General features: G+C 62.7%; 47 protein-coding genes, 2 tRNA genes and 1 pseudogene (1 of these 50 running past the window's edge). 36 read left to right on the forward strand and 14 right to left on the reverse strand.

The window, feature by feature from the left end:
• Positions 1 to 145 precede the first annotated feature (145 nt).
• On the reverse strand, positions 146 to 1642 hold the full coding sequence (locus ABIE20_RS21425; RefSeq protein ID WP_429507173.1) for a histidine kinase: 1497 nt from the start codon (positions 1640 to 1642) through the stop codon (positions 146 to 148).
• Positions 1643 to 1777: 135 nt separating this feature from the next.
• On the opposite strand from ABIE20_RS21425, the gene serB reads away from it, so the two are divergent.
• The gene (serB, locus tag ABIE20_RS21430) at positions 1778 to 2992 is read left to right on the forward strand and encodes a phosphoserine phosphatase SerB (RefSeq protein ID WP_429507175.1); all 1215 of its coding nucleotides are present in this window, start codon (positions 1778 to 1780) and stop codon (positions 2990 to 2992) included.
• An 84-nt stretch (positions 2993 to 3076) separates the two neighbouring features.
• Here the strand turns inward: serB and asd are convergent, their stop codons facing one another.
• The 3 genes from asd to ABIE20_RS21445 are packed head-to-tail and all read right to left on the reverse strand — an operon-like array spanning position 3077 to position 6341.
• Positions 3077 to 3940: an archaetidylserine decarboxylase gene (asd, locus tag ABIE20_RS21435; RefSeq protein ID WP_038997462.1), complete on the reverse strand. Its 864-nt coding sequence runs from the start codon at positions 3938 to 3940 to the stop codon at positions 3077 to 3079.
• A 9-nt stretch (positions 3941 to 3949) separates the two neighbouring features.
• Entirely contained in the window at positions 3950 to 4759 is an 810-nt protein-coding gene (locus ABIE20_RS21440) for a rhodanese-like domain-containing protein (RefSeq protein ID WP_045193748.1), read from the reverse strand.
• A gap of 46 nt (positions 4760 to 4805) precedes the next feature.
• Positions 4806 to 6341 (reverse strand): HDOD domain-containing protein, encoded by a 1536-nt coding sequence (locus tag ABIE20_RS21445; protein ID WP_429507177.1) that lies wholly within the window; start codon positions 6339 to 6341, stop codon positions 4806 to 4808.
• A 131-nt stretch (positions 6342 to 6472) separates the two neighbouring features.
• Between ABIE20_RS21445 and motA the strand changes: the two genes are divergently transcribed.
• Together motA and motB are read left to right on the forward strand one after the other, a co-directional pair.
• Positions 6473 to 7324: a flagellar motor stator protein MotA gene (gene motA, locus ABIE20_RS21450; RefSeq protein WP_038997459.1), complete on the forward strand. Its 852-nt coding sequence runs from the start codon at positions 6473 to 6475 to the stop codon at positions 7322 to 7324.
• Between the two features lie 3 nt (positions 7325 to 7327).
• A complete protein-coding gene (motB, locus tag ABIE20_RS21455; RefSeq protein WP_429507179.1) occupies positions 7328 to 8350 on the forward strand; it encodes a flagellar motor protein MotB in 1023 nt (340 codons plus the stop codon).
• Positions 8351 to 8416: 66 nt separating this feature from the next.
• Here motB and ABIE20_RS21460 read toward each other — a convergent pair whose 3' ends face one another.
• Both ABIE20_RS21460 and rsgA read right to left on the reverse strand, forming a co-directional pair.
• Positions 8417 to 8899 carry a TIR domain-containing protein gene (locus ABIE20_RS21460; RefSeq protein WP_429507181.1) on the reverse strand — a complete coding sequence of 161 codons (483 nt, stop codon included), beginning with the start codon at positions 8897 to 8899 and terminating at the stop codon, positions 8417 to 8419.
• A gap of 257 nt (positions 8900 to 9156) precedes the next feature.
• Complete coding sequence (rsgA, locus tag ABIE20_RS21465; protein ID WP_429507183.1) at positions 9157 to 10188, reverse strand: small ribosomal subunit biogenesis GTPase RsgA; 1032 nt, start codon at positions 10186 to 10188, stop codon at positions 9157 to 9159.
• 91 nt (positions 10189 to 10279) lie between these two features.
• Between rsgA and orn the strand changes: the two genes are divergently transcribed.
• Together orn and ABIE20_RS21475 are read left to right on the forward strand one after the other, a co-directional pair.
• Positions 10280 to 10822, forward strand: a complete 543-nt coding sequence (orn, locus tag ABIE20_RS21470) for an oligoribonuclease (protein ID WP_429507184.1) — start codon at positions 10280 to 10282, stop codon at positions 10820 to 10822.
• Positions 10823 to 10922: 100 nt separating this feature from the next.
• Positions 10923 to 11534 carry a trimeric intracellular cation channel family protein gene (locus ABIE20_RS21475; RefSeq protein ID WP_038997454.1) on the forward strand — a complete coding sequence of 204 codons (612 nt, stop codon included), beginning with the start codon at positions 10923 to 10925 and terminating at the stop codon, positions 11532 to 11534.
• Between the two features lie 32 nt (positions 11535 to 11566).
• On the opposite strand, the gene queG is transcribed toward ABIE20_RS21475, so the two are convergent.
• The gene (gene queG / locus ABIE20_RS21480; RefSeq protein ID WP_429507186.1) at positions 11567 to 12667 is read right to left on the reverse strand and encodes a tRNA epoxyqueuosine(34) reductase QueG; all 1101 of its coding nucleotides are present in this window, start codon (positions 12665 to 12667) and stop codon (positions 11567 to 11569) included.
• A gap of 62 nt (positions 12668 to 12729) precedes the next feature.
• On the opposite strand from queG, the gene ABIE20_RS21485 reads away from it, so the two are divergent.
• From ABIE20_RS21485 to ABIE20_RS21545, 13 genes and pseudogenes are all read left to right on the forward strand, one after another.
• Positions 12730 to 13590, forward strand: a complete 861-nt coding sequence (locus ABIE20_RS21485) for an NAD(P)H-hydrate dehydratase (RefSeq protein ID WP_429507188.1) — start codon at positions 12730 to 12732, stop codon at positions 13588 to 13590.
• Positions 13578 to 14048 (forward strand): tRNA (adenosine(37)-N6)-threonylcarbamoyltransferase complex ATPase subunit type 1 TsaE, encoded by a 471-nt coding sequence (tsaE, locus tag ABIE20_RS21490; RefSeq protein ID WP_429507190.1) that lies wholly within the window; start codon positions 13578 to 13580, stop codon positions 14046 to 14048. The genes ABIE20_RS21485 and tsaE overlap by 13 nt, the downstream gene beginning before the upstream one ends.
• Before the next feature lie 3 nt (positions 14049 to 14051).
• Positions 14052 to 15476, forward strand: coding sequence for an N-acetylmuramoyl-L-alanine amidase (locus ABIE20_RS21495; protein WP_429507192.1), 1425 nt, complete (start codon positions 14052 to 14054; stop codon positions 15474 to 15476).
• Positions 15473 to 17374 (forward strand): DNA mismatch repair endonuclease MutL, encoded by a 1902-nt coding sequence (gene mutL / locus ABIE20_RS21500; protein ID WP_429507193.1) that lies wholly within the window; start codon positions 15473 to 15475, stop codon positions 17372 to 17374. The genes ABIE20_RS21495 and mutL overlap by 4 nt, the downstream gene beginning before the upstream one ends.
• Position 17375: 1 nt before the next feature.
• Complete coding sequence (miaA, locus tag ABIE20_RS21505; RefSeq protein ID WP_429507195.1) at positions 17376 to 18347, forward strand: tRNA (adenosine(37)-N6)-dimethylallyltransferase MiaA; 972 nt, start codon at positions 17376 to 17378, stop codon at positions 18345 to 18347.
• 96 nt (positions 18348 to 18443) lie between these two features.
• A complete protein-coding gene (gene hfq, locus ABIE20_RS21510) occupies positions 18444 to 18704 on the forward strand; it encodes an RNA chaperone Hfq (RefSeq protein WP_010221594.1) in 261 nt (86 codons plus the stop codon).
• 12 nt (positions 18705 to 18716) lie between these two features.
• On the forward strand, positions 18717 to 20018 hold the full coding sequence (gene hflX, locus ABIE20_RS21515; protein WP_010221595.1) for a ribosome rescue GTPase HflX: 1302 nt from the start codon (positions 18717 to 18719) through the stop codon (positions 20016 to 20018).
• A 96-nt stretch (positions 20019 to 20114) separates the two neighbouring features.
• Positions 20115 to 21278, forward strand: coding sequence for an FtsH protease activity modulator HflK (gene hflK, locus ABIE20_RS21520; RefSeq protein ID WP_401288438.1), 1164 nt, complete (start codon positions 20115 to 20117; stop codon positions 21276 to 21278).
• Complete coding sequence (gene hflC, locus ABIE20_RS21525) at positions 21278 to 22147, forward strand: protease modulator HflC (RefSeq protein WP_123564951.1); 870 nt, start codon at positions 21278 to 21280, stop codon at positions 22145 to 22147. Before hflK ends, hflC begins: the two co-directional genes overlap by 1 nt.
• 275 nt (positions 22148 to 22422) lie before the next feature.
• Positions 22423 to 23610 carry an ATP phosphoribosyltransferase regulatory subunit gene (locus tag ABIE20_RS21530; RefSeq protein ID WP_429507198.1) on the forward strand — a complete coding sequence of 396 codons (1188 nt, stop codon included), beginning with the start codon at positions 22423 to 22425 and terminating at the stop codon, positions 23608 to 23610.
• 54 nt (positions 23611 to 23664) lie between these two features.
• Positions 23665 to 24957 carry an adenylosuccinate synthase gene (locus tag ABIE20_RS21535; RefSeq protein WP_010221599.1) on the forward strand — a complete coding sequence of 431 codons (1293 nt, stop codon included), beginning with the start codon at positions 23665 to 23667 and terminating at the stop codon, positions 24955 to 24957.
• Positions 24958 to 25911: 954 nt separating this feature from the next.
• Positions 25912 to 26124: pseudogene (locus ABIE20_RS21540) on the forward strand (methyl-accepting chemotaxis protein); the annotation flags it as partial.
• A gap of 201 nt (positions 26125 to 26325) precedes the next feature.
• The gene (locus tag ABIE20_RS21545; RefSeq protein WP_408980944.1) at positions 26326 to 27030 is read left to right on the forward strand and encodes a methyl-accepting chemotaxis protein; all 705 of its coding nucleotides are present in this window, start codon (positions 26326 to 26328) and stop codon (positions 27028 to 27030) included.
• 66 nt (positions 27031 to 27096) lie between these two features.
• On the opposite strand, the gene ABIE20_RS21550 is transcribed toward ABIE20_RS21545, so the two are convergent.
• The 4 genes from ABIE20_RS21550 to ABIE20_RS21565 all read right to left on the reverse strand — a co-directional run bounded on the left by ABIE20_RS21550 (position 27097) and on the right by ABIE20_RS21565 (position 30115).
• Entirely contained in the window at positions 27097 to 28665 is a 1569-nt protein-coding gene (locus ABIE20_RS21550) for an ABC transporter permease (protein ID WP_429507200.1), read from the reverse strand.
• Positions 28665 to 29678 (reverse strand): extracellular solute-binding protein, encoded by a 1014-nt coding sequence (locus tag ABIE20_RS21555; protein WP_429507201.1) that lies wholly within the window; start codon positions 29676 to 29678, stop codon positions 28665 to 28667. The genes ABIE20_RS21550 and ABIE20_RS21555 overlap by 1 nt, the downstream gene beginning before the upstream one ends.
• Before the next feature lie 176 nt (positions 29679 to 29854).
• A tRNA-Leu gene (locus ABIE20_RS21560) sits at positions 29855 to 29941 on the reverse strand.
• 87 nt (positions 29942 to 30028) lie between these two features.
• Positions 30029 to 30115: transfer RNA gene (locus tag ABIE20_RS21565), tRNA-Leu, on the reverse strand.
• 266 nt (positions 30116 to 30381) lie between these two features.
• On the opposite strand from ABIE20_RS21565, the gene rnr reads away from it, so the two are divergent.
• The 11 genes from rnr (at position 30382) to ABIE20_RS21620 (ending at position 46920) form a co-directional block, all read left to right on the forward strand.
• Positions 30382 to 32979, forward strand: coding sequence for a ribonuclease R (gene rnr / locus ABIE20_RS21570; protein ID WP_429507203.1), 2598 nt, complete (start codon positions 30382 to 30384; stop codon positions 32977 to 32979).
• The gene (gene rlmB / locus ABIE20_RS21575) at positions 32976 to 33728 is read left to right on the forward strand and encodes a 23S rRNA (guanosine(2251)-2'-O)-methyltransferase RlmB (protein ID WP_429507204.1); all 753 of its coding nucleotides are present in this window, start codon (positions 32976 to 32978) and stop codon (positions 33726 to 33728) included. Before rnr ends, rlmB begins: the two co-directional genes overlap by 4 nt.
• Positions 33729 to 34005: 277 nt before the next feature.
• On the forward strand, positions 34006 to 34428 hold the full coding sequence (gene rpsF, locus ABIE20_RS21580) for a 30S ribosomal protein S6 (RefSeq protein ID WP_045196870.1): 423 nt from the start codon (positions 34006 to 34008) through the stop codon (positions 34426 to 34428).
• A 28-nt stretch (positions 34429 to 34456) separates the two neighbouring features.
• Positions 34457 to 34687, forward strand: a complete 231-nt coding sequence (gene rpsR / locus ABIE20_RS21585; RefSeq protein WP_009403887.1) for a 30S ribosomal protein S18 — start codon at positions 34457 to 34459, stop codon at positions 34685 to 34687.
• A gap of 36 nt (positions 34688 to 34723) precedes the next feature.
• Positions 34724 to 35623, forward strand: coding sequence for a hypothetical protein (locus tag ABIE20_RS21590; RefSeq protein WP_045196874.1), 900 nt, complete (start codon positions 34724 to 34726; stop codon positions 35621 to 35623).
• Positions 35624 to 35644: 21 nt separating this feature from the next.
• Positions 35645 to 36091, forward strand: a complete 447-nt coding sequence (gene rplI / locus ABIE20_RS21595) for a 50S ribosomal protein L9 (protein WP_123564955.1) — start codon at positions 35645 to 35647, stop codon at positions 36089 to 36091.
• Positions 36092 to 36201: 110 nt separating this feature from the next.
• Positions 36202 to 37599 carry a replicative DNA helicase gene (gene dnaB / locus ABIE20_RS21600; protein ID WP_045196878.1) on the forward strand — a complete coding sequence of 466 codons (1398 nt, stop codon included), beginning with the start codon at positions 36202 to 36204 and terminating at the stop codon, positions 37597 to 37599.
• Positions 37600 to 37700: 101 nt separating this feature from the next.
• Entirely contained in the window at positions 37701 to 40004 is a 2304-nt protein-coding gene (locus tag ABIE20_RS21605; RefSeq protein ID WP_429507205.1) for a YgiQ family radical SAM protein, read from the forward strand.
• Positions 40005 to 40204: 200 nt separating this feature from the next.
• Complete coding sequence (locus ABIE20_RS21610; protein WP_429507206.1) at positions 40205 to 43489, forward strand: DUF2126 domain-containing protein; 3285 nt, start codon at positions 40205 to 40207, stop codon at positions 43487 to 43489.
• A gap of 39 nt (positions 43490 to 43528) precedes the next feature.
• The gene (locus ABIE20_RS21615) at positions 43529 to 46015 is read left to right on the forward strand and encodes a circularly permuted type 2 ATP-grasp protein (protein ID WP_429507208.1); all 2487 of its coding nucleotides are present in this window, start codon (positions 43529 to 43531) and stop codon (positions 46013 to 46015) included.
• On the forward strand, positions 46015 to 46920 hold the full coding sequence (locus ABIE20_RS21620; RefSeq protein ID WP_429507210.1) for a transglutaminase family protein: 906 nt from the start codon (positions 46015 to 46017) through the stop codon (positions 46918 to 46920). The genes ABIE20_RS21615 and ABIE20_RS21620 overlap by 1 nt, the downstream gene beginning before the upstream one ends.
• A 150-nt stretch (positions 46921 to 47070) precedes the next feature.
• On the opposite strand, the gene ABIE20_RS21625 is transcribed toward ABIE20_RS21620, so the two are convergent.
• Positions 47071 to 47658, reverse strand: coding sequence for a TIGR00730 family Rossman fold protein (locus ABIE20_RS21625; protein ID WP_429507211.1), 588 nt, complete (start codon positions 47656 to 47658; stop codon positions 47071 to 47073).
• Between the two features lie 355 nt (positions 47659 to 48013).
• On the opposite strand from ABIE20_RS21625, the gene azu reads away from it, so the two are divergent.
• Positions 48014 to 48460: an azurin gene (gene azu, locus ABIE20_RS21630; RefSeq protein ID WP_429507213.1), complete on the forward strand. Its 447-nt coding sequence runs from the start codon at positions 48014 to 48016 to the stop codon at positions 48458 to 48460.
• An 86-nt stretch (positions 48461 to 48546) separates the two neighbouring features.
• On the opposite strand, the gene nadE is transcribed toward azu, so the two are convergent.
• Both nadE and pncB read right to left on the reverse strand, forming a co-directional pair.
• Positions 48547 to 49374, reverse strand: a complete 828-nt coding sequence (gene nadE, locus ABIE20_RS21635) for an ammonia-dependent NAD(+) synthetase (RefSeq protein WP_429507214.1) — start codon at positions 49372 to 49374, stop codon at positions 48547 to 48549.
• A gap of 3 nt (positions 49375 to 49377) precedes the next feature.
• Positions 49378 to 50580 (reverse strand): nicotinate phosphoribosyltransferase, encoded by a 1203-nt coding sequence (gene pncB, locus ABIE20_RS21640; RefSeq protein WP_429507215.1) that lies wholly within the window; start codon positions 50578 to 50580, stop codon positions 49378 to 49380.
• Positions 50581 to 51050: 470 nt separating this feature from the next.
• Between pncB and ABIE20_RS21645 the strand changes: the two genes are divergently transcribed.
• The 6 genes from ABIE20_RS21645 to ABIE20_RS21670 form a co-directional block, all read left to right on the forward strand.
• Positions 51051 to 52187: a branched-chain amino acid ABC transporter substrate-binding protein gene (locus ABIE20_RS21645; protein WP_429507216.1), complete on the forward strand. Its 1137-nt coding sequence runs from the start codon at positions 51051 to 51053 to the stop codon at positions 52185 to 52187.
• A 160-nt stretch (positions 52188 to 52347) separates the two neighbouring features.
• Positions 52348 to 53262, forward strand: coding sequence for an ABC transporter permease subunit (locus ABIE20_RS21650; RefSeq protein ID WP_010221625.1), 915 nt, complete (start codon positions 52348 to 52350; stop codon positions 53260 to 53262).
• A 2-nt stretch (positions 53263 to 53264) separates the two neighbouring features.
• Complete coding sequence (livM, locus tag ABIE20_RS21655; RefSeq protein WP_429507218.1) at positions 53265 to 54548, forward strand: high-affinity branched-chain amino acid ABC transporter permease LivM; 1284 nt, start codon at positions 53265 to 53267, stop codon at positions 54546 to 54548.
• On the forward strand, positions 54545 to 55420 hold the full coding sequence (locus tag ABIE20_RS21660; protein ID WP_038997426.1) for an ABC transporter ATP-binding protein: 876 nt from the start codon (positions 54545 to 54547) through the stop codon (positions 55418 to 55420). The genes livM and ABIE20_RS21660 overlap by 4 nt, the downstream gene beginning before the upstream one ends.
• Complete coding sequence (locus ABIE20_RS21665) at positions 55417 to 56133, forward strand: ABC transporter ATP-binding protein (protein ID WP_038997425.1); 717 nt, start codon at positions 55417 to 55419, stop codon at positions 56131 to 56133. The genes ABIE20_RS21660 and ABIE20_RS21665 overlap by 4 nt, the downstream gene beginning before the upstream one ends.
• A 673-nt stretch (positions 56134 to 56806) precedes the next feature.
• Positions 56807 to 57287, forward strand: partial view of an SDR family oxidoreductase gene (locus tag ABIE20_RS21670; protein ID WP_429507220.1) — the 5' portion only. 287 nt of this gene lie beyond the right edge of the window; only the first 481 of its 768 coding nucleotides appear in the window; its start codon is at positions 56807 to 56809; its stop codon lies off the right edge, out of view.

A 57287-nucleotide genomic window follows, 5' to 3' on the forward strand; every position in this document is an offset into this window, starting at 1 on the left:
AAAGTAGGCCGCCGTAAAGGCGGAAGGGGCCAGCAGCAGCCCCACACTGAATGGATAAACTCGCAGCCTCAACATCCCAACCCGGGATTCCGTGAAGAGCCATAAGAAAGCCCGCATCACTGCGGGCTTTTGGTCTGCCAAGGGGTCAGCTCTTGACCCGGCGCTCATGCATCCGCGCCAGTTGCCGCTCCAACATCGACGGGTACGGCTCCATCAGGCGCTCGACACAGCAGGCGCCCTCAGGGCTGGCGATCGGGCGAATGCGCGCACGCTGGCGTACCAGGGCGTCGTCGCTGATTTTGCGCTCGACCAGCAGCAGGTTGCGGCTGTGCTGCGACAGGGCCAGGGCGTCCTGGGCCTTTTCGGTCAGCAGCAGGTCGATCTGGCTCAGGCCGTGCAAGTCTTCACCCAGGGCCAGGCCTAGTTGCAGCTGCAGGGTGATGCCGCTGTCGGCCACTTCGATCTGCAGTTCATGGCCCAGGGCACGCAGCAGCTCGCCACAGCAGATGGCATTGGTGAGGTAGTCCTCGCCGCTGTCCTGGCTGTGGAACAACAGCAAGGTGCTGCCGTCGTTGAGGGTATGCACTTCGCTTTCATACAGCGAGGCCGCCTGGTCGAGGCAGTCGCGGTAGCGTTCCAGCAGCTCGGTCAGGCGCGTGCGCGGCAGGCGTCGCAGTTGCTCCTGGGAACCCAGTTGTACCGCCAGCACAGCGCTGGCCTGTGGCTCGCGGTTGACCGGGGTTGCCGGGGCTGGGGCGGGGCTGTCGTCTTCGTCGAGCAGGTTGGCGAAGGCATCATCGCTGTCGTCGTCCGCTACGGTTTTTACCGGCTTCACCGGCTTGGTCACGGCAGGCTGTTCGTCGAAGCTCGGATCGCGCAGGTTACGCACTTCGAATTCCGCCTCATCCTCGTCAAAGGACTCTTCTTCTTCCGGCTCGATTTCCCGTGGCGGCGGGGCCAGGCGGGTGTGCAACTGGCGCGCCAGGTCGCCGATTTCATCCTGGCGCTCGACGGCCGGGGTGAACTCGTTGATGTCGCGCAGCCAGACGCGCAGTTGCAACAGCGGCGTGGAAATGTAGCGACCCAGGCGCAGGCTCATGGCCAAGGCCAGGGCCAGCAGGATACCGGCGAGGATGCCCATGCTCTGCAGGCTGATGGTCAGCGGCTGCTGGAACTGGCTCATGTCCAGGCTGATGCGCAGTTGTCCGGCGGTCACGTCCTGGAAGGTGATCTTGGTCTGGTACAGGCCCTCGGCTTCGCCCAGCAGGCCGTTTTTCGGGCGCTGGCCAGCTTCGGCAAGGATCCGGTTGTCGACGCTGTAGATCGCCGCATGGGCCACCAGCGGGTTCTTCACCAGGTTGCCGAGCAGCACGTTAAGGCTGAGGATGTCGTTGGACACCAGCAGCTCGGTGGCCGAGGTGGCGGTCTGGGTGGTCAGGCTCTGCCCCAGGGCATCGGCCTGCTCATGCATGGCTTCCTTGAACTGCAGGCCCATCACGCAGGCGTAGATCACCAGCGCCAGTGCCACCAGGAACACGTTATGGCAGGCGATACGCAGCGCCAGCGGTATTCGGCGTTGGCGCAGGGCGTGGAAGATCAGCAGGAAGAAGTTGTCGGTCTTAACGGGCGTGGGCCGGTTCACAGAGCGCGGCTCTTTATGTCGGAGAAGTTGCTGCGCAGTATAGCGAGCGCTCAGGGGCGGGCAAAGTATCGACTGCGCCCGATGGTCAGCGAAAATCGGTAGAATGCGCTTTTTTTCAACGAGTCGGAGCCCGTCTTGCGCGAAATCGTTCTGATTAACATCACCGGTGAAGACCGTCCGGGTCTCACCGCGGCCATCACCGGCGTTCTGGCCCAGGGTGGTGTGAACATCCTCGACATCGGTCAGGCGGTGATCCACGACACCCTGTCCTTTGGCATCCTGGTCGAAATTCCGGATACCGAGAAGGCGTCCGCGGTGCTCAAGAACATCCTGTTTGCGGGCAACGAACTCGACCAGCAGGTACGGTTTACTCCGGTTTCCGAAGCCGACTACCAGAATTGGGTCGAAGGCCAGGGCAAGCCCCGGCACATTGTTACCCTGCTGACTCGTCGGGTGACTGCCGAGCAACTGCAGCGGGTCAGTTCGATCACCGCCAAGTACGGGCTGAACATCGACCATATCGATCGCCTGTCGGGCCGTGTCGCGCTGGACACACCGGCCGAACAGAGCAAGGGCTGCATCGAGTTCTCGGTACGTGGCGAGCCGGCTGATCCGCAAGCCCTGCGCGCCGAGTTCCTCAGCGTTGCCCAGGAGCTGAACGTCGACATCGCCTTCCAGCAGGATTCGCTGTTCCGTCGCAACCGCCGCCTGGCGGTGTTCGACATGGACTCGACACTGATCGAAGCCGAAGTGATCGACGAGCTGGCCAAGGCTGCCGGTGTCGGTGAGCAGGTATCGGAAATCACCGAGCGGGCCATGCGTGGCGAGCTGGATTTCCGTGCCAGCTTCAAGGAGCGCCTGGCGCTGCTCAAGGACCTGGACGTTGGCGTGCTGGACCAGATCGGTGCGTCGCTGCGCCTGACCGAAGGCGCCGAAACGCTGTTCGCCGAACTCAAGCGCCTGGGTTACAAGACCGCCATCCTCTCCGGTGGCTTCACCTACTTTGCCAAGCAGCTGCAAGCCAAGCTGGGCATCGACTACGTGTTCGCCAACGAGCTGGAAGTGGTGGATGGCAAGGTGACCGGCGTGGCGGTCGAGCCGATCGTCGACGCCCAGCGCAAGGCTGACCTGCTGGGTGAGCTGGCGCGCAAGGAAGGCTTGCAGATGGAGCAGACCATTGCCGTCGGCGATGGCGCCAACGACCTGCCGATGCTGGCGATTGCCGGCCTGGGCGTGGCGTTCCGGGCCAAGCCGCTGGTCAAGCAGTCGGCCAAGCAGGCAATCTCGACCCTGGGCCTCGATGGTGTGCTTTACCTGCTGGGTTTTCGCGATCGCGACGGTCGCGTCTGAGTAAATGGCTGCTTGCGGCCCATCGCTGGCAAGCCAGCTCCCACAGGTACAAAAAAGCCCGCATCGCTGCGGGCTTTTTCATTTTCAGGCCTGTGCCGGCAGTGCCAGGCGCTCGCCCATGCTTACTGCAGAGCCGGCGCCGAGCTCTTCGGCCCATTTCACCTGCTCTGGCCCGAACAGTACGACAGCTGTCGAACCCAGTTTGAAACGGCCAAGCTCCGCGCCTTTTTCCAGATGGATCGGCGCACGACTGGCTTCGTCGTAGCGCACAGTCTTCAGTTCACGCTTGGGTGGCGTTACCAGGCCGGCCCAGACGGTTTCGATCGAGGCGACGATCATCGCGCCGACCAGCACCACGGCCATCGGCCCGCGCTCGGTGTCGAACAGGCAGACAACGCGCTCGTTACGGGCGAACAGCTCCGGAACGTTTTCGGCAGTGGTCTGGTTGACCGAGAACAACCGGCCCGGCACGTAGATCATCTCGCGCAGGGTGCCGGCCAGCGGCATGTGCACGCGGTGGTAGTCCTTGGGCGACAGGTAGATGGTTGCGAACTGGCCACCCATGAACGGCGCGGCATTGGCCGGATCGCCTCCCAGCAGCTCGAGGGCGCTGAAACTGTGGCCCTTGGCCTGGAAGATGCGGCCGTGCTCGATCGGGCCGAGCTGGCTGACGGCGCCGTCTGCCGGGCAGAGGATTGCCCCCGGGGTTTCGTCCAGCGGGCGCGCGCCCGGCTTGAGGGCGCGGGTGAAGAAGGCGTTGAAGTGCTCGTAGGCGGTGACGTCTTCGACCAGGGCCTGGGACATGTCCACCTGGTAGCGCTTGGCGAACCAGCTGGTGAAGGCGTTCTTGAACCAGCGCACACGGCATTCGGCGATGCAGCCGGCCAGGCGCGAGAGCAGGTGATGGGGCAGCAGGTACTGGCTGATGATGAACAAGCGGGATTTCATTAGGTTTCCTTAAACTTCAACAGGGGTGTCGGGGTGGTTGCCCCATTCGCCCCAGGATCCGGCGTAGGCTTTGACCCGAGGGTAGCCCAGATGCTTGGCCACCAGGTAGGTAAAGCCGGAACGGTGGTGAGTCTGGCAGTGGGTGACCACTTCCTTGTCTTTGCTGATGCCCAGCTGCTCGAGGATCTCGGGCATGTCCTTGCGAATGCGCTGGTGATCGTTCAGGTCCATGCCGGCGGTCCATTCGAAATTGACTGCGCCGGGAATGTGCCCGCCCTTGGCTGCGAGAACTTTCTCGCCGCGGTATTCGGCCGGGCTGCGCGCGTCCCAGATCGCCAGGTCGGCAGCGCCGAGGCGGCTTTGCAGGTATTCGCGGGTGGCCGTAGGCTCTTCGTGCAGGGTCAGGTTGACCGTGCCGCTGGCAGCGTCGGGTACTTCAGTGCTGAGGTTGCTCGCTGGCCACGCGTGGACGCCGCCGTTGAGGTAGTGGTAACGCGAGTGACCGATTACATCCAGTAACCAGATGAAGCGCCCGGCCCAGCCGCCGCCCTCGTCGTCATAGACCACATAGACCGCATTGGCGTTATGGCCGAGCTCGGCGAAGAGTTTTTCCAGGTCGGCCTTGGCCGGCAACAGGCCCGGCGCAGGAGGCTGGCCTAGCTGGGTGCGCTTGAAGTCGACGAAGCGCGCTCCCGGAATATGCCCGCTGGCATAGCGGTTGGGGCTGGTCAGGTCGACCAGGATCAACTCTGGCGCATCCAGGCGGGTTAGCAGGTCTGCCGGCTCGATAACCAGGGGCAAGCCAGAAAAGTCAGTCATCCAGAGTCTCCAGAGCGGAACAGAGGGGGCGATTGTAGCGCATGGCTCAGGCGCTGCGGTTGCTGAAGGCGGTCAGGGCCCGCTCGATGCATTGCGCGGTTTTGCCGAAGGCTTGCACGCTGACGTCCGCCAACGGCTTGCCGCCCTGGTCGGCGACCAGCAGCATGACCACCCGGCCATTGCTCGACAGCGAGCGCAGCAGCACGTGCTCGCTGCGAAACAGGGCGCGCAGGCTGGGCGGCAGCAGGGCCGAGAACTGCGCGTGGTTTTCCGGGGTCAGGCGCAGTTGCGCCGCTTTGCTCAGCAGGCGTTGCAGCAATTTGCTCTGGTCGATGGGCAATACCAGGCTGGCCGCTTCGGCAGGAATACCGGCAATCTGGTGAACCCGCAGCTGGCTCAGGGTCTTGTCGGTCATCAGCAGCATCACCCGCTGCATGCCGCAGGCGACCAGCGCGTCGCGGGCCAAAGTCGTCAGGTGGATGGCATTGCTGAACGGGCTGGGCTCGGTCAGCAGCTCACCGCAGAGTTTGCGCCAGGCGCCCAGGGCCTGGGCCGAAGGCGTTGGCGGAGCGATCTTGCCTTGATGCAGGCGTTGCTGGTGCCAGGGCCAGAGCAGCGCCTCGGCCGGGTGGAACAGGCCGGGGCAGGCGTGATGGCGGGCGCTGATCGTAGCTTGCTGGTGCACCAGTTGCTGGACATCGTCCAGCGGGGTTTGCAGATACAGGCTGGTCAGCAATTGCCAGCGCTGCACATGCGGATTGGTCCAGCCGACTTGTGAGGCCAGGGCCAGGCCGTTGGCCAGCAGCACGGTATTGGCCGGCTGGTTGAACCAGCGGCGCAGGCTCGGTTGATCGTCCAGGCGTTGTTGCTGGTGCAGGCTGTCCTGGTCGCGGGCGATGAGGATCGCCTGGGCCAGCAGCCGGCGTTCTTCCTGAAGTAAATGGTAACCACGCGTTACCCAGTCCGGCAGGCGCCAGTGTTCGGCCAACGCCTTGCACAGGCTCATGGCCCGTACACCGAACAGCTCTTTTTCCACCCGCAGTGCCGATTCACCTTTGTGCACCACGCGCAGCTCCCATTCATCAAGGAGCTTGGGGTGGGTCAGCGCCAGGGGCCAGAGCGGGGACAGGAACAGCAAGCTACCCCAGTGGATTTCCTGCCACAGCCGCGCCAGGCGGCTGGCGAACAGGCCGTTGGCCTGCTGGCTGGCGTGCTGGCTGACCATCTGCAACTGGCGCAAGGTCGGGGCAATTTCGGCTTCCGGTAGCGCCGGCAGACGCTCCAGCAGCTCTGCGGTACGCGTCAGCCCCAGGCGGTTGAGGGCGATCTCCAGGCTCTCGGCCGGCTCGCCCTGGCCGGTGTTGCTGTGGTGGTTGGCCTCGCGCATGACGCTGAGCACCAGTGCGGGGCTGTCCTGCATCAGTTCGGCGATGTCGCGCAACGAGCGGCGGCTGTCGCCGATGGCGGCTTTTACCCGTTCGTAGCTGGCCAGCGGAACCGGCAGGCGCACGCTATCGAGGAGCTTGACCCAGGCATCGAGTGTTTTTGGTGTTTGACTTGGTACGATGGTTTCAATAGGCATGCTGGAGGTAGGCCGAACTGGCTTTTCGCCTTGACTGACTATAGTCTGGCGCAGTTCTGCCGATAAGTAGAAGAAGAGTTTTTTTAACTTCCGCTCACGACCCTGACCACGACAGTAAGTGCTTTCTATCTATGGCTAAAATTATCGGCATCATCGTCGTATTCGCGAGTGTGCTCGGCGGATATGTACTTTCCCACGGCAAGATTGCGGCCCTGATCCAGCCTTTTGAAGTGCTGATCATCGGTGGTGCTGCTTTCGGTGCGTTCCTACAGGCCAACCCTGGTTACATGACCATGCATGTAATCAAGAAGTCGCTGAAAATGTTCGGCACGCGCTTTACCCACACCTTCTATATCGAGGTGCTGGGCCTGGTCTACGAGATTCTCAACAAATCCCGTCGCGAAGGCATGATGGCGATCGAAGCCGATATCGAAGACGCCGCTGCCAGCCCGATTTTCGCCAAGTACCCGGCGGTACTGGGTGACGAGCGCATGACCGCGTTCATCTGTGACTACCTGCGCATCATGTCCACCGGCAACATGGCCCCGCACGAGCTCGAGGGTCTGTTCGACATGGAACTGCTGAGCATGAAGGAAGAACTCGAGCACCCGTCCCATGCCGTGACCGGCATCGCCGACGGCATGCCCGGCTTTGGTATCGTCGCCGCGGTACTGGGGATCGTGGTGACCATGGCCTCGCTGGGCGATGGCGACCAGAAGTCGATCGGCCTGCACGTCGGTGCGGCGCTGGTCGGTACCTTCTTCGGTATTCTCGCCGCCTACGGTTTCTTCGGCCCGCTGGCCACTTCCCTGCGCCATGACGCCAAGGAAGAGCTGAACGTCTACGAGGCAATCAAGGCCTCGCTGGTGGCTTCGGCCTCGGGCATGCCGCCATCGCTGGCCGTGGAATTCGGGCGCAAGGTGCTGTTCCCGGCCCACCGCCCGAGCTTCGCCGAGCTGGAACAAGCAGTTCGCGGTCGCTAAGCCATGGAGAACAATCAGCCCATTATCGTCAAGCGCATCAAGCGCTTTGGCGACGGCCACCACGGTGGTGCCTGGAAGATTGCCTTCGCCGACTTCGCCACGGCGATGATGGCGTTCTTCCTGGTGCTGTGGCTGCTGTCGACGGCCACCCCGGAGCAGAAGATCGCCATTGCCGGCTACTTCAAGGATCCGATCGGCTTTTCCGAAAGCGGCACGCCGTACATCATCGACCTGGGCGGTTCGCCTCAGCTCGCCCCGGAAAAGACCATCAACCCGGAAGAAAAGTCCGAGCCAACGCCTGAATCCAGCATCCCGATCGACCAGAACACGGTCGAGAGCATGGCCGAGCAGGTTGAGCGCGAGCGCCTGGAGTTGCTCCTGCAAGAGCTGCAGAACAAAGTCGAAGAGAACCCGCAACTGCAGAAGTTCAAAGACCAGATCCTCTTCGAGATCACCCAGGACGGCCTGCGCATCCAGATCATGGACGCCGAGAACCGGCCGATGTTCGACCTTGGCAGCGCGCGTTTGCAGCCGTATTTCGAGGACATCCTGCTGGCCATGGCCGACACCATCAAGGCGGTGCCGAACAAGATCAGCATCAGTGGCCATACTGATGCCAAGCCGTATTCCGGTACCGGTGACTTCGGCAACTGGGAACTGTCGGCCAACCGTGCCAATGCCGCCCGTCGCGCGCTGGTCGCCGGTGGCTACCCGGATACCCAGGTGGCACGGGTGGTCGGTTATGCCTCGTCGTCGCTGTTCGACCGGCAAAATCCGCTCAACCCGGTCAACCGCAGGATCGACATCATCGTGCTGACCAAGAAGGCCCAGCGCACCATCGAAGGCGAGCAAACCCAGCCCGCTGCGCCTGATGCCGCTCAACCTGGCGCTGCGGCGCCGGCACCGGGGGCAACGCCAGAGCAGGCTCCGGCGGCTGAGCCGGAGCCGATGCAGCCACGGGAGTTGCGGCAGAAGCTGAACATCTTCGAAGACGGTGTATTGAAGATGGACGAGAACAAGCAGTAAGCCTGCTTGCTAAACAAAACGCCCGTGCGCAGCGATGCCCACGGGCGTTTTGTTTGGCGCTACAGGCTAGAAACCACGGCGGATCTTGGCCTTGAGGTCGGCATGGAAGAAGTCGGCGTTGGAGCGGTTGGTGGCGTTGGCCTCGCAGGCTTCGCTGTCGATCGCGCGTTTGAAGGTCTGCTCGTCATGGTAGGCGCGCACGTACAGGTCGATGTGCTCGCGGTTGTTCATGGTTGGCCACTTCTCCAGATACCCCGGCAGCGTGGCCTCGCCACACTGGTAAAAGGCTACCCGGCGATTGACCAGGGTGGCGGCGCCAAGCTGGAAGGGCACCCACCAGGCCTCGGCGGTTTCCGGCGCGAGCACGGCAATCAGGTGGGTACACTGGCTGATATTGCGGCGAATGATGCCGCTGATATCGTCGGTAGTCTGCTGTGCCTCACTGTCGAACAGGTCCAGTTGGGTATTGATGCCTTCGAGCTTGAGCCGTTCATTAATGATGAAGGCTTCCAGGCGTTCGCTGTGGCGATAGCTGATAAAGACTGGCATCAGAAGTGCCCTCCCACGCTGGAGGGAGTGGCATTGATGCGTAAAAGCTGAATTGTCATGGTTGATTCCTTTCATACGCAGGGCATGGGTCGATTCGCTTCATGGCGGCGAATCTTGAAAGGTGACAATCAGCGAAAGTCTTTCGCACAGCAAGGTACGACCAGCAAAGCAGATGCTTCCCGCTTTGCTGGGTAATAAATCCTACGGATGCGTCCTACTTTGAACCGTTTGAGGCCCGTTTCCGGGCCTCAGATGTTTCAGTAAGTGTCTTGCGGCAGGCTGGCGATGATCGAGCGGTAGCTGTTCATCCGTTGCTGCTGTACGCGGCCGTCTTCCAGGGCCTTGAGCAGTGCACAACCGGGCTCGCGGTCATGCTTGCAGTCGCGGAAGCGGCAGGTACCGATCAGGTCGGTGAACTCGATGAAGCCCGCTTCGACGTCGGCGCGGCTGACGTGGCCCAGGCCGAACTCACGGATACCCGGTGAGTCGATTAGCTCGCCGCCACCAGGGAAGTGGTAGAGACGGGCGGTGGTGGTGGTGTGGGTGCCCTGCCCGGACCATTCCGACAGATCGCCGACGCGGGTCTGTACCTCGGGCAGCAGGCTGTTGACCAGCGACGACTTGCCAACCCCGGACTGACCGACAAACACGCTGATATGCCCGTCCAGCTGGGCCTGCAATTGCTCCATGCCGTTGCCGTGGTGCGCCGACACTTCCAGCAGCGGGTATCCGAGCTGGCGGTACACCGCCAGCAATGCATTAAGCGCCGGAGCGTTCTGCTCGTCGATCAGGTCGGCCTTGTTCAGCAGCAGCAAGGGGCGGATGCCGGCATGCTCGGCCGCGACCAGGTAGCGGTCGATCAGGTTGGCATGGGGTTCCGGGGCCGGGGCGAAGACGATCACGATCAGGTCGACGTTGGCCGCTACCGGCTTGAGCTGGCCGCGGCTGTCGGGCCGGCACAGCTCGGTGTGACGCGGCATCTGCGCGACGATCACGCCAATGCCCTGGTTGCCGGCGCGCCAGACTACCTTGTCACCGGTCACCAGTGCCGGCAGGTTGGCCCGCAGGTGGCAACGGAACACCTGGCCGGCAACGTCGCCGTCCTGGGCTTCGACTTCGACCTGCACGCCAAAGTGAGCGATGACCAGGCCCATTTGCTCCGGGCCGAGGTCACCGCCTTCGAGCTCCTTCAGGGTCTGTTGTTCGCGTTTGGCGGCGCGGGCAGCGCGTTCACCCTGGATTTTTTCGATGCGCCAGTTCTGGCGTCGATTGAGCTGGCGTTTGGCCATGAAGGTTCCGTGTTCGGGAGGCAATATTTAACCGCGGGGAGTTTAGCACGCTCCACTAGGCTAAACTGCGCACCTACCGAGGAGCAGAATCATGCAGAACCCACAGAACCTGATCTGGATCGACCTGGAAATGACCGGTCTGGATCCGGATCAAGACGTCATTATCGAAATGGCCACTATCGTCACCGACAGCGACCTCAACACCCTGGCCGAAGGCCCGGTGATCGCCATTCACCACAGTGACGAAGTGCTGGCGCGCATGGACGAGTGGAACACCCGCACCCACGGCGCCTCCGGGCTGACCCAGCGGGTCAAGGACAGCAAGGTCAGCATGGCCGAAGCCGAGGCACAGACCATCGCCTTCCTGGAACAGTGGGTACCGAAGGGCAAGTCGCCGATCTGTGGCAACAGCATCTGCCAGGACCGCCGTTTCCTTTATCGCCACATGCGCAGCCTGGAAAACTACTTCCACTACCGCAACCTCGACGTCTCGACCCTCAAGGAGCTGGCCGCGCGCTGGGCCCCTGAAGTGCGTGACAGTTTCAAGAAGGGCGGCACCCACCTGGCGCTGGACGATATCCGCGAGTCGATCAACGAACTGCGCCACTACCGTCAGCACTTCATCAAGTTCTGATCGCAGCGCCGCCGGCTTGTACAGACAATCCGCGCGGCGCCCCCTTTTGGTGCCTGTGGCAACTGGTTAGACTGCGCGCCCCATTGCACGGATCTGCGCCATGTTGTTGATGCTCTACCTCATTGCTATCACCGCCGAAGCCATGACTGGCGCGTTGTCTGCCGGGCGTCGCGGCATGGACTGGTTTGGTGTGGTGCTGATCGCCTGCATCACCGCCCTGGGGGGTGGTTCGGTGCGCGACGTGTTGCTGGGGCATTACCCGCTGACCTGGGTCAAGCACCCGGAATACCTGGTGCTGACCAGTTTCGCGGCATTGATGACCATCTTCATCGCGCCCTTGATGCGCCACCTGCGCTCGCTGTTCCTGGTGCTCGATGCCCTCGGGCTGGTGGCCTTTACCCTGATTGGCTGCATGACCGCGCTGGAAATGGGCCAGGGCATGCTGGTGGCATCGATCAGCGGGGTGATTACCGGGGTGTTCGGCGGGATTCTCCGGGATATCTTCTGTAACGATATTCCGCTGATCTTCCGTCGGGAGCTGTATGCCAGTGTGTCGTTCGCCGCGGCCTGGTTTTACCTGGGCTGCGTGTACTTCAATGTGCCAGGCGAGCAAGCAATTTTGCTGACCCTGTTTGGCGGTTTCCTGCTACGCCTGCTGGCGATTCGTTTCCACTGGGAAATGCCCAAGTTTCATTACAACGACGAGCATTGAGTCGATAATCGTATCGCGGGGCAAGCCCGCTCCTACAGGCCGGGGCTAATCCCTGTGGGAGCGGGCTTGCCCCGCGAAAAGTGCTGCGCCAGCGCCCACTGCACATGCTCACGTACCAGTTCCGACGGGTACTCCTGCCGCGCTTTGAGCGCCTCCAACACCTGGACAGTCGACGGCGCATTGCCAAGCCCCACCGCCAGGTTGCGCAGCCAGCGCTCATAACCGGCACGGCGTAGTGGTGAGCCTTCAGTGCTGTCGAGGAAAGTCTGCTCATCCCACATGAACAGCTCGGCAAGCCCGGCACTGTCGAGATTGTGCCGGGGCTTGAAGTCGTTTTCGCCGGTCGGTCGGGCGAAACGGTTCCACGGGCAGACGATCTGGCAGTCATCGCAGCCAAATACCCGATTGCCGATCAACGGGCGCAGATCCTCCGGGATCGCGCTTTTCAGTTCGATGGTCAGGTATGAGATACAGCGCCGGGCATCGAGCACATAGGGGCCGACAAAGGCCTGGGTCGGGCAGATGTCCAGGCAGGCGCTGCAGCGGCCGCAGTGTTCACTGGCCTGCGGCGGGTCGACCGGCAGCGGCATGTCGACAAACAGCTCGGCAAGAAAGAAGTAACTGCCGGCCTTGCGATTGAGCAGCAGGGTATTCTTGCCGATCCAGCCCAGGCCTGCCTGCTCGGCAATGGCCTTTTCCAGCACCGGGGCACTGTCGACAAAGGCTCGAAAACCGAACGGGCCGATGTCTTTCTGGATACGTTCAGCCAGGTGCTGCACGCGTTTGCGCACCAGCTTGTGGTAATCGCGGCCCAGGGCGTAGCGAGAGATGTAGGCTTTCTCAGGTTGCGCCAGCTGCTGGGCCATGCGCGTATCGCCGGGCAGGTAGTCCATGCGCAGCGACACCACGCGCAAGGTGCCGGGCACCAGCTCATCCGGGTGCGAGCGCTTGCTGCCGTGGGCGCCCATGTAGTCCATTTCACCGTGGTAGCCCGCCTCGAGCCAGCGTTCCAGGTGTTTTTCGTGCTCGCCCAGGTCCACCCCGGTGATGCCGACGTGGGCAAAACCGAGCTCTCGGCCCCAATCCTTGATCGATTGGGCCAGCGCAGGTAGATCGGGGGCAGAAGCAGACATGGGAATAAGGCAATACGGACTCAGGTGCGTATAATTCTGCCAGACATCAGAGCCTTTGACCCATGCCTCAGACCAAACACCCCGCAAACGAGCCCCATCGGCTCACCAGCGTCACCCTTGCACCCCTGGCGCCGCGTCCTGCTGACGCTCACAAGGGCGACTTCGGCCATGTGCTGGTGATCGGTGGTGATCGCGGCACTGGCGGCGCCGTGCTGCTCAGCGCCGAAGCGGCGTTGCGCTGCGGCGCCGGCCTGGTATCGCTGGTCAGCCGGCCTGAGCATGTGCCTGCGGCCATGGCCCGCCTGCCCGAGGTGATGAGCCTGGGCGTGCATTCGGCTAACCAGCTGATGGCGCCGATCGAGCGGGCCTCGGTGCTGGTGGCAGGTCCAGGCCTGGGTCAGGCGGCCTGGGGGCGCAGCCTGTTGTCGGCGGTGGCCAGCAGCCAGCTGCCTCAAGTGTGGGACGCCGATGCCCTCAACCTGCTGGCGCGCCAACCCTTGCCGTTGCCCAAGGGCAGCATCATTACCCCGCACCCGGGCGAAGCCGCGCGCCTGCTTGGCGTATCGACCGAAGCGGTGCAGGCCGACCGGCCCGGCGCGACGCGTAAACTCGCGCGCAAATACGCGGTCGTATGCGTGCTCAAGGGCGCCGGCACCCTGGTCGCCGATCCGGCCGGGCAACTGGCGCTGTGCTCGCGCGGCCATCCGGCCATGGCCGGCGCCGGCCTCGGCGATGTGCTCAGCGGCGTGCTCGGCGCCTTGCTGGCCCAGGGCATGTCGGCCTGGGACGCGGCCTGCCTGGGCGTCTGGCTGCATGCCTGCGCCGGCGAGCGCCTGGGTGGGCAAGGCCGTGGCCTGGCGGCCAGCGACATGGTCCCGGCAATTCGTCAGTTATTGGAGGAGCATTCAGCGTGTCTGGCATAACCCTGTTTTTGGCCGATGAAGAGGCCATGGTGGATTTGGGCAAGCGTATTGCCGAAGCGACCAAAGGCCACGGTGTGATTTTTCTTGAGGGGGACCTGGGGGCCGGCAAGACCACCCTGTCGCGTGGCATTATTCGTGGTCTCGGGCACCAAGGTGCGGTAAAGAGTCCTACCTTTACCGTGGTTGAGCCTTACGAGATTGGCGACATTCGCGCCTTCCACTTCGACCTCTATCGACTGGTCGATCCGGAGGAACTGGAATTCATGGGTATCCGCGATTACTTCGAAGATGACGCCCTGTGCCTGTTCGAATGGCCGCAAAAAGGGGCGGGCATTTTGCCAAAGCCCGACCTGACCATTACCATAAGCCCCCAGGCGGGCGGTCGTTCGCTCAACCTGTCGCCGCAGGGGGCACGTGGCGAAGCCTGGTGTGCCGCTCTGGCCTTGGAATTCAAATAGAAAATGGGGATAGGTATGCGCATTCGCGCACTGGTTTCTGTCGTAGGACTGCTGCTTACGGTAGTGACCGTTGACGCTCTGGCCGTCACGCAAGTCAAAAGTATGCGTTTATGGCGAGCGCCGGATAACACACGGCTGGTCTTCGACCTCTCTGGCCCTGTGCAGCACAGCGTGTTTACCCTGACCGCCCCGGATCGTCTGGTGATCGACATCAATGGCGCGACCCTGGCTGCGCCGTTGTCGGTGTCCACCTCCAATACCCCGATTACCAGCGTGCGCTCGGCGCAGCGTACGCCGACCGACCTGCGTGTGGTGGTTGACCTGAAAAAGTCGGTGACGCCCAAGAGTTTCACCCTGGCACCCAATGCCCAGTACGGCAACCGCCTGGTAGTCGACCTGTTCGACCAGGAGGCCGATGCCGCGCCGCCACCGCCCACTCCGCCGGTGGCAACTACACCTGCGGTGCCGGTTACTCCGGCGCAACCGGCGATCAAGCTGACCCCGGTGCCCAATGGCAAGCGTGACATCGTCATCGCCATCGACGCCGGTCACGGTGGTGAAGACCCGGGTGCCTCCGGTTCGCGCGGCCAGCATGAAAAAGACATCGTCCTGGCCATCGCCAAGGAACTGCAGCGCCAGATCAATACCGAGAAGGGCTTTCGCGCCGAGCTGACCCGTACCGGTGACTATTTCATCCCGCTGCGCAAACGCACCGAGATTGCCCGCAAGAAGGGCGCTGACCTGTTCATCTCGATCCACGCTGACGCCGCACCGTCCAAGGCCGCCTTCGGTGCCTCGGTGTTCGCCCTGTCCGATCGCGGCGCCACCTCGGAAACCGCGCGCTGGCTGGCCGATAGCGAAAACCGCTCCGACCTGATCGGTGGCGCCGGCAACGTCAGCCTCGATGACAAGGACCGCATGCTTGCCGGTGTGCTGCTCGACCTGTCGATGACCGCTTCACTGAGTTCCAGCCTCAACGTCGGCCAGAAGGTCTTGGGCAACATGGGCCGCATCACTCCGCTGCACAAACAGCGTGTGGAGCAAGCCGGGTTCATGGTGCTGAAGTCGCCGGACATCCCGTCGATCCTGGTGGAAACCGGCTTTATCTCCAACGCCAACGAGGCGGCCAAGCTGGCCACCCCGAGCCACCAGCAGTCGCTGGCGCGTTCGATTCACAGTGGCGTACGCCAGTTCTTCCAGCAGAACCCGCCGCCGGGCACCTATGTGGCCTGGCTGCGTGACAGCGGCAAGATCGCCCAGGGCCCGCGCGAGCACTCGGTGCGTCCGGGCGAGACCCTGGCGATGATCGCCGTGCGTTATCAGGTCAGCGTCGCCAGCCTGCGCAGCGCCAACAGCCTGAAAACCGATGAGCTGAAAGTCGGCCAGCACCTGAACATCCCGACCACGGCACTGGCGGCCCAGCAATGAGCAGCAGTGCCCGGATCGAGCTGCTAAGCCCGCGGCTGGCCAACCAGATTGCCGCCGGTGAGGTGGTCGAACGTCCGGCGTCGGTGATCAAGGAACTGCTGGAAAACAGCCTCGATTCCGGCGCCAAGCGCATCGATGTCGAGGTCGAGCAGGGCGGGGTCAAGTTGCTGCGCGTGCGCGACGACGGTGGTGGTATCGCCGCCGACGACCTGCCGCTGGCCCTGGCCCGCCACGCCACCAGCAAGATCCGCGACCTTGAAGACCTCGAGCGGGTCATGAGCCTGGGTTTTCGTGGTGAAGCCCTGGCGTCGATCAGCTCGGTCGCCCGCCTGACCCTGACCTCGCGTACCCGCGACGCCGAACAGGCCTGGCAGGTGGAAACCGAGGGCCGCGACATGGCCCCGCGGGTGCAGCCGGCGGCGCATCCGGTCGGCACTTCGGTGGAAGTGCGCGACCTGTTTTTCAATACCCCGGCCCGGCGCAAGTTCCTCAAGACCGAGAAAACCGAATTCGATCACCTGCAGGAAGTGATCCGCCGGCTGGCGCTGGCGCGCTTCGACGTGGGCTTTCACCTGCGCCACAATGGCAAGAGCATCCTCAGCCTGCATGAAGCCCATGACGATACTGCGCGCGCTCGCCGCGTCGCGGCGATCTGCGGCCCGGGCTTCCTCGAGCAGGCGCTGCCGATCGAGGTCGAGCGCAACGGCCTGCACCTGTGGGGGTGGGTTGGGTTGCCGACCTTCTCGCGCAGCCAGGCCGACCTGCAGTACTTCTTCGTCAACGGCCGCGCCGTGCGCGACAAGCTGGTTGCCCACGCCGTGCGCCAGGCCTACCGTGACGTGCTGTTCAATGGCCGGCACCCGACCTTCGTGCTGTTTTTCGAGGTCGACCCCACCGGTGTCGACGTCAACGTGCACCCGACCAAGCACGAAGTACGCTTTCGTGACGGGCGCATGGTCCATGATTTTCTGTACGGCACCTTGCACCGTGCCCTGGCCGATGTACGCCCGGAAGACCAACTGACCGCGCCCGCTGGCACCAGCGAGATCACCCGCCCGAGCGGCATCCAGGCCGGTGAATTCGGCCCCCAGGGCGAGATGCGCCTGGCCGCCAATTTGCTTGAGCAGCCACCCGCCGAGCCGGGCTTGCGCCCGTCTGTAGGCAGCAATGGCAGCGGCGCCGGTTATCAATACCAGTACACACCAAGGCCGACCCAGGCATTGCCTGCGGCTGAGGCCCAGGGCGTGTACCGGGAGTTTTTTGCGCCGCTGGCCGAGGCGGCGCCAGTTGCCTTGCCCGAAGGCCAGGGCGACATCCCGCCACTGGGCTACGCCCTGGCCCAGCTCAAGGGCATCTATATCCTCGCTGAAAACGCTGTCGGCCTGGTGCTGGTGGACATGCACGCCGCCCATGAGCGGATCATGTACGAGCGCCTCAAGGTGGCCATGGCCAGCGAAGGTCTCAGCGGCCAGCCGCTACTGGTGCCCGAATCCCTGGCCTTGAGCCAGCGCGAAGCCGATTGCGCCGAAGAACACGCCGAGTGGTTCCAGCGCCTGGGCTTCGAGCTGCAGCGCCTGGGCCCGGAAAGCCTGGCGATCCGGCAGATTCCGGCGCTGCTCAAGCAGGCCGAGGCCAACCGCCTGGTCCAGGATGTTCTGGCCGACCTGATGGAGTACGGCACCAGCGACCGCATTCAGGCGCACCTGAACGAACTGCTCGGGACCATGGCCTGCCACGGCGCGATCCGCGCCAACCGGCGCCTGGCCATAGCTGAAATGAACGGCCTGCTGCGTGATATGGAAAACACCGAGCGCAGCGGTCAATGCAACCATGGCCGACCGACCTGGACCCAGATGGGCCTGGACGATCTGGACAAACTGTTCCTGCGCGGTCGATGACATGAGCGCCAACCCCCCCGCGATATTCCTGATGGGCCCGACGGCGGCGGGCAAGACCGACCTTGCCATCGAGCTGACCAAGGTGTTGCCGTGCGAGCTGATCAGTGTCGACTCGGCGCTGGTCTACCGTGGCATGGACATCGGCAGCGCCAAGCCGTCGAAAGACATCCTCGCCGCCCATCCGCACCGGCTGATCGACATTCTCGATCCGGCCGAAAGCTATTCGGCTGCCGATTTTCGTCGTGATGCGCTGGAGGCCATGGCCGAGATCACCGCGCGCGGCAAGATTCCGCTGCTGGTCGGCGGCACCATGCTTTATTACAAGGCGTTGCTCGAAGGCCTGGCGGACATGCCGGCGGCAGACCCGCAGGTGCGAGCCGAACTCGAGGACGAGGTCCAGCGCCTGGGTTTGCACGCCCTGCACCAGCAACTGGCGGCGGTCGACCCGGAGTCGGCGGCGCGCATTCACCCCAATGACCCGCAACGGCTGATCCGCGCGCTGGAGGTCTACCGGGTGAGCGGCCTGACAATGACGGCACATCGTCAACGTCAATCCGCGCAAAGTAGCGCCGCAGGCGCGTCCGCAACGGGACAATTGCCCTATACTGTCGCCAGCCTGGCCATTGCGCCAACCGATCGGCACATACTGCATGAACGGATTGCGCTACGATTCGGGCAAATGCTGGAACAGGGCTTCGTTGACGAGGTCCGATTGCTGCGAGCCAGAAGTGACTTGCACGCGGGGCTGCCGTCTATACGGGCGGTTGGTTATCGCCAGGTCTGGGATCACCTTGATGGCAAGTTGACTTCAGTTGAAATGCAGGAGCGCGGCATTATTGCCACTCGCCAATTGGCGAAGCGGCAGTTCACCTGGTTGCGTAGTTGGGCTGACCTGCACTGGCTGGATAGCCTTGACTGCGACAATCTGTCTCGCACCTTGAAATACCTTGGATCGGTCTCCATATTGAGCTGAGTCCTTGCAATTGCCGTCTATCCTTGGGGTGGGGCGGCTTGAGCCATCAGTTTTTCTTTGATTTTTTTACTATTGATCCTTACAGGAGTGCGGCATATGTCAAAAGGGCATTCGCTACAAGACCCTTACTTGAATACTTTGAGAAAAGAAAAAGTTGGGGTTTCGATCTATCTGGTTAACGGCATCAAGCTGCAAGGCACGATCGAATCCTTCGACCAGTTCGTGATTCTGCTGAAGAACACCGTCAGCCAGATGGTTTACAAACACGCCATCTCGACAGTTGTCCCTGTGCGTCCGATCCGTCTGCCTAGCGCAACCGAATCCGAGCAAGGCGACGCTGAGCCAGGTAACGCCTGATAGGAGTCTGCTTTGTTCTTTGAGCGCCACGGTGGTGGTGAACGGGCAGTCCTCGTTCACTTGGAAGGTCAGAACCCTGAGGCGCGCGAAGATCCGCAGGAGTTTCAGGAGCTGGCATTGTCGGCTGGGGCCGATATTGTCGCGTTCGCCAATGTGGCGCGACATCAGCCCACCGCCAAATACCTGATTGGCAGCGGCAAGGTCGAAGAGTTACGCGACCTGGTCAACGCCGAACAGGTAGATTTGGTGATTTTCAATCACACCCTCACCCCCAGTCAGGAACGTAACCTCGAACGAGTCTTCGAGTGTCGCGTGCTTGACCGCACCGGTCTGATTCTCGACATCTTCGCCCAGCGGGCGCGTACCCATGAAGGCAAGCTGCAGGTCGAACTGGCCCAGCTCGAGCACATGAGCACGCGGCTGGTGCGCGGCTGGACTCACCTTGAGCGGCAAAAAGGCGGTATCGGCCTGCGCGGCCCGGGTGAAACCCAGCTGGAAACCGACCGCCGCCTGCTGCGGGTACGCCTGCGCCAGATCAAGGCGCGCCTGGAAAAGGTCCGCAGCCAGCGTGAGCAGGCTCGCCGTGGCCGTAAACGGGCAGATATCCCTTCGGTTTCGCTGGTCGGCTATACCAACGCCGGCAAGTCGACCCTGTTCAACGCCCTGACCCAGTCCGAGGTCTACGCCGCCGACCAGTTGTTCGCGACCCTCGACCCGACCCTGCGCCGGCTCGAGCTCGACGACCTCGGGCCGATCGTGCTGGCCGACACCGTGGGCTTCATTCGTCACCTGCCGCACAAGCTGGTCGAGGCATTTCGGGCTACGCTCGAAGAGTCGAGCAACTCCGACCTGCTGCTGCACGTGATCGACGCCCATGAGCCTGAGCGCATGGCGCAGATCGAGCAGGTCATGGCGGTACTGGGAGAGATCGGTGCAGAAGGCTTGCCGATCCTCGAGGTCTATAACAAACTCGACCTGCTTGAAGGCGTCGAGCCGCAGATTCAGCGCGATGCCGATGGCAAGCCGCAACGGGTCTGGGTCTCGGCCCGCGATGGTCGGGGGCTGGAGCTGGTGGGGCAGGCGGTCGCCGAATTGCTGGGGGATGACCTGTTTGTCGGTACCTTGCGCCTTGAACAGCGTTTTGCCCGGCTGCGTGCGCAGTTCTTTGAACTGGGCGCGGTGCAGAGCGAAGAGCATGACGATGAAGGCAGCAGCCTGCTGGCTGTGCGACTGCCGCGGGTGGAGTTGAACCGCCTGGTCAGCCGCGAAGGTTTGCAGCCGCTGGAGTTCATCGAGCAACATACTTTGCAATAAATGCCCGGCGACGCGGTCGGGCAGCCGTGACAGGCATTCTGTAGCATTGGACGGCGCGCCGTGGGCGCGTCTTTGCTTTATCAGATGGAGAGCGCTATGGCTTGGAATGAGCCGGGTGGCAACTCGAACAATCAGGATCCGTGGGGCGGGCGCCGTGGTGGCGACAAGAAAGGGCCGCCGGATCTCGACGAGGCCTTCCGCAAGCTGCAGGACAGCCTGAACGGCATGTTCGGCAGCGGCAAGAAACGCGGTGGTGATGGCGGTATCGGCAAGGGCGGTGGCTTCGGCCTGCTCGGCATCGGTCTCGCCGTGCTTGCAGCTATCTGGCTGTACAGCGCCGTGTACGTGGTCGACGAACAGGAGCAGGCAGTCGTGCTGCGCTTCGGCAAATACTACGAGACCGTAGGGCCGGGCCTGAACATCTACTTCCCGCCGATCGATCGCAAGTACATGGAGAACGTTACCCGCGAACGTGCCTATACCAAGCAGGGGCAGATGCTGACCGAAGACGAGAACATCGTCGAGGTGCCGCTGACCGTGCAGTACAAGATCACCAACCTGCAGGATTTCGTGCTGAACGTCGATCAGCCTGAAGTCAGCCTGCAGCACGCGACCGACAGCGCCCTGCGTCACGTGGTGGGTTCCACCGCGATGGACAAGGTACTGACCGAAGGTCGTGAGCAGATGGCCGTGGAAATCAAGGAGCGCCTGCAGCGTTTCCTCGATACCTACCGTACCGGTATCACTGTCACCCAGGTCAACGTACAGAGCGCGGCAGCCCCGCGTGAAGTGCAGGAAGCCTTCGACGACGTGATCCGTGCCCGTGAAGACGAGCAGCGTGCCCGCAACCAGGCCGAGTCCTACGCCAATGGCGTGGTGCCAGAGGCCCGTGGTCAGGCCCAGCGGATCATCGAGGATGCCAACGGTTACCGCGACGAAGTCGTCTCGCGCGCCAAGGGTGAGGCAGACCGCTTCACCAAGCTGGTTGCCGAGTACCGCAAGGCCCCTGAAGTGACCCGTCAGCGTCTGTACCTGGACACCATGCAGGAAGTCTACAGCAACACCAGCAAGGTCCTGGTCTCCGGCAAGGACGGTCAGAGCAATCTGCTGTACCTGCCGCTCGACAAGATGATCCAGAACAGTGGTTCGCGTAATGCGCCGGCCACCAGTGCGGCGCCTTCGGCCAACGCTGATGCGGCCACCCGTGCGGCGGAACTGCAACAGCAGCAAACACAGTTGCGTACTAGGGAGAGCCGCTGATGAGCAATAAATCGCTGATCGCCCTGATCGTGGCCGTGGTGCTGGGGATCGTGGCCTGGAACAGCTTCTACATCGTGGCCCAGACCGAGCGTGCGGTACTCCTGCAATTTGGTCGTGTGGTCCAGGCTGATGTCCAGCCCGGCCTGCATGTGAAGGTTCCTTACGTCAACCAGGTGCGCAAGTTCGACGCCCGCCTGATGACCCTGGATGCCCCGACCCAGCGCTTCCTGACCCTGGAAAAGAAAGCGGTGATGGTCGACGCCTACGCCAAGTGGCGGGTCAAGGATGCCGAGCGCTTCTACACTGCAACCTCGGGCCTCAAGCAGATTGCCGACGAACGTCTGTCGCGCCGTCTGGAAAGCGGCCTGCGTGACCAGTTCGGTAAACGCACCCTGCACGAAGTGGTCTCCGGTGAACGTGACGCGCTGATGGCTGACATCACTGCCTCTCTGAACCGCATGGCCAGCAAGGAACTGGGTATCGAAGTGGTCGACGTTCGCGTCAAGGCCATCGACCTGCCCAAGGAAGTCAACCGCAGCGTGTTCGAGCGCATGAGCACCGAGCGTGAGCGTGAAGCCCGCGAGCACCGTGCCAAGGGTAACGAGCTGGCTGAAGGCATTCGTGCCGACGCCGATCGTCAGCGCCGGGTTCTGCTGGCCGAAGCCTACCGGGAATCGGAAGAAACCCGCGGTGACGGTGATGCCCAGGCGGCGGCGATCTACGCCAAGGCCTACGGTCAGGACCAGGACTTCTACGCGTTCTATCGCAGCCTCAAGGCTTACCGCGAGAGCTTTGCCGACAAGAGCGACGTTCTGGTGCTCGATCCGAGCAGCGACTTCTTCCGCTTCATGGGCAAGTCCAAGCAGTAGGCATCAACCCCGCCGGGCGGCTAAAACGCCTGGCGGGGTGATCCCGCGAGAAAACGGGTGTATGATGCGGCAGCCGGGAAATTCCCGGCTTTTTTGCGTCTGCAAGATCGAACGGTTCAAACCCGGCTCGGGTCTACAGAGCAGCCCAAGGTATTCGAGGGTATAGGCACGGCGGTAGCGCTGGAATCGGTGCTGCGCGCCATTGTTTGCCGATACCTGCTTCACTCAAGGCTCGCCCACGGGCAAGCCGCCCGGACCATAGGGGAAATGGCGTAATGGCAACGGTAGACCGCTGGCTGCTGCCAGATGGCATCGAAGAAGTACTGCCACCTGAGGCGGCGCGCATCGAGATCGCGCGTCGGCAGGTGTTGGATCTGTTCCAGAGCTGGGGTTATGACTTTGTCGTGACCCCGCATATCGAGTACCTGGAATCGCTGCTCACCGGTGCCGGCCAGGACCTGGACCTGCGGACCTTCAAGGTCATCGACCCGCAATCGGGCCGGCAGATGGGTTTCCGTGCCGACATCACTCCACAGGTTGCGCGCATCGATGCGCATACCCTGCGTCGTGAAGGCCCGAGCCGCCTGTGCTATGCCGGCAGCGTGCTGCACGCCTTGCCGCGGGCGCTGTCGACTTCGCGCAGCCCGATCCAGCTCGGTGCCGAGCTGTACGGCGACGCCAGCCCGGTCAGCGATGTCGAGGTGATCAGCCTGATGCTGGCCATGTTGCAACTGGCCGATGTGCCGGACGTGCACATGGACCTCGGCCATGTCGGTATCTACCGTGGCCTGGCCCGTGCGGCCGGCTTGTCGGGGGCGATCGAGCAGCAGCTGTTCGATGCCCTGCAGCGCAAGGCCGTCGACGAAGTGATCGAGCTGACCGCCAAGCTGCCCGCCGATCTGGCCGGCATGTTGCGCTCGCTCACCGAGCTGTGCGGCGGCCGTGAAGTACTGGCTGAGGCGCGCGTGCGCCTGGGGCGTGCACCGGCTGCGGTACTGGCAGCACTGGATGACTTGATGGCGATCGCCGAGCGGCTGGCCACGCGTTATCCCGAGCTGCCGCTGTATTTTGACCTGGGCGAATTGCGCGGCTACCACTACCACACCGGTGTGGTGTTTGCCGCGTTCGTCCCGGGTGTCGGTCAGTCGATCGCCCAGGGCGGTCGTTACGACGACATCGGAGCGGACTTTGGCCGGGCACGCCCGGCCACCGGTTTCTCCACGGATTTGAAGACCCTGGTCACACTGGGGCGAGCCGAGGTGGTATTGCCGTCTGGCGGGATCTGGATGCCCGACAGCAGCGATGCGGCACTCTGGCAGTTGGTCTGCCAATTGCGCAGTGAAGGTCAGCGGGTGGTTCAGGCCTTGCCTGGTCAGCCATTGACTGCCGCCGACGAGGCGGATTGCGATCGGCAATTGATTCAGCAAAACGGGCTTTGGCAGGTTCTGCCGCTGGCCATTTGAGATTCCCCGCCGGCACGAGCCGGCGCCAAGTTTGCGCGAATGAGGACAAGTGTTATGGGTAAGAATGTCGTAGTCCTGGGCACCCAGTGGGGTGATGAGGGCAAAGGCAAGATCGTCGATCTGCTGACCGAACATGCTGCCGCCGTAGTGCGCTACCAGGGTGGCCACAACGCGGGTCACACCCTGGTGATCGACGGTGAGAAGACCGTGCTGCACCTGATCCCGTCGGGCGTGCTGCGCGAAGGCGTGCAGTGCCTGATCGGCAACGGCGTGGTGGTTGCACCTGACGCCCTGCTGCGTGAAATCAACAAGCTCGAAGAGAAAGGCGTACCAGTGCGCGAGCGCCTGCGCATCAGCCCTTCCTGCCCGCTGATCCTGTCGTACCACGTGGCCCTCGACCAGGCTCGTGAAAAAGCCCGTGGCGAGCAGAAGATCGGCACCACCGGTCGCGGCATCGGCCCAGCTTACGAAGACAAGGTTGCCCGTCGCGGCCTGCGCATCGGTGACCTGTTCCACCGCGAGCGCTTCGCTGCCAAGCTCGGCGAGCTGCTGGACTACCACAACTTCGTGCTGGTCAATTACTACAAAGAGCCTGCAATCGATTTCCAGAAAACCCTGGACGAGTGCATGGAATACGCCGAGCTGCTCAAGCCGATGATGCTCGACGTCACCGCCGAGCTGCACAACCTGCGTCGCGCTGGCAAGGACATCATGTTCGAAGGCGCCCAGGGCTCGCTGCTGGACATCGACCACGGTACCTACCCGTTCGTGACCAGCTCCAACACCACCGCTGGCGGCATCGCTACCGGTTCGGGCGTTGGCCCTATGTACCTGGACTACATCCTCGGTATCACCAAGGCCTACACCACCCGCGTTGGCTCGGGCCCGTTCCCGACCGAACTGTTCGATGACGTCGGTGCCTTCCTGGCCAAGCGTGGTCACGAGTTCGGCGCCACCACCGGTCGCGCCCGCCGTTGCGGCTGGTTCGATGCCGTTATCCTGCGTCGCGCCATCGACGTCAACAGCATCTCCGGCCTGTGCCTGACCAAGCTGGACGTGCTCGACGGCCTGGAAACCATCCGTATCTGCGTTGGCTACAAGAACGAGAACGGTGCCGTTATCGATGCCCCGACCGACGCCGACAGCTACATCGGCCTGGAGCCGGTGTACGAAGAAATGCCGGGCTGGAGCGAGTCGACCCTGGGTGCCAAGACCCTGGAAGAACTGCCGGCCAACGCCCGTGCCTACATCAAGCGTGTGGAAGAGCTGGTCGGCGCGCCGATCGACATCATCTCCACCGGCCCGGACCGCAACGAGACCATCGTGCTGCGTCATCCGTTCGCCTGATCCGCGACTGATGTAAAGACAAAGGCCCCTTGATAGGGGCCTTTGTCGTTTCTGTCGGCTGATCGGCACAACCTTTGCTGTAAGAATCACTCCAGCGGTGCCATCACTTTAATGGCCCCAGAAGTAGAGGGTTCTTTCGTGTCCGCCGTTCTCTCACTGTTACGAAGCCGCCTGTTGCGGCCTGTCTTTGTTGCTCTCGGTATCGCTCTTTTGGTGCAAGTGCTGGTCGCGGTCGCGCTGACCCGGAGCACGGTCACTGCCCTGGAGGCCGATCTGGGCAACCGTCTGGCTGCCGACAGCCAGACACTCTCCGCCGAGCTCGAACAGGCCGGCCGGGAAGTCAGCTCGGGGCTCGACAGCCTCTCCGCCAGTACCCGCCAGCGCCTGACCGCCGGCCTGTCCACGCGTTTGCAGGATGAGCAGGCGCAGTTGCGCGCGACCCTGGAAAAGAACCTCAAGGATTCGGCCAACGATATGGCAGAGCTGCTTGCTTCGGTGGCTCCACGGGCCATGTGGGACAACGACGTGCCGACGCTGTCGGAGTTCTCCCGCCGGGCCCAGCGCAACCCTAACGTACTGTTCGTGGTTTACGACGACGCCCAGGGCCAGCACCTGACTCGCTACCTCAATCGGCAGAATCCGATCAACCAGGCGCTGCTGGACAAGGGCCAGGGCGAGCGGGCGTTGGACAAGGTGTTGGATGCCGCGCGCAACGACCCGTCGGTGTACTTTGTCGAGGCCTCGATCAACCCCAACGGTGTCGAGATCGGCAAGGTGTTGATGGGTGTCTCCACTGCCGCGGTCGACCACGAGTTGGTGGCGCTGGACAAACGCTTCTCGGCGTTGATCGCCAGTGGTGATCAACTGGTCGGCGACAGCCTGGTGGGCGCCGCCGCCGACAGTAACAAGGCCCTGCGTGCACGCCTGGAAGCGGCTCAGGCCAGCGCTGCCGGCATGCAGGCCAACACCTCGCAGAGCGTCCAGGACGCGGCGGCAACCCTGCGCTGGAACATCGGCGTGGGGCTGGCCCTGGTTGGCCTGGGCGTGCTGCTGGTGGTTGCGGTGGTGCTTGGCCGGCGTGTGGTCAACAAGCTGCGCCTGCTGATCGCAGCGCTGAACGACCTGGCAGCGGGGGAGGGCGACCTGACCAAGCGGGTTTCCATCGACAGTCGCGACGAGATTGGCGACATGGCGGCGGCGGTCAACCAGTTCGTCGCCAAGCTGCAACCTATTGTTCGTGAGGCGGGCGAAGTGGCTCAGCGTACCGGCATCGAGATCGGCGCCATGGCTCAACGCAATGCCGGTGCAGACGCAGCTGCCGAGTTGCAGCGCGATGAAGTCGCTGCCAGCCTGCGTGACCTGTCGAGCATGGCCGATGAGGCTCAGGCTGAAAGCCAGGCCATGCAATCGGCCTTGCAGCAGGTGGTGGATATTCGCCAGGCCACCGATGAGAACAGTCGCACCTCCACCCAGGTGGCCAAGCTCATCGAAGACCTGGCCGGACAGGTCGAGACCGGCTCCAAGGTCATCGAGCGCCTGGCCCAGCAAAGTGAGCAGATCGAGGTGGTGCTGACTGTGATCCACGGTATTGCCGAGCAGACCAACCTGCTGGCACTCAACGCCGCCATCGAAGCGGCGCGCGCCGGGGAAACCGGTCGTGGCTTTGCCGTGGTGGCTGATGAGGTTCGGGCGCTGGCGAGCAAGACCCAGAGTTCGACCGGCGATATCCAGGCGCACATCGGTGCGTTGCAGCAGGGCGCCAAAGAGGCGGTGGCGGCGATCAGCCAGGCCGGGCGCCAGGCCAGCGAAGGTTTGCTGGTGCTGCGAGACAACGCGCGCTTGCAGCAGTCGGTGCAGGCTTCGGTTGAGCAGGTGCATGCGGCGATTGGCCTGGCTACCCGTGCAGCCGAGCAGCAGGCCCATGGTGCGCAGGCGGTGCGTGGCCGTGTGCAGACCATTCATGCCCAGGCCGAGCGGGCTGCCGAGGTGGTGCTGCAAACCACTGCCAGCAGCAAGGTGCTAGACGACCTGGCTGCGCAGCTCAAGGCCAGCCTGGGGCAGTTCCGCGCTTGAGAGTAATCGCGGGGCAAGCCCGCTCCCACGGTGGGAGCGGGCTTGCCCCGCGATGCTTTTGAGGTATCACGCGCGGTTCAGATACATCCGCGTAGTGAGCAGGTACACCGGCAACCCCGACACCAGGATCAGCAATGCCGCATACGGCGCTGCCGCCGCGAACTCGACGTTGGCGGTATGCGCCCACACTTCGGTGGCCAGGGTGGTCATGCCGGTCGGGCTGAGCAGCAGGGTTGCCGTCAGCTCCTTCATGGCATCCAGGAATACCAGTGCGAACGCCGCCGCCAGGGCCGGGAAGATGATCGGCAGGGTCACCCGGCAAAACGCCGTGAATTGGGTTGCGCCCAAGGTGCGGGCGGCTTCTTCGAGCTGCGGCGCCGCCTTGTTCAGGGCCGTGCGCACCGGCGCCTGGGCCAGTGGCAGGAACAGCAGGGCGTAGGCCAGCAGCAACAAGCCAGTGGTCTGGTACAGCGCCGGCACATAGTGCAGGGCGAAGTACACCAGGGTCAGGGCGATCACCAGGCCGGGCAGGGCGTGCAGCAGGTACGGCAGGCGTTCGGCCCAGATCGCCAGGCGGCCTTTGTAGCGCACCACCAGAAAACTGACCGGCAACGCCAGCAGCAGGCTCAGGCCGGCACCACCCAGCGACAGCGACAGCGACGACAACAGCGCGCGGCTGATATCGGCCACCGGAAAGGCCGCCGATGAACCGACACTCAGCCAGTAGCCGAGCATGCCCAGTGGAATACCGCTGCCCAGCACCGCCAGGACCAGGCAATACAGCTGCCCGACCGGCATCCACCCGCGCAGGCGAATCGGCGCACCGCGCCGCGCCACGCCCTGGCCGATGCGCACATGGCGGGCCTTGCCGCGCACGCGCAGCTCCAGCCAGAGCATCAGCAGGCACATGAACAACAGCACTGCCGAGAGCATCGCGGCGTTGGCGTTGCTGAATTCCAGTTCGAACTGCTGGTAGATCGCCGTGGTAAAGGTCTGCAGGCCGAGGATCGACAGGGCGCCGAATTCCACCAGCATGTGCAGGGCAATCAGCAGGCTGCCACCAATGATCGACGGCCACAGGAGCGGCAGGGTGATGCGCCAGAACACGCCCCAGCGCGTCTGCCCCAGGGTCCGTGCCGACTCTTCCAGCGAGGTATCGAGGTTGCGCAGGGTCGCCGCCACCGGCAGGAACACCAGTGGGTACTTGGACAGGCTCATCACCAGGATGGCGCCGCCCAGGCCTTCGAAGCGCGGGCTCAGCGACACCCAGGTAAAACCGCTGACAAACGCCGGCACGGCAAACGGCAGGCACAGAATCACGCCCCACAGGCGCCGCCCGGGCAGGTCACTGCGTTCCAGCAGCCAGGCCAGGGATACGCCCAGGGCCATGCAGGCCAGGGTGACGCCGGCCATCAGCATCAGGGTGTTGCGCATCAGGCCCCAGACGAACGGGCGCCAGAGCAGGTGCAAGGCTTCGCGCCAGCCGGCTTCCCAGGTTTTCAGGGCCACGTACAGCAGCGGCAGCAGGCTCAGCCCGACCAGCAGCAACACTGGCAGCACCACCCAGGTCGACGGGCGCTTGCGCTTGGGCACGTAACGGCTGGCCAGGGCGGCCGCGGGCAGGGCTGCGCTCATTACAGCAGGCCAACTTCGCGTTCGAGCTCCAGGGCTTCTTCGGCGTTACCCAGGTCGGCCGGGGTAATTTTCGGCGGACGCAGGTCTGCGAAGGGCTTCAGGCCCTGGTCCGAGACCATGCCTTTATGCAGCGGATACTCGGCAGTGGTCTGGGTGATTACCCGCTGGCCTGCTTCGCTGGCCATCCAGGCCAGCAGGGCCTGGGCTTCTTTCGGGTGCTTGCTGGCTTTTACCGCTGCGGCGCTGGAGATGGTCACCAGGCCGCCGACGTCGCCGTCAGCCAGGTAGTAGAGTTTTGAATCCAGCTGGCCGCGCTCTTTCTTCAGGGCATACCAGTAGTAGTTGTTCACCAATACCGCGGCGACTTCACCGTTCTCGACAGCTTTGAGCGCAACCATGTTGTTGGTGTAGGTCTTGCCGAAGGCCTTGAGGCCGGTCAGCCATTCTTCGGCGGCGTCACGGCCGTGCAGCTTGAGGATGGCCACGGCCTGTTCCTGGAAGGCACCGCTGGTTGGTACGAAACCGATCTTGCCTTCCCATTCGGGGTCGGCGAAGTCCATCACCGAGGGCGGCAGGTCTTTTTCGTCGATCACCTTGGGGTTGAAGGCGACTACGCGGGTACGCGCAGTGACGCCCATCCAGCTGCCATTGGCGGCGACGTATTCCTTGGGCAGCACTTGCAGGGTCGAATCATCGATCTTGGCCAGCAGGCCCAGCTCGCCGAGGTTGTTCAGCGGTGGCGATTCTTCGGTGTAAATGACGTCGGCGGGGGAGCGATCACCTTCTTCGATGATCTGGCTGGCCAGTTGGTTGCTGCTGCCCTTGCGGATATTGATGTGGATGCCGGTCTTGGCCTCGTAGGCCTTGGCGATGGCTTCCCCGATTTCCTTGTGCTGCCCGTTGTACAGGGTCAGCGACACCGGGTCGGCGGCCATGGCGGCTGGGGTGCCGAGCACCATGGCAAAAACAGAGACGGCCAGGCCGCGCAACAGGGGGTTATTGCGGAACGTCATGCGGGTACTTCCTCGCTTGCGGCTACATATCTGGAAACAATGATAATCGATATCGCTTCTCAAATGCCCTTGTGAGGGAAAATTCATGAGCAGGCTATCGGTCGTTTCTGGATTGCAGGCGAGGAAAAGGGCAGGGCAGAAACGAAAAAACCCGCTTTCGCGGGTTTGATCTGAATTGGTGCCCAGAAGAAGACTCGAACTTCCACGACCGTAAGGTCACCAGCACCTGAAGCTGGCGTGTCTACCAATTTCACCATCTGGGCAAAATGAAGCGGTGTAGCTTGTAACGAAAACAGTGTAGCGTGTTGCAGTAAATCTCAGAAGCCAGAGGCAATTCTAAGATTTGAAATTGGTGCCCAGAAGAAGACTCGAACTTCCACGACCGTAAGGTCACCAGCACCTGAAGCTGGCGTGTCTACCAATTTCACCATCTGGGCATTTCGCTGAGGAACATGATGCTTCACATCGTGCTACATCTCAACTATAACGACGGTGTCCGTCGTTGTGGTGCGCACTATACGGATGCGTCTGAGAGCTGTAAAGCCCCGTTCAGAAAAAATCTTAAAAAATTCAAGTCGTTGTTCCTTATGATGGTTTTGGCAGCATTCAGGGGGCTCTGACAGGGCTGTCCAAGCTTGAAATTTCCGGTTTCAATACGCCTATGCCAAACTAACCCTTATATAGACAAGGTGAACCCCTCCTAATGGCCGATTGGCAGACCCTCGATCCCGAGGCCGCTCGTGAAGCGGAAAAATACGAAAACCCTATTCCTAGCCGTGAGCTGATCCTCCAGCGTCTGGACGAGCGCGGCTCGCCGGCAGCCCGTGAGCAGCTGGTCGAAGAGTTCGGCCTGACCACCGAAGACCAGATCGAAGCCCTGCGCCGCCGTCTGCGCGCGATGGAGCGTGATGGCCAGCTGATCTATACCCGGCGCGGCACTTATGCCCCGGTAGACAAGCTTGACCTGATCCTCGGCCGCATCGCCGGTCACCGCGATGGCTTCGGTTTCCTGATTCCGGATGACGGCAGCGACGACCTGTTCCTGAGCCCTGCGCAAATGCGCCTGGTGTTCGATGGCGACCGCGCCCTGGCCCGGGTATCCGGCCTGGACCGCCGTGGCCGCCGCGAAGGCGTGGTGGTCGAAGTGATTTCCCGCGCCCACGAAAGCATCGTTGGCCGCTACTTCGAAGAAGGCGGTATCGGCTTTGTCACCCCCGACAACCCCAAGGTCCAGCAAGAAGTGCTGATCACCCCGGGGCGTAACGGCGGTGCCAGGATCGGTCAGTTCGTCGAGGTCAAGATCACTCACTGGCCGACCCCGCGCTTCCAACCCCAGGGCGACGTTACCGAAGTGATCGGCAACTACATGGCCCCGGGCATGGAAATCGACGTTGCCCTGCGCAGCTACGATATTCCGCACGTCTGGCCAGAAGCGGTGATCAAGGAAGCGCGCAAGCTCAAGCCTGAAGTCGAAGAGAAAGACAAAGAGCACCGCATCGACCTTCGCCATCTGCCGTTCGTCACCATCGACGGCGAAGATGCGCGCGACTTCGACGACGCGGTGTACTGCGAGAGCCTGGGCAAGTTGCGCCTGTTTTCCGGTGGCTGGCGCCTGTACGTGGCCATTGCCGACGTTTCCAGCTATGTGCGCCTGGGCTCTGCCCTGGATGCCGAAGCCCAGGTGCGTGGCAACTCGGTGTACTTCCCCGAGCGCGTGGTACCGATGCTGCCTGAAGAGCTGTCCAACGGCCTGTGCTCGCTGAACCCGCACGTCGACCGCTTGGCGATGGTCTGTGAAATGACCATCAACAAGTCCGGGCAGATGGTTGATTACCAGTTCTACGAAGCGGTGATCCACTCCCATGCACGCCTGACCTACAACAAAGTCAGCAGCATGCTCGAACACGCCCGTACCCGCGAAGGCAAGGCCCTGCGCGAGCAGTACAGCGAAGTGGTGCCGGACCTCAAGCAGCTTTATGCGCTGTACAAGGTGCTGCTGGCGGCCCGTCATACCCGTGGTGCGATCGACTTCGAAACCCAGGAAACCCGGATCATCTTCGGTTCCGAGCGCAAGATCGCCGAAATCCGCCCGACCGTGCGCAACGACGCTCACAAGTTGATCGAAGAGTGCATGCTGGCGGCCAACGTGGCCACCGCCGAGTTCCTCAAGAAGCACGAAATCCCGGCTCTGTACCGTGTTCACGACGGCCCGCCACCGGAGCGCCTGGAAAAACTGCGCGCTTTCCTCGGCGAGCTGGGTCTGTCCCTGCACAAAGGCAAGGACGGTCCGTCGCCGAAGGATTACCAGGCGCTGTTGGCGAGCATCGCCGACCGCCCGGATTTCCACCTGATCCAGACCGTGATGCTGCGCTCCCTGAGCCAGGCGGTGTACAGCGCCGACAACAACGGCCACTTCGGCCTGAACTACGAGGCGTACACCCACTTCACCTCGCCAATCCGTCGCTACCCGGACCTGCTCACCCACCGAGCGATCCGCAGCGTGATCCGTTCACGTCAGGAAACCCCGCACGTCAAGCGTGCCGGTGCGATGAGCATCCCCAAGGCGCGCATCTACCCGTACGACGAGGCGACCCTGGAGCAGCTCGGCGAGCAGTGCTCGATGAGCGAGCGGCGTGCCGACGAGGCCACCCGCGACGTGGTCAACTGGCTCAAGTGCGAGTACATGAAAGACCGCGTCGGCGAGAGCTTCCCGGGTGTGATCACCGCGGTGACCGGCTTTGGCCTGTTCGTCGAGCTGACCGACATTTATGTCGAAGGCATGGTCCACGTCAGCGCCCTGCCGGGTGACTACTACCACTTCGACCCTGTGCACCACCGCCTGGCCGGTGAGCGTACCGGGCGCAGCTTCCGCCTGGGTGACACCGTCGAAGTGCGGGTGATGCGCGTCGATCTCGAGCAGCGCAAGATCGACTTCGAGATGGCCGAGAACACCCTCAAGGCGCCGATTGGCCGCAAGCAGCGTGGCGAAGGCGTGCGCCCTCAGGACGGCAAGCCGGTACCGGTGCTCGACAAGAAGGCCGAGGCGCCGGCCAAGGCTGCAGAGCCTGCGCGTCGCAGCCGCAAGAACGAAACTGCCGAAGCCTATTTCCCTGCCAATGCCGTGGCCAACAACGCTGAAGTGCGCAAGAGCCGGGAAATGAAGAAGGCCTTGATGTCCGATGCCAAGCACGCAGGCGGCAAGCCTGCGTCGAAGTCGGGCAAATCGGAAAAACCGAGCAAGCACCGTAAAGGGCCGCCGAAAGCCGGCTCCGCGTCACGTAAACCCAAGGCCAAGTCATGAGTCAGTTGGAAAAAATCTACGGCGTGCATGCCGTGGAAGCCCTGTTGCGTTATCACCCCAAGCGGGTCAAGCAGATCTGGCTGTCCGAAGGGCGCAGCGAGCCGCGCCTGCAGGCGTTGCTGGAGCTGGCCGGGCAAAACCGCGTGGCGGTCGGCCAGGCCGAACGCCGCGAGATGGATGCCTGGGTTGAAGGCGTGCACCAGGGCGTGGTGGCTGAAGTCAGCCCGAGCCAGGTCTGGGGCGAGGCGATGCTTGAAGAGCTGCTCGACCGCACCGAAGGCGCGCCGCTGATCCTGGTGCTCGACGGCGTCACCGACCCGCACAACCTCGGCGCCTGCCTGCGCACCGCCGATGCCGCCGGCGCGCTGGCGGTGGTAGTGCCCAAAGACAAGTCGGCGACCCTGACCCCTGCGGTACGGAAAGTGGCCTGCGGTGCGGCCGAGGTCATTCCGCTGGTGGCGGTGACCAACCTGGCGCGGACCCTGGAGAAGCTCCAGCAACGCGGTTTGTGGGTGGTCGGCACTGCGGGCGAGGCCGAACAGGAGCTGTACCAGCAGGACCTGACCGGCCCGACCATCCTGATCATGGGCGCCGAGGGCAAGGGCATGCGCCGCTTGACTCGCGAGCACTGTGATTTTCTGGTCAAGCTGCCGATGGCTGGCAGCGTCAGCAGCCTGAACGTGTCGGTGGCGACGGGCGTGTGCCTGTTCGAGGCCGTTCGTCAGCGCCAGGCCAAAGCCAAGGGCTGATCTCTGCGGGGCCGCTTCGCAGCCCATCGCCGGCAAGGCCGGCTCCCACAGGTGTTGTGCCAGTCTGTGGGAGCCGGCCTTGCCGGCGATTGCAGCACCGCGGTACTGCTCAATAATTCACCAATTACCTTGCTTGTCTTTCGGCGCTTCTCTACAATTGCGCCCCTTGCCATGTTGGCAGGCGTTCACGCGCCTCTTCCCAGGGCAAGACATACAAGTGTCCTTCACTCCTTGTCTGACCACTCTGGTGGCAGACTACAACCCGTAAGGAGCATTCATGCGTCATTACGAAATCATCTTTCTGGTCCACCCTGACCAGAGCGAGCAAGTCGGCGGCATGGTTGAGCGTTACACCAAGCTGATCGAAGAAGACGGCGGTAAAATCCACCGTCTGGAAGACTGGGGCCGTCGTCAACTGGCCTACGCAATCAACAATGTTCACAAGGCTCACTACGTGATGCTGAACGTTGAGTGCACCGGCAAGGCCCTGGCCGAGCTGGAAGACAACTTCCGCTACAACGATGCCGTGATCCGTAACCTGGTCATCCGTCGCGACGAAGCCGTTACCGGCCAGTCCGAGATGCTCAAGGCTGAAGAGAACCGCAGTGAGCGCCGTGAGCGTCGCGACCGTCCTGAGCACGAAAGCGCCGAAAGCGCTGATAGTGATGACAGCGACAACAGCGATAACGCTGACGAGTAATCCACGGACCTTTTGAGGAGCCTATTACATGGCACGTTTCTTCCGTCGTCGTAAATTCTGCCGCTTCACTGCTGAAGACGTGAAAGAGATCGATTACAAAGATCTCAACACCCTGAAAGCTTATGTATCCGAAACCGGCAAAATCGTTCCAAGCCGTATCACCGGTACCAAAGCTCGTTATCAGCGTCAGCTGGCTACCGCTATCAAGCGCGCCCGCTTCCTGGCCCTGCTGCCCTACACCGACAGCCACGGCCGCTGAGACCGGGTCGTCGACAAGTAGCAAAGGATAAAATGCATGCGCGCCTTGGCTGATTTCATCATGCGCGGTCGCGTGCAAGCCACCCTCGTGGTGGTGGGTTGTGCGGCTTTGCCGCTGTTGTTCTGGTTGAGTGCCGCCGCCGGGAGCCTGGTGTTCCTGCGGCGCGGTTTCAAGGACGCTTCCGGTGTCCTCGCCTGGGCTTTGTTGCCGGCGATGGCCTGGTGGTTCTTCGGCGAGCCGCGCACCTTGATGGTGTTGCTGGGTACGCTGGGTCTGGCGGCGCTGTTGCGCGCCGGGCAGTCCTGGAACCGGGTGCTGTTGTTCAGCATCGGCATGGGCCTGGTGTATGGGGTTGTACTGGGTTCGGTATTCCGCGAACCGATTGAAGCTCTGGCTGGAGCGCTTGAAAAAGCCCTGCCGCAGATGCTCGACGGTCTCTACCAACAGTTATCGGTAGAGGAGCGGGGCCGCCTTGGAAGCCTTATTGCGCCGGTGCTCGTCGGCCTGATTGCGGCGTTGTTGCAAGCCGTCAGTGTGCTGGCCCTGATGTTGGGCCGTTACTGGCAGGCGTTGTTGTATAACCCGGGTGGTTTTGGTCGCGAGTTTCAAGCGGTCAGGCTCCCCCTGGTGCCGGCGCTGGTGCTGGTGGTGCTCATGCTGGTGGGGCCGAATTTCGGTCCTGAGCTGGCGATGTTGACACCCCTGTGCAGCATTCCGCTGATGTTTGCAGGGCTCGCCCTGCTGCATGGGCTGGTGGCACAAGGTCGATTGGCCAAGTTCTGGCTGGTCGGGTTGTACGTGACGCTGGTGCTGTTTATGCAGCTGACTTATCCGTTGCTCGTGGTCCTGGCCATTGTCGACAGCCTGATTGATTTTCGCGGTCGCAAGGCGCCCCCAAAAGGTGCCGATAACGATTCCGCGAACGGTGAAGGTTAAAAGTTAAGAGGTTATTACCAAATGGAACTGATCCTGCTGGAAAAAGTCGCCAACCTGGGCAACCTGGGCGACAAGGTAAAAGTTAAGTCCGGTTACGGTCGTAACTTCCTGCTGCCATTCGGCAAAGCCACCGCTGCGACCGCTGCCAACCTGGCTGCGTTCGAAGAGCGTCGTGCTGAGCTGGAAAAAATCGCTGCTGAGAAAAAAGCTTCGGCCGAAACTCGCGCTGCCCAACTGGCTGAGCTGGAAGTGACCATCACTGCCACCGCCGGTGACGAAGGCAAGCTGTTCGGTTCGATCGGCACCCACGACATCGCTGATGCCCTGACCGCCTCCGGCGTTGAAGTGGCTAAAGCTGAAGTTCGTCTGCCGAACGGCACCATCCGTAACGTCGGCGAATACGACGTTGCCGTGCACCTGCACAGCGACGTTGAAGCCACCGTTCGCGTGGTTGTTGTCGCAGCCTAAGCTGTACCGATCGGCTGGCACCTTGGGTGTCAGCCGGTTAACATCGGGCACGATCCTGCTTTGCAGGTCGTGCCCTTTGTCTTTTTCATCACCCTGATTCCTGCGTGGCCATGAACGAGATAACCGCCCCCGAGCAATATGATCTGCAAACCGCTGCCCTGAAGGTGCCGCCGCATTCCATCGAGGCCGAACAGGCCGTGCTCGGTGGCTTGATGCTGGACAACAACGCCTGGGAGCGCGTGCTCGATCAAGTCTCCGACGGCGACTTCTACCGGCATGACCACCGCCTGATCTTCCGCGCCATCCACAAGCTCGCCGACCAGAACGCCCCGTTCGACGTGGTAACCCTGCACGAGCAGCTGGACAAGGAAGGCTTGAGTTCGCAGGTTGGCGGCCTGGGTTACCTGGGCGAGCTGGCCAAGAACACCCCGTCGGTGGCCAACATCAAGGCCTATGCCGCGATCATTCGTGAGCGGGCGACCCTGCGCCAGCTGATCAGCATCAGCAACGAGATCGCCGACAGCGCCTTCAACCCGCAAGGGCGCAACGCCGCCGAGATCCTCGACGAAGCCGAACGGCAGATCTTCCAGATCGCCGAAGCGCGACCGAAGACCGGTGGCCCGGTGGGCGTCAACGACCTGCTGACCAAGGCCATCGACCGCATCGACACGCTGTTCAACACCGACAGTGCGATCACTGGCCTGTCCACCGGCTACACCGACCTCGACGAGAAGACCAGCGGCCTGCAACCGGCCGACCTGATCATCGTCGCCGGCCGTCCATCGATGGGTAAGACCACCTTCGCCATGAACCTGGTAGAGAACGCCGTACTGCGCAGCGACAAGGCGGTGCTGGTGTACTCCCTGGAGATGCCAGGCGAATCGCTGATCATGCGTATGCTGTCGTCGCTTGGGCGCATCGACCAGACCAAGGTACGTTCCGGCCAGCTTGAAGACGACGACTGGCCGCGCCTGACCTCGGCGGTCAACCTGCTCAACGACCGCAAGCTGTTCATCGACGATACCGCCGGCATCAGCCCGTCGGAAATGCGCGCCCGTACCCGCCGCCTGGTGCGTGAGCACGGCGACATCGCCCTGATCATGATCGACTACCTGCAGCTGATGCAGATCCCGGGCTCCAGCGGCGACAACCGCACCAACGAGATTTCCGAGATCTCCCGCTCGCTCAAGGCCCTGGCCAAAGAGTTCAACTGCCCGGTAGTTGCCCTGTCGCAGCTCAACCGCTCCCTCGAACAGCGGCCAAACAAGCGCCCGGTGAACTCCGACTTGCGTGAATCGGGTGCAATCGAGCAGGACGCCGACGTGATCATGTTCGTTTACCGCGACGAGGTGTACCACCCGGAGACCGAACACAAGGGCATTGCCGAAATCATCATCGGCAAGCAGCGGAACGGTCCGATCGGCTTTATCCGCCTGGCCTTCATCGGCAAGTACACACGCTTCGAAAACCTCGCGCCGGGCAGTTACAACTTCGACGACGACGAGTAGGGGCAATTTGGACAATTCCGACCTTGAGCGTCGGAATTGGTCAATTTTTGTGCTATATTCCGCGCCCGCGATTTTTCATCGATTAGCCACCGGTCACTGACATGCAAGCAGCCAAACCACTTTTCGACTATCCCAAGTACTGGGCCGAATGCTTCGGGCCAGCACCGTTCCTGCCGATGAGCAGGGAGGAGATGGATCAGCTCGGCTGGGATTCCTGCGACATCATCATCGTGACCGGTGATGCCTACGTCGACCATCCGTCGTTCGGCATGGCCATCATTGGCCGCCTGCTGGAAGCCCAGGGCTTTCGCGTGGGTATCATTGCCCAGCCGGACTGGCAGTCCAAAGACGACTTCATGAAGCTCGGCGAGCCGAACCTGTTCTTCGGCGTCGCGGCCGGTAACATGGACTCGATGATCAACCGCTACACCGCCGACAAGAAGATCCGCTCCGACGACGCCTATACCCCGGGCGGCATGGCCGGCAAGCGTCCTGATCGCGCCAGCCTGGTATACAGCCAGCGCTGCAAGGAAGCCTACAAGCACGTGCCGATCGTCCTCGGCGGCATTGAGGCCTCCCTGCGCCGCATCGCTCATTACGACTACTGGCAGGACAAAGTCCGTCATTCGATCCTGATCGATGCCTGCGCCGATATCCTGCTGTACGGCAACGCCGAGCGGGCCATCGTCGAAGTGGCCCAGCGCCTGTCGTTCGGCGAGTCGATCGAGAGCATCACCGACATTCGCGGCACCGCCTTCGTACGCCGTGATACCCCGCAAGGCTGGTATGAGGTCGACTCGACCCGTATCGACCGTCCGGGCAAGGTCGACAAGATCATCAACCCGTACGTCAACACCCAGGACACCCAGGCCTGCGCCATCGAGCAGGAAAAGGGCGAGGTCGAAGACCCCAACGAAGCCAAGGTTGTGCAGATTCTCGCCAGCCCGCGCATGACCCGTGACAAGACGGTCATCCGCCTGCCGTCGTTCGAGAAGGTCCGCAACGACCCGGTGCTCTATGCCCACGCCAACCGCGTGCTGCACCTGGAGACCAACCCGGGCAACGCCCGTGCCCTGGTGCAGAAGCATGGCGAAGTGGACGTGTGGTTCAACCCGCCACCCATTCCGATGACCACCGAAGAAATGGACTACGTGTTCGGCATGCCCTATGCGCGCATCCCGCACCCGGCCTACGGCAAGGAAAAAATCCCGGCCTACGACATGATCCGCTTCTCGGTGAACATCATGCGCGGCTGCTTCGGCGGCTGTACCTTCTGCTCGATCACCGAGCACGAAGGGCGCATCATCCAGAACCGTTCGCACGAGTCGATCATTCGCGAGATCGAAGAGATTCGCGACAAGGTGCCCGGCTTTACCGGGGTCATCTCCGACCTCGGCGGCCCGACCGCGAACATGTACCGCATTGCCTGCAAGAGCCCTGAAATCGAATCGGCGTGCCGCAAGCCGTCGTGCGTGTTCCCCGGCATCTGCCCGAACTTGAACACCGACCACTCGGCGCTGATCAAGCTGTACCGCAGCGCCCGTGACCTGCCGGGGGTGAAGAAGATCCTCATCGCCTCGGGCCTGCGTTACGACCTGGCGGTAGAGTCGCCGGAGTACGTCAAGGAGCTGGTGACCCACCACGTCGGCGGCTACCTGAAGATTGCCCCGGAGCACACCGAGGAAGGCCCGCTGAACCAGATGATGAAGCCGGGCATCGGTAGCTATGACCGCTTCAAGCGCATGTTCGAGAAGTACTCGAAAGAGGCGGGCAAAGAGCAGTACCTGATCCCGTACTTCATCGCCGCGCACCCGGGCACCACCGACGAAGACATGATGAACCTGGCCCTGTGGCTCAAGGGCAACGGCTTTCGTGCCGACCAGGTGCAGGCGTTCTACCCGTCGCCGATGGCCTCGGCCACGGCCATGTATCACTCGGGCAAGAACCCGCTGCGCAAGGTCACCTACAAGAGCGACCCGGTGACCATCGTCAAGAGCGAGCAGCAGCGCCGCCTGCACAAGGCGTTCCTGCGCTATCACGATCCAAAGGGCTGGCCGATGCTGCGCGAAGCCCTGGAGCGCATGGGCCGCGCCGACCTGATCGGCCCGGGCAAGCACCAGCTGATCCCGCTGCACCAGCCGGCGACCGACAGCTACCAGAGTGCCCGGCGCAAGAACTCGACCCCGGCCGGCAGCCACAAGGTGGCCAAAGAGCAGAAGATCCTCACCCAGCACAGCGGCTTGCCGCCGCGTGCCAGCGATGGCTCCAAGCCGTGGGACAAGCGTGAACAGGCCAAGGCGGCGGCGTTTGCCCGCAACCAGGAAGCGGCCAAGGCACGCAAGGATGCCGCCAAGGGCGGCAAGGGCAAGAAAAAGCCCGCCCGCCAGCCGGTTCTGCCGCGCTAACTGAAACGCCAGCCTTCGGGCTGGCGTTTTTGTTTGCGTCGCTGGCAAAGCCTCAAATCTGTGCAAGGCTTGCACGGCGGCCTCGCTACGGTGCGCTTTTGGTGCGACTGTACCGGCTGCATGCAGGGAATCGCAGGCCTGGGCCCATGGCACAAGTCTTGCGCGGTTCCACTACCGCCCAGGCTCGCAGGAGGCCCGCCGTGTCGATTCATGTCGCCTTGCACCATGTCACCGAGTACCGCTACGACCGTGCAGTTGAACTGGGCCCGCAGATTGTTCGCCTGCGCCCGGCCGCGCACAGCCGTACGCGGATCCTCTCCTACGGGCTGAAGGTGCAGCCGGGTGGGCATTTCATCAATTGGCAGCAGGACCCACAAGGCAACTACCTGGCGCGCCTGGTGTTCCCGGAAAAGACCGACAGCCTGCGCGTGGAAGTCGACCTGGTTGCCGAGATGGCGGTGTTCAACCCGTTCGACTTCTTTCTCGAACCCTACGCCGAGCAGATTCCCTTCAGTTATGGCCGTGACGAACGCCACGAACTGCAGCCCTACCTGGAACAACTGCCGCTGACGCCGAAGTTCGCCGCCTACCTGGACGGCATCGAGCGCACGCCAAAGGCCAGTGTCGATTTCCTGGTGGCGCTCAATCAGCGCTTGAGCGAGGACATCAGCTATCTGATCCGCCTCGAACCCGGTGTGCAAACCCCGGAGCAGACCCTGGGACTGGGCTCTGGCTCCTGCCGCGATTCGGCCTGGTTGCTGGTGCAGTTGCTGCGCCACCTGGGCCTGGCGGCGCGCTTTGTCTCCGGCTATCTGATTCAACTGACCGCCGACATCAAGGCACTCGACGGCCCGACCGGTACTGAAGAAGACTTCACCGACCTGCACGCCTGGTGCGAGGTGTACCTGCCCGGCGCCGGCTGGATCGGCCTGGATGCCACCTCCGGGCTATTTGCCGGTGAAGGGCATATCCCATTGGCTTGTAGCCCCGATCCGACTTCAGCGGCCCCAATCAGCGGCCTGGTCGAGCCCTGTGAATGCACCTTCGCACATGAAATGAGTGTCGAGCGCCTGTGGGAGTCGCCACGGGTGACGCTCCCGTACAGCGACGAGCAATGGCAGGCTATCGTCGCCCTCGGGCGCCAGGTGGACAGCGACCTTAAGGCGGCGGATGTGCGCCTGACCATGGGCGGTGAACCGACCTTCGTGGCCATCGACGACCCTGACGGCGCCGAGTGGAACACTGCAGCGCTGGGCGCGAACAAACGGCGCCTGGCCGGTGAACTGTTCCAGCGCCTGTACAAGCATTACGCGCCCAATGGCCTGGTGCACTTCGGCCAGGGCAAATGGTACCCGGGCGAGCAACTGCCGCGCTGGTCGCTCAACTGCTTCTGGCGGCGCGATGGCGTGCCGCTGTGGAGCAATCCGGCGTTGATCGCCGACGAACACCAGGACCTCGGCGCCGACAGCGCCCTGGCCGCACGCTTCCTGGCCAGCGTTGCCGAGCGGCTAAAGCTGCCCCCGCGCTATGTCTTCGCTGCCTACGAAGACTCGCTCTATTACCTGTGGCGCGAGGGCGGCCTGCCGTCCAATGTGCGCGCCGACGATGCGCGCCTTGCCGACGAGATGGAGCGTGCAAGGCTGCGCAAGGTGTTCGCCCAGGGCCTGGACAAGGTCATCGGCCAGGTGCTGCCGCTGGCCCGCAGCACCGACGAGCAACGCTGGCAGAGCGGGCGCTGGTACCTGCGTGATGAACATTGTCGCCTGGTACCTGGCGACTCGCCGCTGGGCTATCGCTTGCCACTGGCGGCGCAGCCCTGGGTCAAGGCCGCGGAATATCCCTACGTGCATCCGACCGATCCCAACCAGGCGCTCGGCGATCTGCCTGATCGTGACCAGCTGCTCAAGGCCAGCGCCGGGCAGGCGGTCGATGAGCAGGAGCACGCAGCCCCCGAGGTCGATGCCTCGGCCGACTGGCTGACCCGTACTGCGCTGTGTGCAGAGCCGCGAGAAGGGCGCCTGTACCTGTTCATGCCACCGCTGTCTCGCTTGGAGGATTACCTCGAGCTGGTCGCGGTGATCGAAGCCATCGCGGCCGAGCTGCATTGCCCGGTCATCCTTGAAGGCTACGAGCCGCCGGCCGACCCGCGCCTGGCCAACTTCAAGGTCACCCCCGACCCCGGTGTCATCGAGGTCAACGTACAGCCTTCGGCCAGTTGGGACGAACTGGTGGAGCGCACCGAGTTCCTTTACGAGCAGGCGCGCCTGACGCGGTTGAGCAGCGAAAAGTTCATGGTCGACGGCCGTCACACCGGCACCGGTGGCGGCAACCATTTCGTTCTCGGCGGCGCCACCCCGGCCGACTCGCCGTTCCTGCGCCGGCCCGACTTGCTGCGTAGCCTGATCAGCTATTGGCACAATCACCCGTCGCTTTCCTACCTGTTTTCCGGACTGTTCATTGGTCCAACTTCCCAGGCGCCACGGGTGGATGAAGCGCGTAACGATGCGCTGTATGAGCTTGAAATCGCCTTCGCACAGATGCCCGCACCCGGTGAGGAATGCCCGCCGTGGCTGGTCGACCGGCTGCTGCGCAACCTGCTGATCGATGTCACCGGCAATACCCACCGCGCCGAGTTCTGCATCGACAAGCTCTACTCCCCGGACGGCCCCGCCGGGCGCCTGGGGTTGCTGGAACTGCGCGCCTTCGAGATGCCGCCGCATGCGCGCATGAGCCTGGTCCAGCAACTGCTGCTGCGCGCCCTGGTCGCGCGTTTCTGGCGTGAGCCCTATGCGCCCAAGCGCCTGGCCCGCTGGGGGACCGAGCTGCATGACCGCTTCATGCTGGGGCACTTTATCGAGCAGGACTTTGCCGATGTGCTGGTCGAGCTCAACGCCGCAGGCTACCCGCTGCGTGCCGAGTGGTTCGCCGCGCACCTGGAGTTTCGCTTTCCCAAGGTCGGCGACTATGCCGTCAACGGTATCGAGCTGGAACTGCGCGAGGCCCTTGAGCCCTGGCATGTACTGGGCGAGGAGGGCAGTGGGGGTGCCACCGTACGTTATGTCGACTCGTCGCTGGAACGTCTGCAGGTCAAGGTCAGCGGCATGGCGCCGGAGCGTTATCAACTGACCTGTAATGGTCGGGCGCTACCCTTGCAGGCAACCGGGCGCGTGGGTGAATTCGTTGCTGCGGTGCGCTATCGCGCCTGGCAGCCGGCCAATTGCCTGCAGCCGACCATCGCGGTGCATGCACCGCTGGTGTTCGACCTGCTCGATACCTGGATGGGCCGTTCACTGGGCGGTTGCCAGTACCATGTGGCGCACCCGGGCGGGCGCAACTACGAAACCCTGCCGGTCAATGCCAACGAAGCCCAGAGCCGGCGCCAGGCACGCTTCTTCCGCCTCGGGCATAGCCCGGGTGTACAGGCAATACCGGTGCCGCAGGTGAACCCGGAACTACCCTTTACCCTGGATTTGCGCCGCGGCTGAGCGCTACTCTGAACTGATCTGTGGCCTTCGAGCATTGCCATGCCTGACCTGTTGGATGCTTACCCGCTGAGTGCGGGGACTTATCACGAGATGCTCGAAAGCCAGGGCGCGGTGTGCCCGCACTGGCAGCCGTTGTGCGCCTACCTGCAGCGCAGCGGGCCGGCACAACTGGCCCAGCGCCAGGCCTCGCTGACCCGCCAGTTGCGCGAGAACGGCGTCACCTACAACGTTTACGCCGACCCCAAGGGCGCCGACCGGCCCTGGGAGCTGGACCTGTTGCCGCACTTGCTGCCTGCCGCCGAATGGCAGCAACTGGCCGCTGGTGTTGAACAGCGCGCGCGCTTGCTCAATGCGGTACTGGCCGATATCTACGGGCCGCAGCAGTTGATCAGCGAGGGTTTGCTGCCGGCCGAGCTGGTCTACGGCCACAACAATTTTCTCTGGCCCTGCCAGGGTATTGCGCCGCCTGAAGGCACTTATCTGCATGTCTACGCGGTGGACCTGGCCCGTGCCCCGGACGGGCGCTGGTGGGTTACCGCCGACCGCACCCAGGCGCCGTCGGGCGCAGGTTTCGCGCTGGAGAATCGCACCATCGTTTCGCGAGCGCTGCCCGAGCTGTACCGTGACTTGCAGGTACAGCACCTGGCCGGTTTCTTCCGCACCCTGCAACAGACCCTGGCGCGCCTGGCGCCCAGTGACAAGGACGCGCCGCTGGTAGTGCTGCTGACCCCGGGGCGCTTCAACGAGAGCTATTTCGAGCACCTGTACCTGGCCCGGCAACTGGGTTATCCACTGGTCGAGGGCAGCGACCTGACCGTGCGCGATGCCACCGTGTACCTCAAGACCCTGAGCGGCCTGCGCCGGGTGCACGCAATCATGCGGCGCCTGGACGATGACTTTTGTGACCCGCTGGAGCTGCGCACCGATTCGGCCCTGGGCGTGCCCGGCTTGCTCGATGCCGTGCGCCAGGGCCGGGTACTGGTGGCCAATGCGCTGGGCAGCGGGGTGCTTGAGTCGCCGGGCCTGCTCGGCTTCTTGCCGGCGATCAACCAGCGCTTGTTTGCTGAAGAACTAAGCCTGCCGTCGATCGCCACCTGGTGGTGCGGTGAGCCGCCGGTGATGGCGCGGGCGCTGGAGCAATTGCCGACGCTGTTGGTCAAACCGGCGTTCCCCTCCCAGAGCTTCAGCCCGGTGTTCGGTCGCGATCTCGACCCGGCCCAGCGCCAGGCCCTGGCTGAGCGCATCCAGGCCCGGCCCTACGCCTATGTTGCCCAGGAGCTGGCGCAGTTGTCCCAGGCGCCGGTGTGGCAGGCCGACAAGGGCCAGGTGCAGCCGCGGGCCATCGGCATGCGGGTGTACGCCGTGGCCTCGGCCGAGGGCTATCGGGTGCTGCCCGGTGGCCTGACCCGGGTTGCCGCGCAAGCTGATGCCGAGGTGGTGTCGATGCAGCGCGGTGGCGCCAGCAAGGACACCTGGGTGCTCGGCGAAGCGGCGCCAGCGGGCGAGCAATGGCGGGCCCAGCGCACTATCGGCGTGGCCGAGCTGATCCGCCAGGACCCCTACCTGCCGTCGCGGGTAGTGGAGAACCTGTTCTGGTTCGGGCGCTACTGCGAGCGCTGCGATGCCAGTGCGCGCTTGCTGCGGATCATCCTCACCCGCTACCTGGACGGTGACGATCCGCTGGCCCTGCAGGCTGCGGTGGAACTGGCCGATGAATTGTCGCTGCTGCCGGAGGAGGGCGAGTTGCCCGAGCGCCTGCGCGCGGCGCTGGACGATAGTGACTGGGCTTTCAGCCTGCGGGCCAATTTGCAGCGTCTGCACTGGGCGGCGTCACAGGTGCGCGGCAAGCTCTCGCGGGAGAACTGGCAGGCGCTGGTCGAGCTGCAACGGGAAGCGCAATGCCTGGAAGATGCCGAGGCGGACTTCGGCGAGCGGGTGGATTTTCTCAACCGCCTGGTGATGTCGCTGGCAGCGCTGTCGGGGTTTGCCCTCGACGACATGACCCGCGACGAAGGCTGGCGCTTCCTGATGATCGGCCGGCGCATCGAGCGATTGCAGTCACTGTGCAGCAGCCTGGCGGCGTTTCTGCGCGGGCCGGCGGTGTACGATCAGGCTGGGCTTGAATGGTTGCTTGAGCTGGGTAACAGCAGCATCACCTACCGCTCGCGTTATCTGGCGGTCGCGCAGTTGATCCCGGTGCTCGATCTGCTCCTGCTCGATGAACAGAATCCCCATGCCGTGCTGTTCCAGCTCAAGTTGCTGGTGCGTGCCAACCAGCGCTTGAACGAGGAATTCGACAGCCCTCGCGACCCGGGCCTGGCGTTACTGGCCGAGCAGTTGCGTCATTTCGACCTGCGCAGCCTGGAAGACCCGTTGTTCGGCAGTGCCAGCGTACAAGCGGTGCTGTCGGGGCTTGCCGACCTGCTGCAAGGGGTGGCCCTGGCCAGTGGCGAGATTTCCGAGCGCCTGGCCCTGCGCCATTTCGCTCACGTTGACGATGTCAGCCAGCAGACGGTGTCGCTGTGATGAGTGCGCGCTACCAGATTATCCACGACACCCATTACCGCTATGACAGCCCGGTTTCCCTGGCCCAGCAGCTGGCGCACCTGTGGCCGCGGCCCTGCGCCTGGCAACGCTGCAGCGCCCAGGCTCTGCAGGTCAGCCCGCAGCCGACCCAGCGGCGCGATGAATGGGACGTGTTCGGCAACCCGCTGACCCGCCTGGCGTTCGAGCGCCCGCATGACCAGTTGCGGGTGGTGGCGCGCCTGCAGGTTGAAGTGCTCGAACGGGCGGCGCCGGACTTCGCCGCCTCACCGGCCTGGGAGCAGGTGCGCGAGGCACTGACCTATGCCAGCCAGCCTGTGGCGGCGGAGCTTCTGGAAGCCTGCCGCTACCGTTTCGAGTCACCTTATGTGCGCCTCAAGCAGCGCTTTGTGGCCTTCAGCGAATCGTGTTTCGAGCCCGGGCGGGCAGTGCTGGAAGGCGTGCAGGCGTTGATGGAGAAGATCTTCAGCGAGTTCACCTTCGATGCCGACGCTACCCAGGTCGCCACGCCACTGGTGGAGGTGCTGGAGCGCCGCCGCGGCGTGTGCCAGGACTTTGCCCACCTGATGCTCGCCTGCCTGCGCTCGCGCGGCCTGGCGGCGCGTTACGTCAGCGGCTACTTGCTGACCCGGCCGCCACCCGGCCAGCCAAGGCTGATCGGCGCCGATGCCTCGCATGCGTGGATTTCAGTGTTTTGCCCGGGGCAGGGCTGGATCGATTTCGACCCCACCAACAACCTGCGCCCGGCGCTGGAGCACATCACCCTGGCCTGGGGCCGGGACTTTTCCGATGTGTCGCCGCTGCGCGGGGTGATCCTCGGTGGCGGCAGCCATGACCCGGAAGTGCAGGTCACGGTGATGCCGCTGGATGAGGCTACTGCCTTGTAGGAGCGGGCTTGCCCCGCGATGAGGCCATGTCGCCTGGATTGCGACCGCTTCGCGCTCGATCGCGGGCAAGTCCCGCTCCCACAGGATCTGCGCTGTTCGCAAGGGTAGCAAATCCCCTGTGGGAGCTCGCTTGCCAGCGATGAGGCCGGGTCAGTCAGGCTTCTTGTCGACCCACTTGGGCAGCACCGGTGCTTCGAAGTTGTCCATGGCGTCGAGCAGCTCGGCCGGCGAGTCGGCCAGTTGCAGCATGGCGCGGTGTTGCGGGCGCACGAAGCCTTCTTCCACCACATGGTCAAGGAAGCTGCCCAGCTTGCTGTAGAAGCCGTTGACGTCGAGCAGGCCCAGGGGCTTGGCGTGATAACCCAACTGGCCCCAGGTCCAGACTTCGAACAGCTCTTCCAGGGTGCCCAGACCACCCGGCAGGGCGATGAAGGCGTCGCTCAGTTCGGCCATGCGTGCCTTGCGCGCGTGCATGCCGTCGACCACTTCCAGGCAGGTCAGGCCGGTATGGCCGATCTCGGCGTTTTTCAGCGCTTCAGGGATGATCCCGATCACTTCGCCACCGGCGGCCATGGCCGCATCGGCAACGATACCCATCAGGCCCACGGCGCCACCACCGTACACCAGGGTCAGGCCGCGCGCGGCGATGGTCTGGCCGAGGGCGATGGCCGCCTCGCGATAGGCCGGGTTGACGCCGGTGCTGGCGCCACAGAACACACAAACGGAACGTACGGGCATTGCTTCTCTCCGGTTACAGGCGCACACAGAGTAAGGCGCTGACCGCTCGCTTCCAAGCCCGCAGCGGTTATTCCGGGCGGGCGAATTCGCATGAGGCGCCCGCAGCACCGCAGGCATAGGCGGCCAGTAGGCCATTGAGGAAAGTACCAAAGGACATGATCGTTTACTCCTAAATGAGAGGTTGTCTCATCCTCCCTCAAAGGTGCATGATGGGCACTTAGATTTCCTGTATACAATCCATAGAACAAATTCACTGCCTGGCTCTTCAGCCAGCGCTTGACCCACATCATGGGCCGGCCTTGCGGTTTCAGGCAGTCTGCAAACTGATAAAAAACCCCTGCCATGGAGATTCACGATGTTTGCCAAAGTTGTCGCAGTATCCTTGCTGACCCTCGCCAGCACTCAGGTATTTGCCGCTGAGTGCAAGGCGACGATCGACTCCACCGACCAGATGTCCTTCAACACCAAGGCCATCGAAATCGACAAGAGCTGCAAGACCTTCACTGTCGAACTGACCCACTCCGGTTCGTTGCCGAAGAACGTAATGGGCCACAACCTGGTCATCAGCAAAGAAGCTGACATGCAGCCGATCGCCACCGACGGCCTGGCTGCCGGCATCGACAAGAGCTACCTGAAAGATGGCGACGAGCGCGTGATTGCCCACACCAAGATCATTGGCGCTGGCGAGAAGGATTCGCTGACCATCGACGTGTCCAAGCTGAAAGCTGACGAGAAGTACGGCTTCTTCTGCTCGTTCCCTGGCCACATCTCGATGATGAAAGGCACTGTTACCCTGAAGTAATTGCCTTGGGGCTGCTTTGCAGCCCATCGCCGGCAACGCCGGCTCCCACACCGATTACAGTGGGGGCCGGCGATTCATGCAGCGCTTCAAGGCGCGAACGGCATCTCGCGTTTGTGCTGGGTCTTGCGGTAGGTGGCGCTGATGATGTCGAACGCTTCCTGGCTGACCGGCTGGCCATGCAAGAACGCATCGATCTGCGCGTAGGTCACGCCGTGGGACGCTTCGTCCGGCTTGCCTGGCGCCAGGTCCTCCAGGTCCGCAGTCGGGACCTTCTCCACCAGTGATTCCGGCGCGCCAAAGCTGCGCGCGATGGCCCGTACCTGGTTTTTCACCAAGCCACTGAGCGGCGCCAGGTCGCAGGAACCATCACCAAATTTGGTAAAGAAGCCCATCACCGCTTCAGCGGCATGGTCGGTGCCGATCACCAGGCCCTGGCGGGCGCCGGCGATGGTGTACTGGGCGACCATGCGCATGCGCGCCTTGGTATTGCCGACGACGAAATCGACCATCGCCGGCGAGCCGTTCTCCAGGGCCTTGACCTCGGTCGCCAGGGCACGCACGGCCGGGGCGATATCGACGGTGTGCACCTCGTCGGCCTTGATCACTTCCAGGCAGGCCTGGGCATCGTGCTCGTCGTGTTGCACCTGATAGGGCAGGCGCACGGCAATGAAGCAGTACTGCTTATCACCCGTCTCGCTGCGCAGTTCATTGATCGCCCGTTGCGCCATCAGCGCGGCGGTCAGCGAGTCAACACCACCACTGATGCCCAGCACCAGGGTCTTGAGCCGTGCGTTGTGCAGGCAGGTCTTGATAAAGGCCACGCGCCGGGCCACTTCGGCTTCGAGCGCGGCGCTGTCGGCAAACGGCGGCTGGACCTTGAGCGCTTGCGCAATCTCTCGCTGGACGGCTTGCATGAATTACTCCTTGGACACTTTGAAGACGTGGCGCAGGTAGGCGACGAAGTTTTCGTCGCGGCATTGGGTCTTGGCCGCCTCATCGGAAATCTTGGCGACGGGCTGGCCGTTACAGTCGGTCATTTTAAGCACGATGCTCATCGGCGCCACCCCGGGCAGGTCGCAGGTGAGGTTGGTGCCGATGCCGAAGCTGACATTGATGCGCCCGCGCAGGGCCCGGAAGATCTCCAGCGACTTGGTCAGGTTCAGGCCGTCGGAGAACACCAGGGTCTTGGTCATCGGATCGATCCCCAGCTTGCGGTAGTGGGCAATGGCCTTTTCCGCCCACTGCACCGGATCGCCCGAGTCATGGCGCAGGCCGTCGAACAGCTTGGCGAAGTACAGGTCGAAATCGGTCAGAAAGGCATCCATGGTGATGCAATCGGTCAAGGCAATGCCCAGCAGCCCGCGGTACTCGCGTACCCAGCAATCGAGTGCGGCGATCTGGCTGTCGATCAGCCGCGGCCCCAGTTGCTGGTGGGCCATGATCCATTCGTGGGCCATGGTGCCCAGCGGCTTGATATCCAGTTTCCGTGCCAGGTGCACGTTGCTGGTGCCGACGAAACGCGCGGGGAAATCTTCCTTGAGTACCCGTACCACTTCTTCCTGAACCTTGTAGGAGAAGCGTCGGCGGGTGCCGAAGTCGGCCACCTGCAGCTCGGCCAGTTCCTCGCTGCTGGCATTGGCCTTGAGCCAGTCGAACTTGCGATACAACTGGTCGCGGGCATCGCTCAGTTTTGCCTGGGGATGGCGATGGCGGTTGCGCACTTCGCTGATGATCGCAAGCAAAGGCACCTCAAACAGGATCACGTGCAGCCACGGGCCGCGCAGGCGCAGGTACAGCTGATCGTTCTCGACCCCCAGTTGCAGGTAGCGCAGGTTGAAGCGGAACAGCCCGAGAAAGCGCAAGAAGTCCGGCTTCATGAAGCTGATCTGCTCGAGGAAGCCCAGCTGGCCATTACCCAGGCTCAGTTCGCACAACTGCTCGATCTGCTCGCGGATCTGCGCCAGATAAGGGCGCAGGTCTTCACCATTGCGGCAGCGGAACTCCCATTCAACATCGACGTTGGGGTAGTTGTGCAGCACGGCCTGCATCATGGTCAGCTTGTAGAAATCGGTGTCGAGCAGGTTCTGCACGATGCGATCGGCAAATGCACTCTCGCTCATAGGGGGCTCCAAAGGGGGCGCGCGCCATCACCGCCAGTGACGGCGCACAGACCTGCGCATTGTGCCAGCGTTTGCCGCCATGCGGGCAGGCCGGGGCCGGGGTAATTCGGTAGCAGGCTACAGGTAGCGGCGCTTTTGCCGGTCAGCGGCTAGCCTGTAATGGTGCCCGCTGTAGCAGTCGCGCACCAAGTATGTGCAGTTCGGTTACGCATCCTGTTACAGGCTGGTTGCACGTAACCACAACCCAGGGTTGCAATGATGGCACTTCGCGGTTGCTCTTTGTCGTCGGATCGGGTGGCGCTTGTCGTGAGGCAGACGGTTGCACGACCAATAAAAAAAGGCCGCGAATCCTTGCCGGGCAACTTGTTGACGAGTTTTTCCAGAATAAAAAACCAATGGCACGGCCCTTGCTCAGAGCAATTGCTGAAAGTTGTAGTGCCAACCAAAAAAAACTCCAGGAGCACCACCTCATGTCGCAGACGTTTTACAAGAAAGGCTTTCTGGCCCTCGCCGTAGCTACGGCGCTGGGCGTTTCTTCGTATGTTCAGGCCGACATCAAGATCGGCGTAGCAGGCCCGATGACCGGTGCCAACGCAGCGTTTGGCGAGCAGTACATGAAAGGTGCGCAGGCAGCGGCTGACAAGATCAACGCCGCAGGCGGCGTCAACGGCGAGAAAATCCAGCTGGTCAAAGGCGACGATGCCTGCGAGCCGAAGCAGGCCGTAGCGGTGGCCAACCGCCTGGTTGACCAGGACAAAGTGGTCGGTGTGGTCGGGCACTTCTGCTCCTCCAACACCATTCCGGCGTCTGAGGTGTACGACGAGGCCGGTGTCATCGCCATTACTCCGGGTTCGACCAACCCGGCAGTTACCGAACGCGGCCTGACCGGCATGTTCCGCATGTGCGGGCGTGACGACCAGCAGGGCATCGTCGCCGGCGACTACATCGTCGATGTGCTCAAGGGCAAGAAGGTCGTGGTCCTGCATGACAAGGACACCTACGGCCAGGGCCTGGCCGATGCCACCAAGGCCCAGCTTGAAAAACGCGGGGTAAAACCTGTTCTGTACGAAGGCCTGACCCGTGGCGAGAAAGACTTCAGCGCCGTGGTCACCAAGATTCGCGGTGCCGGTGCCGACGTTGTCTACTTCGGTGGCCTGCACCCGGAAGCAGGCCCGCTGGTTCGCCAGCTGCGTGAAGCGGGCCTGAAAGACATCAAGTTCATGTCCGACGACGGCATCGTTACCGACGAACTGGTCTCCACCGCTGGTGGCCCACAGTACGTCGATGGCGTGTACATGACCTTCGGCGCCGACCCGCGCCTGCTGCCCGACAGCAAGGCGGTGGTCGAGGAGTTCCGCAAAGCCGGCACCGAGCCAGAAGGCTACACCCTGTATGCCTACGCTTCGGTCCAGGCCCTGGCTGCAGCCTTCAACGGCGCCAAGTCGAACAAGGGCGAAGACGCTGCCAAGTGGCTCAAGGCCAACCCGGTGCAAACCGTGATGGGCGAGAAGAAGTGGGACAGCAAGGGCGACCTGACGGTCTCCGACTACGTGGTCTACCAGTGGGACAAGGACGGCAAGTACCACCAACTGGAAAAACAAAAATAACAACGGTAGGCGACCCGGGCCTGAGCCCGGGTCGCTACCCGGTTTTGCGCCGTACCTGTCTTTTCTCGTAGATCTGCACAACCCTGCGCTGCGAGGGCCGCTTCATCCGGGGCTCACCGTAGTCGGCGCTTGTGCAATCTCAAATACGTGAGATTGCGTTATGGATGGTATTTTCCTGCAGCAACTGGTCAACGGGCTGACCCTCGGGTCTGTCTATGGCCTGATCGCCATCGGCTACACAATGGTCTATGGCATTATCGGCATGATCAACTTCGCGCACGGCGAGGTGTATATGATTTCCGCCTACCTGGCGGCAATCAGCCTGGCATTGCTGGCGTATTTCGGTATCGAATCCTTCCCCTTGCTGATGCTCGGGACGCTGATCTTCACGGTGGTGGTCACCGGAGTCTACGGCTGGACCATCGAACGCATCGCCTATAAACCCCTGCGCAACTCCACCCGTCTGGCACCGCTGATCAGCGCCATCGGCATCTCGCTGATCCTGCAGAACTACGCGCAGATCAGCCAGGGCGCACGCCAGCAAGGCGTACCGACTTTGCTCGAAGGCGCCTGGCGCGTCGAAGTGGGCACCGGTTTCGTGCAACTGACCTACACCAAGATTTTCATCCTGGTGGCGGCCTTCGTCGGTATGGCGGCGCTTACCTACATCATCAAGTTCACCAAGCTCGGGCGCATGTGCCGGGCCACCCAGCAGGATCGCAAGATGGCTTCGATCCTCGGTATCAACACCGACCGGGTGATCTCCTATGTGTTTGTCATCGGTGCAGTCATGGCGGCCCTGGCCGGCGTACTGATCACCATGAACTACGGCACCTTTGACTTCTATGCCGGCTTCATCATCGGCATCAAGGCCTTCACCGCTGCGGTGCTCGGGGGCATTGGCTCGCTGCCGGGCGCCATGCTCGGCGGGATCATCCTCGGGATTTCCGAGTCGTTGTTCTCCGGGCTGATCAACTCCGACTACAAAGACGTGTTCAGTTTCTCGCTGCTGGTGCTGATCCTGATCTTCCGTCCCCAAGGCCTGCTGGGTCGCCCACTCGTGGCGAAGGTGTAAGTATGTCTGCTGCCAAAACAACTACATTCGATATCAAGCGCAGCCTGATCGATGCGATCCTCGCCGGGCTGATTTCCCTGATCGTTTTCGGGCCCATTGTCGGCGTTGTGCTCGACGGCTACAGCTTCAACCTTGAACCTACCCGCGTCGCCTGGTTGGTGGCCGGGGTGATGGTCGGGCGCTTTTTGCTCAGCCTGTTCCTGCAGACGCCCAAGGGCCAATCGATTCTCCAGGGCTTCGAGGGCAGTGGATCCGGCGTGCACGTGCTGGCGCCAGACTACAAGTCGCGGCTGCGCTGGATCATTCCGGCACTGATCGTGATTGCCATCGTCTTCCCGTTCTTCGCCAACAAGTACCTGCTGACCGTGGTCATCCTCGGCCTGATCTACGTGCTGCTGGGCCTGGGCCTGAACATCGTGGTGGGTCTTGCCGGCCTGCTCGACCTGGGGTACGTGGCCTTCTACGCCATCGGCGCCTACGGCCTGGCCCTGGGTTACCAGTACCTGGGCCTGGGCTTCTGGACCGTGTTGCCCCTGGCGGCAATCGCCGCGGCGCTGGCCGGGTGCATATTGGGCTTCCCGGTGCTGAGGATGCATGGTGACTACCTGGCCATCGTCACCCTCGGCTTTGGTGAAATCATCCGCCTGGTGCTCAACAACTGGCTGTCGTTCACCGGCGGTCCCAACGGCATGCCGGTGCCGTCGCCAACCTTCATGGGCCTGGAGTTCGGCCGTCGGGCCAAGGACGGCGGGGTGCCGTTCCACGAGTTCTTCGGCATCGCCTACAACCCCAACGTGAAATTCCTGTTCATCTACATCGTGCTGTTCCTGGTGGTGCTGGCGGTGCTGTACATCAAGCACCGGCTGACCCGCATGCCGGTCGGCCGCGCCTGGGAAGCGCTGCGCGAAGACGAGATCGCCTGCCGCTCCATGGGCCTGAACCATGTGCTGGTGAAGCTCTCGGCCTTCACCCTCGGTGCTTCCACCGCCGGCCTTGCCGGGGTGTTCTTTGCCAGCTACCAGGGCTTCGTCAACCCGTCGTCGTTTACCTTCTTCGAGTCGGCGCTGATCCTCGCCATCGTCGTGCTCGGCGGCATGGGCTCGACCGTCGGCGTGGTGATTGCCGCGTTCGTGCTGACCGTGGCGCCGGAGCTTTTGCGCAGCTTTTCCGAGTACCGGGTGCTGCTGTTTGGCGTGCTGATGGTGTTGATGATGATCTGGAGACCGCGCGGCCTGATTCGTATCAGCCGTACCGGTGTAGTTCCGCGTAAAGGAGTGGCGCCATGAGCGATGACGTGATTCTCTCGGTCGAAAACCTGATGATGCAGTTTGGCGGCATCAAGGCGCTCAGCGATGTCAGCCTCAAGGTCAGACGCAACCAGATCTTCGCCCTGATCGGCCCCAACGGTGCCGGCAAGACCACGGTGTTCAACTGCCTGACCGGCTTCTACAAAGCCAGTGGCGGCAAGATCGAACTGAACCTGCGCGGCACCCGCACCAATGTCATCCAGCTGCTGGGCGAACGCTTTCAGCTGGGCGATTTCGTCTCGCCCAAGCGCTTCATCAACCGCCTGCACTACAAGATGTTTGGCGGTACTCACCTGGTCAACCGCGCAGGGCTGGCGCGAACCTTCCAGAACATTCGCCTGTTCCGGGAAATGTCTGTGGTCGAGAACCTGCTGGTGGCCCAGCACATGTGGGTCAACCGCAACCTGCTGGCCGGCGTGCTCAACACCAAGGGCTACCGCAAGGCCGAAAGCGATGCCCTCGATCATGCCTTCTACTGGCTGGAAGTGGTTGACCTGGTCGACTGCGCCAACCGCCTGGCTGGTGAGCTGTCGTACGGGCAGCAGCGGCGCCTGGAAATTGCCCGGGCCATGTGCACGCGGCCGCAGATCATCTGCCTCGACGAACCGGCTGCCGGCCTCAACCCGCAGGAAACCGAAGCGCTGAGCAAGATGATTCGCGTGCTGCGCGACGAGCATGACCTGACCGTGGTGCTGATCGAGCACGACATGGGCATGGTCATGAGCATTTCCGACCATATCGTGGTGCTTGACCACGGCAACGTGATCGCCGAAGGCGCGCCACAGGACATCCGTCACAACCCGACGGTGATTGCCGCCTACCTGGGCGCCGATGAAGAGGAACTGGTATGAGTACACCGATCCTCGAACTGAAAGAGATCGACGTGTTCTACGGGCCGATCCAGGCCCTGAAGAAAGTCTCGCTGCACATTGATGAAGGTGAAACGGTGAGCCTGATCGGCTCCAACGGCGCCGGCAAGTCAACCCTGCTGATGTCGATCTTCGGCCAGCCGCGGGCGGCGGCCGGGCAGATCATCTACCGTGGCACCGACATTACCCACAAGTCATCGCACTACATCGCTTCCAACGGTATCGCCCAGTCGCCGGAGGGGCGCCGGGTGTTCCCCGACATGTCGGTGGAAGAAAACCTGATGATGGGCACCATCCCGATCGGCGACAAGTTCGCCAGCGAGGACATGCAGCGCATGTTCGAGCTGTTCCCGCGGCTCAAGGAGCGGCGCAACCAGCGCGCCATGACCATGTCCGGCGGCGAGCAGCAAATGCTCGCCATCGCCCGGGCTTTGATGAGCCGGCCCAAGTTGCTGCTGCTCGATGAGCCATCGCTGGGCCTGGCGCCGATCGTGGTCAAGCAGATCTTCGCCACCTTGCGTGAGCTGGCGCAGACCGGCATGACCATCTTCCTAGTGGAGCAGAACGCCAACCATGCGCTGAAGCTCTCGGACCGCGCCTATGTAATGGTCAACGGTCATATCCGCATGACCGGCACAGGCCAGGAGCTGTTGGTCAACGAGGAGGTGCGCAACGCGTATCTGGGTGGTCACTGATCAATAGCAAAAAAGCGCCCCGTTTGACGGGGCGTTTTTTTGTCCACAGTTTTGTGGAAAACATTGCGCAGACATTGTTTTGGCCGCGACAGAAAGTCGCTTCGGCGGCCAGTTTCAAGCGCGTTTCAGTTGTCCACCATTGGTGTGGAACCGACTGTGGGTAACTTGGGTGCAGCTTTCTGTAAGCCCTTATCTATAAGGCTTTCAGCCTTGTGGTTGTTTTTTGATCAGGTTTTTTTACGGCGTTTGCATCCGTGTTTGTCAAGTGTTTTGTCCTTAGCCAAATGGCGATTAAAGCGTGCTGAAAGCCTGTGGATAACTCTGTGGGCAAGCCTTGGAAAGATCGGTGTAGACAGCGTCGTTACAGGCCTGGAGCCATCATGGAAATCCGCGCCTTTGGCGCGCACTTGCGCCCTGAGGTCAAGGCCAGCCTCCAAGGTCAAGGAAAATACTTGCTCAAGGCCCGGTTTACGCGGCGTGCAGGGTTTTCAAGTTGCCCCCGGATTTTGTGGAAGGGCTTGTGGATAAGATGAGCAAAGGTTGCCCCAGGCCGTCTATTACGGGGCTTTCACAGGATTGTTTATTTTTTGTACAGTAATGCGAATGGCTTGCTGCCAAACGCGGCGGCGGGCATGCTGCAACCCCTGTGATCAGCCTCATCAAGGAGACCTGCATGACCTCAACCGTATTCATCACTGGCGCAACCTCCGGCTTCGGCGAAGCCTGCGCCCGTCGTTTTGCGCAAGCCGGCTGGTCGCTGGTGCTGACCGGTCGCCGTCAGGAGCGCCTGGAAGCGCTGTGTGCCGAGCTCTCGCAACAAACCCAGGTGCATGGCCTGGTGCTCGATGTGCGTGATCGCAAGGCCATGGAGGCGGCCATCGACAACCTGCCGCCGGCGTTCGCCAAGTTGCGCGGGCTGATCAACAACGCAGGCCTGGCCCTGGGTGCCGACCCGGCGCCCAAGTGCGACCTGGACGACTGGGAAACCATGGTCGACACCAACATCAAGGGCCTGATGTACAGCACCCGCCTGCTGCTGCCGCGGCTGATCGCCCATGGCCGTGGCGCGACCATCCTCAACGTGGGTTCGGTGGCCGGGAACTATCCGTATCCGGGCAGCCACGTGTATGGCGGCACCAAGGCGTTCGTCGGGC

The organism is Pseudomonas sp. 2835 (assembly GCF_050435905.1).
In the GTDB taxonomy this organism is placed as follows: Bacteria; Pseudomonadota; Gammaproteobacteria; order Pseudomonadales; family Pseudomonadaceae; genus Aquipseudomonas.

Bases quoted from the DNA above. Each gene is read 5' to 3' on its own strand.
- hflC (WP_123564951.1), top strand. From the start codon at position 21,278: ATGAGCAATAAATCGCTGATCGCCCTGATCGTGGCCGTGGTGCTGGGG.
- ABIE20_RS21445 (WP_429507177.1), bottom strand. From the start codon at position 6,341: ATGCCTATTGAAACCATCGTACCAAGTCAAACACCAAAAACACTCGAT.
- ABIE20_RS21440 (WP_045193748.1), bottom strand. From the start codon at position 4,759: ATGACTGACTTTTCTGGCTTGCCCCTGGTTATCGAGCCGGCAGACCTG.
- ABIE20_RS21665 (WP_038997425.1), top strand. From the start codon at position 55,417: ATGAGTACACCGATCCTCGAACTGAAAGAGATCGACGTGTTCTACGGG.
- ABIE20_RS21475 (WP_038997454.1), top strand. From the start codon at position 10,923: ATGTTGTTGATGCTCTACCTCATTGCTATCACCGCCGAAGCCATGACT.
- rplI (WP_123564955.1), top strand. From the start codon at position 35,645: ATGGAACTGATCCTGCTGGAAAAAGTCGCCAACCTGGGCAACCTGGGC.
- ABIE20_RS21495 (WP_429507192.1), top strand. From the start codon at position 14,052: ATGGGGATAGGTATGCGCATTCGCGCACTGGTTTCTGTCGTAGGACTG.
- rnr (WP_429507203.1), top strand. From the start codon at position 30,382: ATGGCCGATTGGCAGACCCTCGATCCCGAGGCCGCTCGTGAAGCGGAA.
- ABIE20_RS21460 (WP_429507181.1), bottom strand. From the start codon at position 8,899: ATGCCAGTCTTTATCAGCTATCGCCACAGCGAACGCCTGGAAGCCTTC.
- orn (WP_429507184.1), top strand. From the start codon at position 10,280: ATGCAGAACCCACAGAACCTGATCTGGATCGACCTGGAAATGACCGGT.
- ABIE20_RS21650 (WP_010221625.1), top strand. From the start codon at position 52,348: ATGGATGGTATTTTCCTGCAGCAACTGGTCAACGGGCTGACCCTCGGG.
- ABIE20_RS21590 (WP_045196874.1), top strand. From the start codon at position 34,724: ATGCGCGCCTTGGCTGATTTCATCATGCGCGGTCGCGTGCAAGCCACC.
- ABIE20_RS21625 (WP_429507211.1), bottom strand. From the start codon at position 47,658: ATGCCCGTACGTTCCGTTTGTGTGTTCTGTGGCGCCAGCACCGGCGTC.
- rsgA (WP_429507183.1), bottom strand. From the start codon at position 10,188: ATGGCCAAACGCCAGCTCAATCGACGCCAGAACTGGCGCATCGAAAAA.
- ABIE20_RS21545 (WP_408980944.1), top strand. From the start codon at position 26,326: ATGGCCGATGAGGCTCAGGCTGAAAGCCAGGCCATGCAATCGGCCTTG.
- motB (WP_429507179.1), top strand. From the start codon at position 7,328: ATGGAGAACAATCAGCCCATTATCGTCAAGCGCATCAAGCGCTTTGGC.
- miaA (WP_429507195.1), top strand. From the start codon at position 17,376: ATGAGCGCCAACCCCCCCGCGATATTCCTGATGGGCCCGACGGCGGCG.
- ABIE20_RS21555 (WP_429507201.1), bottom strand. From the start codon at position 29,678: ATGACGTTCCGCAATAACCCCCTGTTGCGCGGCCTGGCCGTCTCTGTT.
- ABIE20_RS21660 (WP_038997426.1), top strand. From the start codon at position 54,545: ATGAGCGATGACGTGATTCTCTCGGTCGAAAACCTGATGATGCAGTTT.
- ABIE20_RS21605 (WP_429507205.1), top strand. From the start codon at position 37,701: ATGCAAGCAGCCAAACCACTTTTCGACTATCCCAAGTACTGGGCCGAA.
- ABIE20_RS21550 (WP_429507200.1), bottom strand. From the start codon at position 28,665: ATGAGCGCAGCCCTGCCCGCGGCCGCCCTGGCCAGCCGTTACGTGCCC.
- queG (WP_429507186.1), bottom strand. From the start codon at position 12,667: ATGTCTGCTTCTGCCCCCGATCTACCTGCGCTGGCCCAATCGATCAAG.
- dnaB (WP_045196878.1), top strand. From the start codon at position 36,202: ATGAACGAGATAACCGCCCCCGAGCAATATGATCTGCAAACCGCTGCC.
- hflK (WP_401288438.1), top strand. From the start codon at position 20,115: ATGGCTTGGAATGAGCCGGGTGGCAACTCGAACAATCAGGATCCGTGG.
- ABIE20_RS21620 (WP_429507210.1), top strand. From the start codon at position 46,015: ATGAGTGCGCGCTACCAGATTATCCACGACACCCATTACCGCTATGAC.
- ABIE20_RS21530 (WP_429507198.1), top strand. From the start codon at position 22,423: ATGGCAACGGTAGACCGCTGGCTGCTGCCAGATGGCATCGAAGAAGTA.
- livM (WP_429507218.1), top strand. From the start codon at position 53,265: ATGTCTGCTGCCAAAACAACTACATTCGATATCAAGCGCAGCCTGATC.
- ABIE20_RS21535 (WP_010221599.1), top strand. From the start codon at position 23,665: ATGGGTAAGAATGTCGTAGTCCTGGGCACCCAGTGGGGTGATGAGGGC.
- azu (WP_429507213.1), top strand. From the start codon at position 48,014: ATGTTTGCCAAAGTTGTCGCAGTATCCTTGCTGACCCTCGCCAGCACT.
- mutL (WP_429507193.1), top strand. From the start codon at position 15,473: ATGAGCAGCAGTGCCCGGATCGAGCTGCTAAGCCCGCGGCTGGCCAAC.
- pncB (WP_429507215.1), bottom strand. From the start codon at position 50,580: ATGAGCGAGAGTGCATTTGCCGATCGCATCGTGCAGAACCTGCTCGAC.
- rlmB (WP_429507204.1), top strand. From the start codon at position 32,976: ATGAGTCAGTTGGAAAAAATCTACGGCGTGCATGCCGTGGAAGCCCTG.
- nadE (WP_429507214.1), bottom strand. From the start codon at position 49,374: ATGCAAGCCGTCCAGCGAGAGATTGCGCAAGCGCTCAAGGTCCAGCCG.
- motA (WP_038997459.1), top strand. From the start codon at position 6,473: ATGGCTAAAATTATCGGCATCATCGTCGTATTCGCGAGTGTGCTCGGC.
- asd (WP_038997462.1), bottom strand. From the start codon at position 3,940: ATGAAATCCCGCTTGTTCATCATCAGCCAGTACCTGCTGCCCCATCAC.
- rpsF (WP_045196870.1), top strand. From the start codon at position 34,006: ATGCGTCATTACGAAATCATCTTTCTGGTCCACCCTGACCAGAGCGAG.
- rpsR (WP_009403887.1), top strand. From the start codon at position 34,457: ATGGCACGTTTCTTCCGTCGTCGTAAATTCTGCCGCTTCACTGCTGAA.
- ABIE20_RS21645 (WP_429507216.1), top strand. From the start codon at position 51,051: ATGTCGCAGACGTTTTACAAGAAAGGCTTTCTGGCCCTCGCCGTAGCT.
- ABIE20_RS21615 (WP_429507208.1), top strand. From the start codon at position 43,529: ATGCCTGACCTGTTGGATGCTTACCCGCTGAGTGCGGGGACTTATCAC.
- hfq (WP_010221594.1), top strand. From the start codon at position 18,444: ATGTCAAAAGGGCATTCGCTACAAGACCCTTACTTGAATACTTTGAGA.
- ABIE20_RS21485 (WP_429507188.1), top strand. From the start codon at position 12,730: ATGCCTCAGACCAAACACCCCGCAAACGAGCCCCATCGGCTCACCAGC.